This is a genomic window from Phaeovulum sp. W22_SRMD_FR3 (assembly GCF_052113705.1).
Lineage (GTDB): Bacteria > Pseudomonadota > Alphaproteobacteria > Rhodobacterales > Rhodobacteraceae > JBGQOG01.
The window spans coordinates 168002-223365 of record NZ_JBGQOG010000001.1 but is presented as its reverse complement, the minus strand read 5'-3'; the positions used below and the strand labels follow the sequence as shown (position 1 = coordinate 223365).

The window sequence follows — 55364 nt, the reverse complement described above, 5'->3', positions numbered from 1 at the left end:
TCAGGTGGCGGACGGGCAGCTGGATCTGGGGCTGGCCGCCGATGAGATCGACGTGTCGGGCGTTGATGCGCAGCCCTTCGCCAGCTTTCCCGGGGTGATCGCGATGCCCCCCGATCACCCGCTGACCCGCGCCAAAACCCTGACACCGGCGGATTTGGCGGGGGTGCCCCTGATCGGGCTGACCCCGGAGGATCGCGCCAGACACCGCTTTGATCAGGCGCTGGCAGAGGCGGGTGTGACGCCCAGCTACATCATCGAGACGGCGAATTCCTCAACCATTTGCGCGCTGGCGCTGGCGGGGGATGCCGTCGGCCTCGTCAATCCCTTGTCGACCGAAGGTTTTACCGAACGCGGGCTGGTGTTGCGCCCCTTCCTGCCCAAGGTGGCGTTCCGGTCCTTGCTGCTCTTTCGCCCGGACAGCCAGCGCGCGCGTCTGGTACGTGACTTCGCCCGGCATCTGTTCGCCACGCGCAACAGCCTGCGCTTTGAGGAGGGCTGACGTCCGGTCTCGGATGCGGCGCGTGCCGGGGCTGCGGTGCGGCGCCGCGGGCCGCAGCCCCGCATGAGGCGCTTTGATGGGCGAAACCCTCTGCCAACTCCGGCGCAAACCCGCTAAGCAGTGCCTTTCCCCCGGTCACGTGGGGTCGCGGTCGCTTCGGCAGAGAATTCACACAAGGGACACCAGCATGCTTTGGGACATTCGCGCGCGCATGAAGCCCGCCCTTTCGGTCATCGACATGATCCCCGATGTGCACCGCACACCGGCGCTGGCGGTGTTGCGCAAAGCGGCGCTGGAAGGGCGCACCACAACCGTGCAGCTGACCGATGAGGACCGCGAGCTGGCGTTCTATGACGGGCCGGTGCAGCTGATTTCGCCCATCGGCGGCCGCCTGTTGCGCGCGCTCTACCGCGAGGGGCGGTTGAAACTGAAAAAGCGCCCGCAGGCGAAATTGCCCAAGCTGGATGCCTATATCGAGACCGAGCCCGCCTTTCGCCGCGAGGTGGCGGCGCTGATGGCCGCGGAAGAGACTAAACGTCAGCGCCTTGCCGAGATTGTGCAGGACCCGGCCTGCGCGCGGCCCGAGGAGCTGAGCCCCTATCTGATCGACAAGGTTGTGACCGCCCATCTGGGGTATGGTGCCTATGGCAGCCTCGTGATTGCCGGGCTGACCTGCCACAAAAGCCTGGCCGCCGCGCCCGCCCCGACACCCGAGGCGGCGACGGCGCAGGTGCGCGCCGAAGACCGGGTTTTGTGCTGGTGGCTGGATGCGCAGGGCAACCGGCAGGGCGACGCGGAATAACGCAGCTGCAACGGCGGATCCGGTGCGTCCCGCACCGGCGGGCCTGCGGCGTTTCAGCATTTGGCGGGGCGTGTCCGAGCCTGGAAGCTTAGACCCAGAACCCCAGACCCAGAACCACAGATCTAAAACCCCGGACTTGGAACCCCGGACTTGGAACCACAGACCTGAAACCTCAGAACTGGACCTGCAGACTTAGAACCACTGGCCCGGTTCCATCAGGCCCAGATCCATCAGCTGTTGCGAGTTCCAGCCGAACGGGACCGAGTTGTACCAATGGAACCGGTGGATGCTGTGGCTTGATCCGGGGTTGGTTTTCAGCGCTTTGGCCACCCGGAAGGACATCACGGCGCAGGTGATGTTATGGTGCCAGGGGCAGGCGTAGGTGTTGTATTCTTCGATGTTGAAAGTGTGGTTTTCGCGCAGGGTCAGCCCCCGTTGCGCGCGAAACAGCGAGATGCGGTCGATCTTGCGGCGGGCGGGGGGGATATGTTCCTCAAACCGCCAGCGCAGGCCGCCGTAGAAATCATACTGCCGCTCCAGCCCATGGCCGTTCTCATCGGTGCGGGCCAGGGCGAAGTACCCCGATTTGTCCAGAAGCGCGCCCTCCAGACAGACGGCATTCGGATGCGTGTTCAGATCGGGGGCGTAAAGGTCGACCACATAGCTCAGCATCGCATCGCGGCGCTCTTCGGTGTGAAAGGTTACCATTTCGCGCACATCGCGGGTCTCGCAGAACGGGTGAAACAGAAACTCCGCATTGTAGCAGTAGTAGAGCCATGTTGTTTCGGGGCAGGCGGCGATGATGCGGTTCATCGCCCGGCTCATCGCTTCGGGCGCGCGCATGTCATAGGGGATGCGGTGCACGGCGGCGGCCATCGCGGGTGGCAGCGTCAGCGCGGGCGGCGCCAGCACGATCACACTGCGAAAACCCGCCTCCAGATGATGCTGAATCGTGGCATCCACGGCGACCAGATCTTCCACCAGGATCACCGCCACCGGACTCTTGGTCAAAGCCGCCTTTCCCTCTTCGAGAAAAGCCTCCAGCGAAAGATAATCCATACGAACGGCCCCAATGACGTACCCCGCCGGCCGGTACCGGCGGGCGGGGCCAAGATCGGTCAAGCCATGCCGGATTGCAAGATGCGCTGCAGTGCAGCGGCGCGGGTTTCTGCCCGTGGGTGTTGCCCCAGCGGGCCGAAGGGCGTATCAGGCGACGATTGCGAAAGGTGGCCCCGATGGCGGACGTGAAGGCAGACCCGAAAAAGCTGCATATCAAGACCTATGGCTGTCAGATGAATGTCTATGACAGCGAGCGCATGGCGGAAGCCATGGGCGCTGAGGGCTATGTGCTGACCGACAGTCCCGAGGGCGCCGATATGGTGCTCCTGAACACCTGCCACATCCGCGAGAAGGCCTCGGAGAAACTCTATTCCGATCTGGGCCGTCTGCGCGCCTTCAAGGAGATCAATCCGGATCTGAAGATCGGCGTGGCGGGCTGCGTGGCGCAGGCCGAAGGCGCCGAGATCCAGCGCCGGATGCCGCTGGTGGATATGGTGGTCGGGCCGCAGAGCTATCATCGTCTGCCCGCCATGGTCCGCGCGGCCGATCGCGGTGAGAAAACGGTGGATACCGATTTTCCCGCCGAGGATAAATTCGACCATCTGCCCGACCGCCCCAGCGCCAACACCCGCCCCACCGCCTTTTTGACGGTGCAGGAGGGCTGCGACAAATTCTGTGCCTTCTGCGTGGTGCCCTATACGCGCGGTGCCGAAGTCAGCCGCCCGGTGGAGCGCATCCTGACCGAAGCGGGCAAGCTGGTCGCCAAAGGCGTGCGCGAAGTCACGCTGCTGGGGCAGAACGTCAACGGCTATCACGGTGCGGCCGAGGGCGGCACCTGGGGCCTGGCGCAGCTGGTGCGGGCGCTCGCGCGGATCGAGGGGCTGGAGCGGATCCGCTACACCACCTCGCATCCCAATGACATGGCCGAGGATCTGATCGCCGCGCATGGCGAAGAGCCGAAACTGATGCCCTATCTGCATCTGCCGGTGCAATCGGGCAGCGACAAGATCCTGAAAGCGATGAACCGCAAACACACCGCCGAGGAGTATCTGAGGCTGATCGAGCGGATCCGCGCAGCCCGGCCTGACATGCTGCTCTCGGGCGATTTCATCGTCGGCTTCCCGGGGGAGACAGACGAGGATCACCGCGCCACGCTGGATCTGATCGAGGCGGTGGGCTACGGCATGGCCTATTCGTTCAAATATTCCGCGCGTCCGGGCACGCCTGCCGCCGACCGCGCGCCGGTCGATGGCGCGGTGGCCGATGCCCGTCTGCAGGAATTGCAGGCGCTGATCACCCGCCAGCAGCGCGAGGTGCAGCAGGGCATGGTCGGGCGCGAGGTGGGCGTTTTGATCGAAAAGCAGGGCCGGATGCCGGGGCAGTGGACCGGAAAATCCGATTACCTTCATGCGGTTCACATCACCGCGCCGGAGTTGCGCCCCGGCCAGCTGGTGCGGGCAAGAATCACCGAAAGCGGCCCGAATTCGCTCGCCGGTGTGCTGATCTGATCCGGCGCCCGGCCACGCACCGGCCGGGCCCACGCAAACAGTCAAAATGACCATTGTTTCCGCGCGGCGGCGAAAGCTGATGCTTTTGCCGCTTTGTGCAGAAGGCAGCTACAATATCTAGCTAAATCTGCTTCCCAATTCTCATTTTTCCGCTACTATTAGTCAATAATGGGTGAATTTCAGGTCCTGCCCTTGGCGGGCCGGATGCAGTTGGAGGCAGGGGCGGTGGACGCAAGGATTTCCAGGGCGCTAAAATCGGTTGTCGGCGTTGTCGCTGCGGGGGCCTGGGCGGTCTCAGTGATGAGCGCACCGGTTTCTGCGCAGCAGGGCAAGGCGGAGCGCTATATTCCGACCATCTGGATCGATCCGGATGGCTGTGAACACTGGGCGATGGATGATGGTGCCGAAGGTTATATGGACAACCGCATGACGCGTGAGGGCCGTCCGGTCTGTCACCGCGACGTTTGCGGCATCTTCCCGACCGATCAGCTGTTCGCCACCGACCGCAGCGCGATTGATCCCAATGCCCGCAAGCGGCTGGAGGAGTTCTTCCTCAATGCCAAGGCGCGTACCTTCGTGATCACCGGGCACACCGACAGCCGGGCCTCGGATGAATACAACATGAAGCTCTCGCAGCGCCGGGCGAACGCCGTGGCGCAGGTCGCGCAATCGGTGAACCGTCCGGTGCTGGCGGTGAACTGGTATGGCGAGCGGCAGCCGCGTGCCACCAATTCGACGGCGGCCGGCATGGCCGAGAACCGTCGTGTCGAAATCATCTGTGTGAAGTGAAGGGCAGGACCATGGTATTGAAACACGTTCTCGCCCTGATCGCCGTCCCGGCGCTGCTGGCGGGTTGCGCCTATGGCCCTGACAAGGGCATTGACCGCGGCGTTGACAGCAAGCATCTCAGCCAGCTGAAAGCCGGCATTTGGATCGACCCGGAAGGTTGCGATCACTGGATCATCGACGATGGTCTCGAGGGCTATCTCTCGGGCCGCTACGATGATTACGGCAAGCCGATCTGCTCGGGCGCGGGCGAGCCGAACACCGCGGTCGGCCCGTTCAAATCGGGATCTGCCGTCAATGATCCGGTCCGGCCCGACGACTACTGAGATTCGGTTTCAGAGCACTTCCAAAAAGGGCTGCACAATTTTTGTGCAGCCCTTTTTTTCAGCTTTTTGGCAAGTTTGGTATGTTTCCGCCGACAGACCGCAAGCAGTGCTTGCGTCCCCATTCGCGGCGGCGCAGAATTAATCTACATACACTGCCAGGGAGACTTCATTGGGCTTCAGCGCACCAACCACCCCGCCCCGGTCCCAGCCGCCGCATGAGACGCTGCTGGAATTTCCTGATAACCGCCTGCTGATCGATCTTTGCGGCGAATTCGACCGCAACCTGGCACAGATCGAACACAAGCTCGAGGTTCACATCCTGCGACGCGGAAATCTGCTCGCCGTGGTGGGAACGCCCGAGGCTCAGGCTCAGGCCGCGGGGGTGCTGAACACGCTCTACGCCCGGCTTGAGCAGGGCAAGCCGGTGGATGCCGAGGAGATTGACGCCGCGGTCCGCATGGGCACCCTCGCCACCGAGGCGCTGCCGATCCATGATCAGCTGGAGATGTTCGCCGCCGGTCACTTTGAGATCCGCACGCGCAAAAAACAGGTCGAGCCGCGCACCGATGCGCAAAAGGCCTATGTGCAAAATCTCTTCACGCATGAGATGGCCTTTGGCATCGGCCCCGCCGGGACCGGCAAGACCTATCTGGCGGTTGCCGTCGGCGTCACCATGCTGTTCGGTGGCCATGTCGACAAGATCATCCTGTCGCGTCCGGCCGTTGAGGCGGGCGAGCGTCTGGGCTTCTTGCCCGGCGACATGAAGGAGAAGGTCGATCCCTACATGCAGCCGCTCTATGACGCGCTGAACGATTTCGTTCCCGCCAAACAGCTGGCCAAGCTGATGGAGGAGAAACGGATCGAGATCGCGCCGCTGGCCTTCATGCGCGGGCGTACCCTGTCCAATGCCTTCGTGGTGCTGGATGAGGCGCAAAACGCCACCACCATGCAGATGAAGATGTTCCTGACCCGTCTGGGGCAGGGCTCGCGCATGGTGATCACCGGCGACCGCACCCAGATCGACCTGCCGCGGGGCATGCCCTCGGGACTGGCCGATGCCGAGCGCATTCTCGGCGGGGTGAAGGACATCAGCTTCAACTACTTCACCTCCAAGGATGTCGTGCGGCATGCCCTTGTGGCGAAGATCATCGAGGCTTATGAGCGGGAAGATGGAACCGCTGGTTGATATAGTTATCGAGGATGCACGCTGGGAAGCGTTGGGTCTGGACGCGCTGGCCGACAAGGCCGCGCGGGGGGTTTTGGCCGAACTGGGGCTGGGAGCCGAGGGGTTCATGCTCTGTGTGATGGGCTGTGATGATGCACGGATCATGGAGCTGAACACCGATTTCCGCGCCAAGGCCAAGCCGACCAACGTGCTCAGCTGGCCCTCGGAAGAGCGCGGCGCCGAAGACGACGGCGCCGCCCCCGATCTGCCCGAGGCGGGCGATGACGAGATGCCGGAAGAGCTGGGCGATATCGCCATCGCCTATGAGACCTGCGCCGCCGAGGCGGCCGAGCAGGGCAAGAGCATGGTCGATCACGTGACGCATCTTTTGGTGCATGGCACGCTGCATCTGTTGGGCTTTGATCACATTCGGGAAAAAGATGCCGCTCTGATGGAAGGATGCGAGATCAGCATCCTTGCAAAAATGGGATTGGCAAACCCATATGACTAGTGCCGCAATATCGGCCAGACGGAAAGGACCAATGGGACAGACAGCAGACGGTGCGCCCGCCAGTACGGGTGCCGGAGAACCGGATTCAAGCGACAGTTTCAGACCGGAGGATGACACGGGTTCTGTCCCGTCTCTGATCGAGGCTGATGCCGATGCCTCCGGCGGACGGGGATTTTTCGGACGTATTTTGGAGGCTTTCAGCCCTTCAGAACCCGATTCCACGACAGAAGAGGCGCCGCAACCTGCATTGCATGTGCATCCGCTGCCGGGCATTGCCAATCTGCGCGCCATGCGTGTCGAGGATGTCGCCATTCCCAAGGTCGAGATTGTGGCGGTGCCGGTCACCATCACCCGCGACGAGCTGGTGGAAGTCTTTCGTGAGCACGGTTTCTCGCGGATGCCGGTGTTCAAGGGCACGCTCGACAGCCCGCTGGGCCTTGTGCACCTCAAGGATCTGGCGCTGGAACATGGATTCAACGCGGCGTCAGGCCGCTTCGTGCTGCGCAAGCTGTTGCGCCCGCTGATTTACGTGCCCCCCTCGATGCCGATCGGGATCTTGCTGCAAAAGATGCAGGCGCAGCGCATTCATATGGCGCTGGTGATTGACGAATATGGCGGCGTGGACGGGCTGGTGACGCTGGAGGATCTGATCGAACAGGTCATCGGCGAGATCGAGGACGAGCATGACGAGGCAGAGGGCGATTTCTGGATCGCCGAAAAACCGGGCCAGTATCTGGTGCAGGCCCGCGCCCCGCTCGGGGAATTTGAAAGCGTGATCGGCCTGCAGCTGGCCGGTGAGGATGAGGGCGAAGAGGTCGACACGCTCGGCGGTCTCGTCTTCATGCTGACGGGCCGCGTGCCCGCGCGCGGGGAGCTGGTCCCGGCGCCGGGTGGTGTCGAGATCGAAGTGGTCGATGCGGACCCCCGGCGGATCAAGCGCTTGCGCGTGCGTCTGCCGCAGGGGTGGCAGGTCCCATGAGCACATCCCTCGGGGCCGTGATGCGACGGTTGGGCCATTGGATGCGCCCGACCTTGTCGGGGCGGACGATGTTGGCGGCCTTTGGCTCTGGCATGCTGGTCGCGTCGGGTCAGGCGCCCTGGGGATTCTGGATGCTGTCGCTCGCCGGATTGACCGGGCTGTTCTGGCTGGTCTTGCGCGGGCGTGCGCCGGGGTGGAGCGGTTTTGCCGCCGGGGCCGGTTACGGTGCGCTGGCGCTGAACTGGATCGTCTCGCCGTTTTTTGTCGATGCGGCACGCGATGGCTGGATGGCGCCTTTCGCGCTGATTTTCATGGCGGCTGGCATGGGCAGCTTTTGGGGCATCGGTCTGCGCTTCGGCGTGGCGATTGCCTGCCCGACCGGGCTGGTGCTGCGCGCACGCCCGGGGCATGAGCGGTTTGCGGGCTATCCGCCGCTGCGCGCCTGTTTCATGGCGGTTGGCATGGCCACGGGCCTCTGTGCCAGCGATCTGCTGCGCAGCTATGTGCTGACCGGCTTTCCTTGGGCCTTGTTGGGGCATGTCTGGGTCGATACGCCGCTGATGCAGGTCGGCGCGCTCCTCGGACCTTTGGGGTTGAGCATGGCGCTCGCCTTGCCCGCAGCGGGGATTGCCCTGCTGCTCTCGCGGCCCAGTTTCTCGGTCCGCCAGCCGCATGGCGCGGGGCAGCGCACGCCGGTTGCCCTCGCGCTGCTGGCGATGGCCTGTGTCGCGGTGATGCCGCTGGGCTGGGTCTGGGGGCTGGAGCGGCTGACCCAGCCGCTGGTGCCGCGCGCGGAGGCATTGACCCTGCGTCTGGTGCAGCCGAATGCGCCGCAGCATCTGAAATGGCGCCGCGACATGATGGGCTATTTCTTCACCCGTGCCCTGGATCTGACCGAGGCCCCCTCGCGCGGGGCGATGCCGGATCTGGTGATCTGGCCGGAAACCACCGCGCCCTTCTGGCTTGATCAGCCGGGGTTCGGCCTCGAAGATATCGCCGAGGCGGCGCGTCGGGCCGCCGCCCGCAATCTGCCCCGGTTTGCCGCGCTGGGTCCGAATGGCGCGGCGGTTGCCGATGCGGTGGCCGCGCCGCCGCATTCGCCGCTGCCACCGCCGGTGGCGGTTGGGATACAGCGCGCCGAGGGCACGCGCTATTACAACTCGATGGCGGTGATCAATCCCGATGCCACTGTCGGCCCGGTCTATGACAAATTCCATCTGGTGCCCTTTGGTGAATATCTGCCGCTGGGCGATCTGCTGGCCAAGATCGGCATCACGGCCTTTGCCGCGCAGGCGGGGCATGGCTATACGGCGGGGCCCGGGGCGCAGGTGCTCGATCTGGGGCGGCTGGGCAAGGTGCAGCCGCTGATCTGCTATGAGGCGGTGTTTCCACAGGATCTGCGCGCCGCGCCCGAGCGTCCCGACTGGGTGATGCAGATCACCAATGACGCCTGGTTCGGCTCGTCCTCCGGGCCGCAGCAGCATCTGGCGCAGGCGCAGTTGCGGGCGGTGGAAATGGGCCTGCCGGTGGCGCGCACCGCCAATACCGGCATCACCGCGATGATCGACCCCTATGGCCGCATCACCGGCGCTTTGGCGCTGGACACCCGCGGCGTGCTGGACGTGTCGTTGCCCGCCGCGCTGCCCGCAACCCCCTATGCGCGCTGGGGCGACCTGCCGATGATTATCATTCTTGGTGTTTTTGCCGCCCTGCTCGGGGTTTTTCGCCGCTATGGCGTTGACCCCGGCCCCCCGGCGGTCTAGCCAGAGCGCTTAACCGTCACAACGGCTTCCTGGCGTGACGGGGATCAACAATGGAGCACTTCCCCATGACACGTCAGAATTATGTTTTCACCTCTGAATCCGTTTCAGAGGGGCATCCCGACAAGGTCTGCGACCGGATTTCGGATGCGATCCTCGATGCATTCCTTGCCGAGGAACCCAACGCCCGCGTCGCCTGCGAGACCTTTGCCACCACCAACCGTGTGGTCGTAGGCGGCGAGGTGGGGCTGTCCTCGGCGGCCAAACTCGACACGTTCATGGGGCAGGTTGACGGGATCGTGCGCGATTGCGTCAAGGACATCGGCTATGAGCAGGACGAGTTCCACTGGAACACGCTGCAGCTCGACAATCTGTTGCACAAGCAATCGGCGCATATCGCGCAGGGTGTGGACCGTGACGGGGCGGGCGATCAGGGCATCATGTTCGGCTATGCCTGCCGCGAGACGCCCGAGCTGATGCCCGCGCCGATCCATTACGCCCATGCCATCCTGCGCCGTCTGGCCGAGGCCCGCAAATCGGGTGCCGAGCCGACGCTGCGCCCGGATGCGAAATCGCAGCTGAGCCTGCGCTATGAAAACGGTGTGCCGGTGGAGGTCACCTCGTTGGTGCTCTCGACCCAGCATGCGCTGGAAAGCCAGAGCTCGGACGACATCCGCGCCATCGTTGAGCCCTATATCCGCGAAGTTCTGCCCGAGGGCTGGCTGACCGAGAACACCGAATGGTGGGTGAACCCGACCGGCACCTTCGTCATCGGCGGCCCCGATGGCGATGCGGGCCTGACCGGGCGCAAGATCATCGTGGACACCTATGGCGGTGCCGCCCCGCATGGCGGCGGCGCCTTCTCGGGCAAGGATCCGACCAAGGTGGACCGCTCGGCTGCCTATGCCGCGCGCTATCTGGCGAAAAACGTCGTGGCCTCCGGTCTGGCGGACCGCTGTGTGCTGCAGGTGTCCTATGCCATTGGCGTGGCAAAGCCGCTCTCGATCTATGTCGACACTTTCGGCACCTCGGAAGTGCCCGAGGCCGAGATCGAGCGCGCCGTGGCCGAGATCATGGACCTCACCCCGCGCGGCATCCGTGATCATCTGGACCTCTGCCGCCCGATCTATGCCCGCACCTCGGCTTACGGCCATTTCGGCCGTGCGCCGGAGGCGGATGGCGGCTTCAGCTGGGAAAAGACCGATCTGGTCGAGGCCCTGAAGAAGGCGCTTTGACATGGCGGAAACCGATGTCAGCGGGTTGACGCAACTGGGGGCGAGCGTGGCCTCGCCCCAGAGCCCGGAAACCGCGGTGCTGGAGCGGGTGCCCGCCTCCAACGCCGGAACCCGCTATGTGGTGCGCTTCACCGCGCCGGAGTTCACCTCGCTCTGCCCGATGACCGGGCAGCCGGATTTCGCGCATATTGTCATTGACTATGTGCCCGGCGACTGGCTGGTGGAGAGCAAATCGCTCAAGCTTTTCCTGCATGCCTTCCGCAATCACGGGGCGTTCCATGAGGATTGCTCGATCTATATCGCCAAGCGGATCGTGGAATTGCTGAACCCCGAATGGCTGCGCATCGGCGCCTATTGGTATCCGCGGGGCGGCATTCCGATTGACGTGTTCTGGCAGACCGGGCCGGTCCCCGAGGGCGTCTGGCTGCCTGATCAGGGCGTGCCGACCTACCGCGGTCGCGGCTGAGAGTGAGGAAGGCCCCGGGAAACCGGGGCTTTTTCATTGGGATGCGCGGGGGCATGGGAGGCGGGCGTTCAGCGCGGCGGATCTGCCTCTTTGGCCTCGTGCGCATATCAGAGGCGAATGGTGTTCCTGGTCAGGACGGGTCCTTTCGGGCTGAGGTGGGCAGGCGCAGGCGGGGCTGGGGTTGTGGCGGGTACCTCGACGGGGAGTCTGGCGGGGGCGGGGCGTGCCGCCATGATAGTACGGGTGATGGTTTTTGCCGCGCCCGGCGCTAATGAAAATCCCGGCTGGGAAACAGCACCTTGGCCTGTTCGCGCGGATGGCGGGCGCTGCGCGGGGCGCGGCCGCTGCCCCCGCCGCCAGCACCGCCGCCGGGGCGCAGGCTGGGCGGGCGGGCCTCATCGGCGCGGGCGGTGTTCTGCGTCGGATCGGCCCCCGGCAGCAGCGCGCCGAGTTGCCCCAGCCGCCCCGAGACATCCTCGATCCCCTCGGCGATCAGGTTGATCACCGGCCCGTCGCGCTCCAGTCGCCCGCTGATGCGCAGCAGCCGCCCGCCGATCACCGCGCGGCGGAATTGCTGGTAGAGCTTGGGCCAGACCACCACATTGCAGACCCCCGTCTCATCCTCCAGCGTCAGGAAAATCACCCCCGAGGCGGTGCCAGGCCGCTGGCGGGTGATCACCAGCCCGCAAACGCTGACGCGCCCCTGCGCCTGACCCAGGCTGGCATGTGGGGTCAGGCCGGGCAGTTGCGGGCGCAGCAATTCCATCGGATGCGCCCGCAGTGACAGGCGCAGCGCCAGATAATCCTCGATCACCTCCTCGCCCAGCGTCATCGCGGGCAGGGACACGGCAGGCTCGATCCCGCCCTCGCCATCCGGCCCGGCAAACAGCGGCAGCGGATGCGGGCTGCGGATGGCGCGCACCTGCCAAAGGGCGGCGCGCCGCGTCAGGCCCAGATCGGCAAAGGCATCGCCCTCGGCCAGCCGCTCCAGCTTGTCGGGGCGCAGGCCCGCGCGCAGCCAGAGGCTTTCCACATCCGGATAGCCGTTGCGCCGCGCCGCCACGATCCAGTCGGCATCTTCGCGCCCCATGCCCTTGATCTGCCGGAACCCCAGCCGCAGCGCCCATTTCCCATCCGCCCGCCGCTCCAGCGTGTTGTCCCAATCGGAGCGGTTGACCGAGACCGGGCGCACCTCCACCCCATGCTCGCGCGCATCGCGGATCAGCTGCGCGGGGGCGTAAAACCCCATCGGCTGCGCGTTCAGCAGCGCGCAGGTGAACACCGCCGGATAATGGCATTTCACCCAGGCCGAGGCATAGACAAGGATCGCAAAGCTGGCCGCATGGCTCTCGGGAAAGCCGTATTCGCCAAAGCCCTCGATCTGGTCAAAACAGCGGACGGCAAATTCGGCATCATGGCCATTGGCGCGCATCCCCTCCAAAAACCGCTCGCGGAAGCTGCCGATGGTGCCCATGCGGCGGAAGGTGGCCAGACTGCGGCGCAGCTGATCCGCCTCGCCCGGGGTGAAGCCCGCCCCCACCACGGCGATTTGCAACGCCTGCTCCTGAAACAGCGGCACCCCCAGCGTTTTGCCCAGCACGGTCTTCAGCGCCTCCGAGGGCCATTCCACCGGCTCTTCGCCCCGGCGGCGGCGGATATAGGGATGCACCATGCCGCCCTGTATCGGGCCGGGGCGGATGATCGCCACCTCGATCACCAGATCGTAGAAGGTGCGCGGCCGCATCCGGGGCAGAAAGTTCATCTGCGCCCGGCTTTCCACCTGAAACACCCCCACCGCATCGGCCCGGCAGAGCATGTCATAGACCTTGGGATCCTCGGGCGGTAGATTGGCCAGCGTCAGCTGCATCCCCTCGGTCTGCGCCAGCAGGTCAAAGGCGCCGCGCAGGCAGCTGAGCATCCCCAGCGCCAGCACATCGACCTTGAGGATCCCCAGCGCGTCAATGTCATCCTTGTCCCATTCGATGATCGTGCGCCCCTCCATCGCGGCATTCTCGATCGGGCAGAGTTCATCCAGACGGTCGCGGGTGATGACAAAACCGCCGACATGCTGGCTCAGATGCCGGGGAAAGCCGATGATCTCGGCGATCAGCCGCAGCGTCAGCCCCAGCCGCCGGTCGCTGGTGTCCAGCCCCAGCTCGGCCAGCCGCGCCGGATCGGGCGCGCCCGACGACCAGCCCCAGCTTTGCCCGGCAATCGCCGCCAGCACATCCTGACTGAGACCCATCACCTTGCCCACCTCGCGGATCGCGGCGCGGGCGCGGAAGTGGATCACCGTCGCGGTCAGCCCGGTGCGGTGGCGGCCATAGCGGGCGTAAATGTACTGGATGACCTCCTCGCGGCGCTCATGCTCGAAATCCACATCGATGTCGGGCGGCTCGTCGCGCTCGGCGGAAATGAAGCGTTCAAAGACCATCAGCGTGGTGCCCGGGGGCACTTCGGTGATGCCCAGCGTGTAGCAGACCACCGAATTGGCCGCCGAGCCGCGCCCCTGGCACAGAATGCCTTGGCTGCGGGCAAAGCCCACGATGTCATGCACGGTCAGGAAATAGGGCGCATAGTTCTTGGCCGCGATCAGGGCCAGTTCCTTGGCCACTTTGCCACGCGTTTCGGCATCCGCGCCGTTCGGATAGCGCTCGGGGCTTTTCAGCCCCGCCTCGACCAGCCGGATCAGGCGCTCCTGCGCCGCTTCGCCGCCGGTGACCTCATCAGGGTATTGATAGGACAGCTCATCCAGCGAAAAGGCGCAGCGATCGGCGATTTCCAGCGTGCGGCGCAGCGCGGCGGGATGGCGCTGAAACAGCCGCGCCATTTCGGCGGCCGAGCGCAGGCGGCGTTCGGCATTGGGCAGGGCGCGGCGGCCGAGGCTGTCGACGGTGCAGCCCTCGCGCAGGCAGGTCAGCACATCGGCCAGCGGACGGCGATAGGCGCGGTGCATCAGCACATCGCCCACCGCCACCAAGGGCGCGGCACTGCGCTGCGACAGGGCCGCCAGCGCATCCAGCCGCCGCTGATCGGCGCCGTCATAGCGCGGGGCGGCCCCCAGAAACACCTGCCCCGGAAAGCGTTGCGCCAGCCGCGCCAGCGCAGCATCCCCGGGCAGGACCGCCGGTGGCGGCGGTGTGGCTGCGGCGGTCCCGCCCGGAGGCAGGGGGGCGCTGCCCGGGCCGGATGCGGCGGCGTTATGGGCCGCCTGCATCCCGGGCCCCCCGGGCATGTCTGTGGCGGGCATATCTGTGGCGGTCATGTCAGTGGTTTGGCCCGGGCTGTGTGCCGGGCTTTTGGGCATGGTTTGAGTGGCGCTCTGGCCCGTGATCTGGCCCCTGATCTGGCCCGTGGTCTGCCCTGTGGTCCGATCCGGATGGCGGTCTGCGTTTCGCGCCGGGGGAGCGCCGTTGCGCCGCGCCGCGTCGGCGTCGGCAGGCGGCATCCGGTGCGGGTGATCCGGGACGGCTTTCACCGCCCATGCGGTTGCGGGCCCATTTCTTGTGGTTGCGGCCCCCTCCCGTGTTGCTCCGGACAGCAGTGGGGCCAGCGGATCGGGGGGCAAGGCGATCAGCACCATGCCCAGCCCCCAGCACTCCAGATCGGCCAGCCGCAAATGGCATTGCCCTTTCGGGGCCCGTTGTTTGCCCAGCGACAGCAGCCGCGACAGCCGCGCATAGGCCGCCTTGTCGCGGGGCAGCGCCAGCCATTCGGTGGCGCAATCCTCGAGCACCAGCCGCGCGCCGATGATCAGCCGGGGCAGGGCGGGGGGCGGTGGTGCCTCCCCGGTCGCTTCCGCCGCGTTTCCGTCGGGCTCTGCGGCCCTGCCGACCCCCGCCGTGCCGGGCGCCATTCCGCGGGCCGCTGTCCCCATCGCGGCCAGCGTAGCGCCGCGCGGCAGCCCGGGCGCCACCGTGTCGCTGGTCCCCGTGTCGCTGGTCCCCGTGCCTCTGGTCCCCGTGTCGCTGGCCGCGGCGGCCCCGTCTCCCAGCGCGCCCTTTGCCGCCCTTTGGTCGGCGGCGGGCCTGCTGGTCGCCATGGCACAGACCGCTGTTGCCCCTTGCGATGCTGACCTGGCCGCTGCTGCGCTGCGCGATGCGGCCCCGTTTGTCATGACGATCCTGTACGCCGATGGCGTCGCTTCGGCGGTGGCCGTTCGGTGCAGCGGCCCCGTTGGCAGTGCGATTTCTGCCGGGGGGAGGGCTTTGACATGCGCTTCCGGGAGGGCTGTTTTGGTCCCTGTGGTCCCTGTGGTCCCTGTGGTCCCTGTGGTCCCTGTGGTCCCTGTGGTCCCGTGCCCGGGTTCGCCCACCGACTCTCGCGGGGGCGGGGCAGGGCGCAGCGGTGCCCCAATCACGCTGATCTGGCGGCTGGAGGGATCCAGCCGGTGGTGCGAGCGTACGGACAGCCCTGCGGACGCCGGCTGGGCCGGGGTTTCGGACGTCGCGCTCTCCGGCTTTTGTGGCGCAGGCTGCGGGCGCGCGGGGGATTGTGCTTCGAGCTGCATCCGGCGCAGCTCGCGCAGCGCGACATGCGCCCGCACCACCCCCGCGAGCGAGTTGCGGTCGGTGATGGCGATGGCAGTCAGCCCCAGTTCAACCGCTCGGCTCACCAGCTCCTCGGGGTGTGAGGCGCCGGTGAGAAAGGTGAAGTTTGAGGTGACGCAAAGCTCTGCATAGCGCAGCGCCTCGGCCGGGGTGGCAGGCTGTGATGCTTGCGATGCCTGAGGCGCGGGGGCACCCGGTGTTCCTCCGGCCTGTGCCGCGCGCTTTTGCACGGCAGCCTCCGGCACGCGGTGCGGCCCCTGCGCGCGCGCCGCTTCTGCCTGCGTCTGTTGCTCTCCGGCCTTTCGCCCTGTCTTTTGTTCCGCCTTTCGTTCCGGTGCTTGGGGGCCGTCTGCGGATTGTCCTGCATGCCCCTCTGCCTTTGGGGGCGGGTGGCCCGTCACGGCCGGTGCTTCGGGCGATGGCACTGCCTGTGCCGCATGCGCCGCCGCCGCGCGTGCATCCGGCCGGGGATCAGAGAAATTCGCCATGCACATACCATCCGGGGTCCTGCGGGGTGTGGAACAGCCACAGGCGCCGCCCTTCCCGTGTCTCAATTTGCCAGTAATCGCGCAGCCCTTTGCGCCATTCAGGGTCATCCAGCCACCATTCGGGCGCGATCCGCTCCGGCCCGCTGGCGCGGCCGGTCACGCAGCGCATCCGCCGCCAGCGAAACTGCGCGGGCGGCTGGCTGCCGCTGGCGGTGATGGGCTCGGGGGGGAAGATCTGCACCGGACGGGCGGGGCCGGGGGGCCAGGCTGCAGAGGCCGCCGCCGGGCTATGTGCGGCGGGCAGCACCAGAAAGCTGCGCTCGGGCAGGTGACTTTCGGCGGGGGCGCAGCGGGTGATCCGGTCAAACCCCATGCGGTTGCCCAGCCGGGTGATCAGATCGGCCAGCTGGCCCGCCGCCTCGCCCTCACGCGCGGTGCCGATCTGCCGGGGCCGCAGATCCTCGACCACCGGCGCGCTCAGCCGCAGCTGGTCAAAGCCGAAACCGGAATCGATGTCCTCGACCGCGGCGCGAAACAGCGGGGCAATCGCGGCGGGGTCGCGCATCGCGCGGGCCAGACCGATCTCGGCCTGCGCCGTGGCACCATCCACCCGCCGCAGCTCCAGCCGCAGACGGCGCGCGCCATGGCCACGGACCGCCAGCTGCTCGCACAGCCGCGCCAGCAGCCGGTCCAGCCCGGCCATGACATCGCTGAGCAGGCCAATCGGCTCCGGCAGGGTCAGTCGCACGCCGTAATGCGGCGGCAGCGCCTCGGGCGAGACCGGCTCGCCCACCGCGCCAAGCGCCTGATCCAGCCGCAGCATCACCGCCGGACCAAAGCGGCGCGCGAGGGCGGCACGGGGCAGGGCGATCAGATCGGCGATCTGGCGCAGACCCAGACGGCTGAGCGCCTCGGCGCTGGCATGGTCGATGCGCAGGGCAGAGGGGGGCAGAGGGGCCAGCGCCGCCGCCTCTTGCCCCGGCGCGGCGCGGCCCCCGCCATGCCGCGCCAGCGCATGCGCCGCCCCCCGCGTGCCCGCAAGGCCGGTGCAGGCGCTGATGCCGCCGCGCGCCAGCCGGTCGGTCAGATCCTCGATCAGCGCCGCCTCGCCGCCGAAGAGATGGCCGACGCCGGTGATGTCGGCCACCAGCCCCTCGGTGCCGTCCCGCGCCACCTGCGGCGCATAGCGCCCGGCCCAGCGGCACAGCGCGGTCAGGAAATCCGCCTCGCCCGCCAGATCGGCCGGGCGGGTGGTCAGGCCGGGGCAAAAGGCGCGGGCATCGGCCAGACTCATGCCCCGGCTGAGCCCCGCCGCCGCGGCGGCCGGGTTGAGGCAATGCAGATGGTCGGCATTGCCCGCCCGCAGGCTGAGCGCAAAGGGCCCCTCATGCGGGCGCAGCCGCAAGGCCCTCTCGCTCGCCAGACGCGGAAACCAGATGCACAGAACCCGTCTTTTCATCGAACCGCACCACCCAATTCGGCAACACTCCTTTCTTGTTCTTTACGCAGCGCCAGTGCTGCAACGCCCCGCCGCCGCCCGCCGGATCCCACAGCGGGGCGCAGTGCCAGCGGCTTTCGGCGGCATTGCAGCCCGCCCCCTCGCGGATCAGCAAAAGGCCGGTGGTCTGCCCGGCCTCGGCGGCCAGCTGCAGCCGCCGCCCCTGCGTCAGGTTCAGCGCCTGATCGGGGGCGGCCACCACCAGCGTGGCGACGCCCGCCCGCAACGCCTCCTCGGCAGCCCAGAGCAGATCGGTCTGCCCCGGCGCCCGCACCATCAGCAGCCGCGCCGGGTCCAGCAGCGGCGCACACCCGGCAGGCAAGAGCATCTCGCGCGCATGCAGCGGGGTGATCCAGACCACCGGCGCCGGGGCCTCCTCCCGCGGCCCCTCCCGCGCCGCCTCGCGCCGCCCGCCCGGCGGCACGCGTCCCTGGGCCCGCACCCGCTGCCGCCCCGCCTGCGCCAGCGCAAAACCAAGCGCCCCTGGCCCGCCCGCTTCATGCATGCGGGCGGGGGTGAGGTCAGGGAATCGGGGGGCATTGGTTCGGGTCATGCTGGAACATACCATGAACACATTCCGCCGCAACAGCCCCGCCGGGGCCGTCTCTGTCCGCGCTCACGGCTTGACCCGAGGGGCCGCCCGCTCTATCCCCCCGCCAACCGCAGCGGGGGCCCCATGAGCGACGACAATCACAGCGATGACGCAAAAGACAAAGGTGCGGAACAGGCGCTGACGCCGCAGGTCGCCGCGCAGCCCGCCCCTGCCCAGCCGGAATGGCGCAATTTCTATGGCCGCCTCGCGGGGAAAACCCTGCGCGCCAGCCAAAAGACCTATCTGAGCGAAGACCTCGAAACCCTGCGCCCGCGCGGCATCACCCGCGAGGAGAACGCCGAGCGCCTGACCGTCGATCCGCGCGACATCTTCGGCAATGACAATCCGGTCTGGCTGGAGGTGGGCTTTGGCGGCGGCGAGCATCTGGTGCATATGGCCGCGCTCTATCCCGGCATCAACATTCTGGGCTGCGAGCCCTTCATCAATGGCGTGGCGATGCTCTTGGGCAAGATCCGCCAGGCGGGGGTGAGCAACCTCGCCGTGCATCCGGGGGACGCCCGCGATGTGATGGAAGTGCTGCCCGAGGGCTCGGTTTCCCGCGCCTTTCTCAACTATCCCGACCCCTGGCCGAAACGCCGCCATCACCGCCGCCGTTTCGTGACGCAGGACCATCTTGTGCCGCTCTTCCGCCTGCTGGCCCCGGGGGCAGAGTTCCGCGTGGCCACCGATATTCCCGACTATATGCGCCAGACCCTGAAGGAAGTGCCGCAGGCGGGCTTTGCCCTCACGCATCACAGCCCGGAGGCCTGGGCCGACTGGATCTCGACCCGCTACGAGCAAAAGGCCCTGCGCGAAGGCCGCGCCCCGGATTACGCCACCTTCCTCCGCCCCTGACCGATAGCCCCCAGACCGGCTGGCCCAGATCGGTTGGCCCAGATCGCCCGACCTCAACCGCCCGACCCCGATTTGGGGCGGGCTGCACATCCGGGCTTGCTTCGGGTCAAATATCCCCGCCGGAGGCTCCCACCGCGGCCACAGGCCCCGGCGGCAGGCGCCACAGCCCTCTGCCCGTCAAAATGTGGTGATTTACGCCCCCCTCCGTTTGCGGTATCACCCGGGCGAATTTCGAGGGAGAACGAGATGTCCGGCCACGGTGAACCCATTCCGATGACCTCGCGCAAAGGCGCCGCCCTGAAGGGCGTGGCCGAGGTGCCGGGTGACAAGTCGATCAGCCATCGCGCGCTGATCCTGGGCGCGCTCTCGGTGGGCGAGACGCAGGTGACGGGCCTTCTGGAAGGGCAGGACGTGCTCGACACCGCCAAGGCGATGCGGGCTTTCGGCGCTGAAGTGACCCGCCACGCGGCCGGGATCTGGTCGGTGAACGGCGTTGGCGTCGGCGGCTTTGCCGAACCCACGAATGTCATTGACTGCGGCAACTCCGGCACGGGCGTGCGGCTGATCATGGGCTGCATGGCCACCACGGCGATCACCGCCACCTTCACCGGCGATGCCAGCCTGAACAAACGCCCGATGGGCCGGGTCACCGATCCGCTCGCCCTTTTTGGCGCGCGCGCTTACGGCCGCCAGGGTGGCCGCCTGCCGATGACCATCGTCGGCGCGGAATTCCCGGTGCCGGTGACCTACACCACGCCGATGCCCTCGGCGCAGGTGAAATCGGCGGTGCTGCTGGCCGGGCTGAACGCGCCGGGCCAGACCGTGGTCATCGAGAAAGAGGCCACCCGCGACCATTCCGAGCGGATGCTGGCGGGCTTTGGCGCCAAGATCACCACCGAAGTGACGCCCGAAGGCCGGGTGATCACCCTGACCGGCCAGCCCGAACTGCGCGCCCAACGCGTCGCCGTGCCGCGCGACCCCAGCTCGGCCGCCTTCCCGGTCTGTGCGGCCCTCCTGGCCGAAGGCTCGGATATCCTCGTGCCGGGCGTCAGCCAGAACCCGACCCGCAACGGCCTCTTCACCACTTTGGTGGAAATGGGCGCCGACATCACCTTTGAAAATCCCCGCACCGAAGGCGGCGAACCGGTCGCGGATCTGCGCGTGCGCTACACCGGGGACCTCAAGGGCATCGAAGTCCCCACCGAGCGCGCGGCCAGCATGATCGATGAATATCCGGTGCTTTCGGTGGTCGCGGCCTGCGCCACCGGCACCACGGTGATGCGCGGCGTGAAAGAGCTGCGGGTGAAGGAATCCGACCGGATCGACGCGATGGCGCGCGGGCTTGAGGCCTGCGGCGTGACCATCGAAGAAGATCTCGACACGCTGATCGTGCATGGGCTCGGTGCGGCAGGGGTGCCGGGTGGTGCCACCTGCGCCACCCATATCGACCACCGCATCGCCATGAGCTTTCTCGTGCTCGGTCTGGCCAGCCAAAAGCCGGTCAGCGTCGATGACGGCTCGCCCATCGCCACATCTTTCCCGATTTTTGAGGGGTTGATGGCCGGTCTCGGTGCCGAGATCGCGCGCGACTGACACGGGCGGAACGCTCCGCGGGGGATATTTAAGATCAGGCAAAGGCGCAGCTTCTCTCCTTTGCCTGATAACAAATATCCCCGCCGGAGGCTTCCGCCGCCATCCCGGTGCGACCGGCAGGAGGCAGACATGAACTTCACCGTGGCAATCGACGGTCCGGCAGCGGCGGGCAAGGGTACGATCTCGCGCGCGGTGGCGGCGCGTTTTGGGTTTGCGTATCTCGACACGGGAGCGCTTTACCGCGCCGTGGGGATGAAGGGTGGCGATCCGATCGAGGCCGCGCAAAATTTGACCACCGATGATCTGGCGCGCGACGATCTGCGCAGTCTCGCGGCGGGGCAGGCGGCCTCACAGGTCGCCGTCATCCCGGAAGTGCGCGCGGCGCTTTTGGCGTTTCAGCGCGATTTTGCCCGGAGGCCGGGCGGTGCGGTGCTCGATGGGCGCGATATTGGCACGGTGATCTGCCCGCAGGCCGAGGTGAAGCTGTACGTCACCGCCAGCTCGGAGGTGCGGGCGCACCGGCGCTGGCTCGAGGTTGGCGGCGATGCGGCGATCGTGCTGGCCGAGGTGAAAGAACGCGACGCCCGCGATATGGGCCGGGCCGACGCACCCTTGCGGCCTGCGGCGGATGCGCTGGTGATCGACACATCCGATCTCAGCATTGAGGCGGCGGTGGAGCTGGCCTGCGCGGAAATCGCACGGCATCTGCGCCCCTGAGCACAGAGCCGCTGCTTGCATCTGCCCGGCGCAGATCTAACTAAGGGCAGATCAAGGCGCGAGGGTGCGCCCCGAAAGGATTTGAGATGCTTCTTGATGTGTTGAACTGGCGCTACGCCACCAAGAAAATGGACCCCGCCCGCACGGTACCCGAAGAGAAAGTGGCGCGGATTCTGGCCGCCGCACAACTGGCGCCGACCTCCAGCGGCTTGCAGCCCTTTGAGATCATCGTGGTGACCAACGCTGAACTGCGCGCACAGATCCGCGCTGCGGCCTGGGATCAGGCGCAGATCACCGATGGCTCGCATCTGCTGGTTTTCGCCGCCTGGGACAATTACACCGAGGCCCGCATTGACGCCCTCGTGGCGCAGATGAGCGCCGAGCGCGGTGGCACCAGCGAGGCGGTGACCGCCTATTACGACCGTCTCAAGGAGATGTATCTGCCGCGTCCGGCAGAGGTGAATTACGAACATGCTGCCCGTCAGGCCTATATCGCCTTTGGCACCGCTCTGGCGCAGGCGGCCGAAGAGCAGGTCGACAGCACCCCGATGGAGGGTTTTGACCCCGATCAGGTCGATGCGATCCTGGGCCTGCGCGCGCGCGGTCTGCGGTCGGTCACGCTGATGCCCCTGGGCTACCGCGCGGCCGAGGGCGACTGGCTGGCCGGTCTGCCCAAGGTGCGCCGCCCGCTGGCAGAGCTGGTGACCCGGCGCGACTGACGCTGGGGCCGAAAACTCTTGCTCCACAGGCGATTCCCGCCTATAGCGACCCGGTCCGAGGGGGCAGACGCAGGTCTGCCCCTTTCGGGCATATCCACAACGAAGACCGGCGGAGCCAACCGCATGGCCAGTAAAACACTTGAAAAGGAAACTCACACGCATGTGCGCTAAAACCACTATGGAAGAATTCGAAGCCCTTCTGCAGGAGAGCTTTGAGATTGACACCCCCGAAGAGGGTTCGGTTGTCAAAGGTCGCGTGATCGCCATCGAGGCGGGCCAGGCCATCATCGACGTCGGCTACAAAATGGAAGGCCGCGTTGATCTGAAAGAATTCGCGAACCCGGGCGAAACCCCGGATATCTCCGTGGGCGACGAAGTTGAGGTTTACCTCGACCGCGTTGAGAACGCCCGTGGTGAGGCTGTCATCAGCCGTGAGAAAGCCCGCCGTGAAGAAGCCTGGGATCGCCTCGAGCAAGCCTATGCGAAAGAAGAGCGCGTCGACGGCGCCATCTTCGGCCGCGTCAAAGGCGGCTTTACGGTGGATCTGGGCGGCGCTGTGGCCTTCTTGCCGGGCAGCCAGGTTGATGTGCGTCCGGTGCGTGATGCCGGCCCGCTCATGGGTCTGAAGCAGCCGTTCCAAATCCTGAAAATGGATCGTCGTCGTGGCAACATCGTTGTCTCGCGCCGCGCGATCCTGGAAGAAAGCCGCGCCGAACAGCGCGCCGAAGTCATCGGCAACCTGACCGAAGGTCAAACCGTCGACGGCGTGGTCAAGAACATCACCGAATACGGTGCGTTCGTTGATCTGGGCGGCGTTGACGGCCTGCTGCACGTCACCGACATGGCATGGCGCCGTGTGAACCACCCGTCGGAAATCCTGTCGATCGGCGAAACCGTCAAGGTTCAGGTCGTCAAGATCAACAAAGAAACCCACCGCATCTCGCTCGGCATGAAACAGCTGCAGAACGATCCGTGGGATTCGGTTGAGACCAAGTTCCCGCTGGAATCGGTCCACAAAGGCCGCGTGACCAACATCACCGACTACGGCGCCTTCGTGGAGCTGGAAGCCGGCGTTGAAGGTCTGGTCCACGTTTCGGAAATGTCCTGGACCAAGAAAAACGTCCACCCGGGCAAAATCGTCTCCACCTCGCAAGAGGTTGATGTCATGGTTCTGGAAATCGACACCGCGAAACGTCGCGTGTCGCTGGGCCTGAAGCAAACCATGCGCAACCCGTGGGAAGTGTTCGCCGAGAACAACCCGGTCGGTTCGATGATCGAAGGCGAAGTCAAGAACATCACCGAATTCGGTCTGTTCATCGGCCTCGAGAACGACATCGACGGCATGGTCCACCTCTCGGATCTGAGCTGGGAACAGCGCGGCGAAGACGCCATCCAGAACTACCGCAAAGGCGACGTGGTCAAGGCCGCTGTCACCGAAGTGGACGTCGAGAAAGAGCGTATCTCGCTCTCGATCAAAGCTCTGGACGCAGACACCTTCTCCGACGCGGTTGACGGCGTGAAACGCGGCTCGATCGTCACCGTTGAAGTGACGGCGATCGAAGAGGGCGGCATTGAGTGCGATTACAACGGCATGAAGTCGTTCATCCGCCGCTCGGATCTGGCCCGCGACCGTGCTGACCAGCGCCCCGAGCGCTTCCAGGTCGGCGACAAGGTCGATGTGCGCGTGACGAACGTGGACAGCAAGACCCGTCGTCTGGGCGTGTCGATCAAAGCCCGCGAAATCGCGGAAGAAAAAGAAGCCGTTGAACAATACGGCTCGTCGGACTCGGGCGCCTCGCTGGGCGATATCCTGGGTGCGGCGCTCAAAGGCTCGAACAACTGAGCTGAGATGCGCCCCGCTGCCGGGCCCTGAAACGGGCCTGAAAACCGGAACGACAGTGATGGACGGCCCCGCCCCGAAAGGGCGGGGCCGTTTGCTTGCGCGATTCGCGAAAAGTTGGCGGCAACCGGGGTTTGTTCGCCCGGCGCGGGTGTGGCGGGGCGATGCTGCGGTGCAGCAGCGGCTGAAAGCTGCCGAACCTCGGGTAAATTCCGGAAAATCGGTGCTATTCCAAGGACTTTGATATTTGTGCGCAGATTTTTTCTGCCTATAGTCAGTGCAATAACCGGGTCTGCCACCCGGGAGAAACTCAGGGGGGTATGCATGATCCGGTCCGAGCTGATTGCCAAGATTGCCGAAGAAAACCCGCATCTGTTCCAACGCGATGTTGAGCGGATCGTGAACACGATTTTCGAAGAGATTGTCGAAGCCATGGCGCGGGGCGACCGGGTCGAGCTGCGCGGCTTTGGCGCCTTCTCGGTGAAAAAGCGCGATGCCCGCACGGGCCGCAACCCGCGCACCGGCACCTCGGTGGATGTCGATGAAAAGCATGTGCCGTTCTTCAAGACCGGCAAGCTGTTGCGCGACCGCCTGAACGGCGACGAGGCCTGAATGCTGCGACTGCTCCGTTTTGGCTTTCTGGCGCTGTTTGCAGTGCTGCTGATCACGCTGGCGATGGCCAACCGGGATCCGGTGACGCTGTCCCTGCTGCCGGTCGAAGCGGGCAGTTTCCTCGGCTGGGATTGGGTGGTGCAGCTGCCGCTGTTCCTGGTGATCTTTGCCGCGCTGCTTCTGGGGCTGATGATCGGCTTTTTCTGGGAATGGCTGCGCGAGTCGCAGATCCGTGCCTCGGCGGGCGAAAACGCCCGGCGCGCCGCCCGGCTTGAGCGCGAGGTCAAGCGGCTGGGGGGCGGCAAGCCAAAGGCACAGGACGAGGTGCTGGCGCTGCTTGAGGATGGCGGCCGGGCGCGCTAAGTCTGGCACATGAATACCCGCGTCAAAATCTGTGGCCTGAGCCAGCCCGAACATCTTGTCGCCGCCATCGCAGGCGGGGCGAGCTATGTGGGCTTTGTGTTTTTCGAAAAATCCCCGCGCAATGTCTCGATTGCCATGGCGCGCGCCCTGGCGATTGATGTGCCGATGGGCATCGCGAAAGTGGCGCTGGTGGTGAATGCCAGCGATGCCGAGCTGGACGCGATTTCCGCCGATGTGCCGCTCGACATGATCCAGCTGCACGGGCAGGAAACGCCTGAGCGGGTGCGCGAGGTCCGCCAGCGCTATGGCCTGCCGGTGATGAAGGCTGTGGGGGTGGCGGGCCCCGGGGATCTGGCGCAGCTGGCGGCCTATGAGGCGGTGGCGGATCAGATATTGGTCGATGCCAAGGCGCCGAAGGGCGCGGCCTTGCCTGGCGGCAACGGTCTTGCCTTTGACTGGCGGCTGATCGCCGGGCGGAAATGGACCAAGCCCTGGATGCTGGCGGGCGGGCTGACGCCGCAGAATGTGGCAGAGGCGGTGCGACTGACCGGCGCACGGCAGGTGGATGTGTCATCGGGCGTTGAAAGCGCGCCGGGAATCAAGGATACGGATCTGATTGCGGCGTTCATTGCCGCGGCGAAGGGGAACTGACATGGCCGAAGACCTCATCAACAGCTTCATGAGCGGCCCGGACGAGCAGGGTCGTTTCGGGATTTTCGGCGGGCGTTTCGTGTCGGAAACCCTGATGCCGCTGATCCTCGAGCTGGAAGCGCAATACGAATTCGCCAAGACCGATCCCACCTTCTGGGCGCAGATGGACGATCTGTGGAAGCATTACGTGGGCCGCCCCTCGCCGCTCTATTATGCGCCGCGGCTGACCGAGCATCTGGGCGGTGCCAAGATCTATCTCAAGCGCGATGAGCTGAACCACACCGGCGCGCATAAGATCAACAATGTGCTGGGGCAGATCCTGCTCGCGATGCGGATGGGCAAGACCCGGATCATCGCCGAGACCGGCGCCGGGCAGCATGGCGTGGCCACCGCCACCGTCTGCGCGCGTTTCGGGCTGAAATGCGTGGTCTATATGGGCGCCACCGATGTTGAGCGGCAGGCGCCGAACGTCTTCCGCATGCGCCTTCTGGGGGCGGAAGTGATTCCGGTCACCTCGGGCCGGGGCACGCTGAAGGATGCGATGAATGATGCTTTGCGCGATTGGGTGACCAATGTGCGCGACACCTTCTACTGCATCGGCACGGTGGCGGGCCCCGCGCCCTATCCGGCGATGGTGCGCGATTTCCAGTCGATCATCGGCAAGGAAGTCCGCTGGCAGCTGGCCGAGCAGGAGGGCGAGGGCCGTCTGCCCGACACGCTGATCGCGGCGATCGGCGGCGGCTCGAACGCCATGGGTCTCTTCTATGAATTCCTCGATGAGCCAACGGTCAAGATCATCGGCGTTGAGGCCGGGGGCCACGGCGTCGATGAGAAGATGGAGCATTGCGCCAGCCTGACCGGCGGCCGTCCCGGCGTGCTGCACGGCAACCGCACCTATCTGTTGCAGGATGAGGACGGGCAGATCCTGGAGGGGCATTCGATTTCGGCGGGTCTCGACTATCCGGGGATCGGGCCGGAACACGCCTGGCTGCACGATACCGGCCGCGCGGAATATGTGAACATCACCGACACCGAAGCGCTGGAAGCCTTCCAGCTCTGCTGCCAGCTCGAGGGAATCATCCCGGCGCTGGAGCCGAGCCATGCGCTGGGCCATGTGATCAAACTGGCGCCCACGCTGCCGAAAGACCATATTCTGGTGATGAACATGTGCGGGCGCGGCGACAAGGATATCTTCACCGTCGCCAAGCATCTCGGCTTTGATATGAAGATCTGAGCAGGTAACCGCCATCTGACGGATTTGCACCAGCCCCGCCTGAAAAGGCGGGGCTTTTTGCAGCATAAACTATGGTTTATGGGCTTTGGCACAGAGTTTAGCGGCGCTCTTTATCCCCGCTGGCGCATGGACGGACCGGTCAGGCGGCTCCCAGATGGCAACAGGCATCCAAGGGAGATGCCGGAGCGAGGAGAGTGAGATGCGTCAGATTTATCTTCCGTTGGTGGCCAGCCTGTTGCTTGCCGCACCGGCCTTTGCAGCGATCACCCCGGAGGGCGTGATGAGCACCTTCAGCGCTGAGGGCTATACCGACATCGAGGTCCGCTCGGGGGCCGATACGATCAAGGTTGAGGCCACACGCAATGGTCAGCGCGTTGAGGTCATTTATGACAGCACGACGGGCGACGTGGTCAAATCCGAAGCCCATGCGCTGGACGGCACCGCGCCGGCGGGGAACGGCCCCGGGAGCGGCAGCGACGATGGCGCATCCGCGTCCGATGATGACAGCGGCCACCATAACGGTAACGATGACAGCCATGATGATGATTCCTCGGGGGATGACAGCCATGATGGATCGGGCCATGATCGGGGGGATGATCACGGGGGTGACCATGGGGATGATCACGGCTCAGATGACAGCGATGACGACAGCAATTCGGGCTCGGATGATTCCGGCAGCCGGTCTTGAGGGCACTTCGGTCGCGCGCGCACCGGTCCCGCGCGACCGTCGGGAAGGGGAGTGAGATGCGGGGTCCGATGTCAAAACGCCAGCTGCTGTTCGGCCTGACCACGCTGCTGGTCTGGCCGCAGTTTGGCCTTGCGCAGAGCGCGCCGGATCAGATCGTCAAGCAGCTCTATGCGCAGGGTTATTCGGCGGTCAGCGTTGAGCGGACCTGGCTGGGACGCACCCGCATTCTGGCCCGCAACAGCGAGGCGCAGCGCGAGATCATCGTCAATCCGGCCACGGGCGAGATTCTGCGCGACTTCTGGAAACCCCTCGCGTCCAGCGCCCGTGCCGCCAAAAGTGACGTGGTGATCACCGAGGGTTCCTCGGGGAGTTCTGGCGGCAGTTCGGGAAGTGGCAGCTCCGGCAGCGGGACCGGATCCGATGATTCCGGTTCGGGCAACTCTGGCTCGGGCAGTTCCGGCAGCGATGACGACGATAGCGGGGAGGACGATTCAGGTTCCGACGATCATTCCGGCAGCAACTCGGGCAGCGGCTCGGGCCACGGGTCCGACGACAGCTCAGACGACAGCGAGGACAGTGATGACCGGTAGCGCCACGATCTGCGCGCGCGGAGGCCGGGAATGAAACGGCCCCGCTGGTTAGGCTCAGTTCTGATCGGAGTGATCCTGCTGGTTCAGGCGGTTTGCGCGCTGTTTTTCGTGTCGGATATTCTGATGTCGTTGTTTGGCATCTATGCCGAGCCGATCAGCTGGAAGACCCGCGAAATCATTGAGATGGGCGCGGCGCTGGGGTTGGTGCTGGGGCTTGTTCTGGGGGCCGCGGCCCTGTTTGTCAGCCTGCGCGCGCGCCACCGGGCACAAGAGCAGCTCCGCCGGGCCTCGGGCGCGTTCATGGACCTGCTGGCCGAGCGGTTTGCCGAATGGCACCTGACCCCGGCCGAGCGCGACGTGGCGCTGTTTGCCATCAAGGGCATGTCAACGGCCGAAATCGCCCAGCTGCGCAACACCTCGGAGGGGACGGTCAAGGCGCAGACGAATGCGATTTACCGCAAGGCCGGGGTCAGCGGCCGCCCGCAACTTCTGGCGGTATTTATCGAGGATCTGCTGGAGCCGGAGGCGCCCAAAAACCCGCCGGGAGATCTGCCCCCGCTGCGTGCACGGGCCTAGGACAGGGGCCTAGGGACAGGGGCCCGGCGAGCGGCAAGGGCTTTAGGGCGCGGGCCTAGGCCTTTTTCTTCTTCTTTTTCTTCTTGGCCTCGTCGGTATCCGGGGTTTCATCCGACAGGCGCTGTGCGAGATCCGCAGAATCGAGACGGCTCAGCCCCGCCATCCAGCCAGACACGGTCTCCACCGCCTCGCACAGGCTGCTGATGCGGGGATCCTGGCTCAGGGTTTCAATCGCATAAAGCCGGTCCAGTGCCGAGGCGAGGTCGCGGCGCTGCCGTTCGGCGATGATCTGGCGCACCAGCGCCCAAGGGTCGGCAGGTGCCACAAAAAACTCGCGCCGGTCACCCGGTGTGCGGGCAATCTGGACCATGCCCCATTGCCGCAATTCTTTCAGCGCGATTGAGACATTCGACCGGGAAATCCCCAGATCCCGCACCAGATCATCAGCACAAGGTGCCTGCGCGGCGCGCCAGATCGTGGCAAAGCAGGCGCCCGCGGGCCGTGACAGGCCCAGACCGGGCGCCATATCGGCAAACAGCGCCGCGAGTTCTGTCTGGCCGGGGGGGGTTCGTGGAAGATTGCCGGCAATCGTCATGCTTCACTCCGCTTGATCTGGGTCGGTCCGCGCGCGCGGAATCTGTCCTTCTGCTTCTACGCGCGTCAGGCGGTATTCCGTCACCTGTTCCCACGAACTTTCCGGAAGCATCGAAATGGACGGAAAATCCGCGTGATGCGGCGCATCAGGCCAAAGCTGCGCCTCGAGGGCGACACCCGCGCCGGGGCCATAGGGTGTGCCCATCAGGCCGGGGAAGGGGGCGGTGTTCACATGCGCGCCGTCGTAGATCTGCAGGCCGGGCGCCGTGGTGGCAATCTCCAGCGACACGCCCCGGGCGCCGGTCAGCCGCGCGGCAGGCGTCAGCGTGCGCGTGGTCGCCGCCCCCGGACCGCCGGGCATCAGGCAGTAATTGTGGTCGAGCGCTGGCAAATCCGACATGCCGCGCCCCTGGCGCAGATCCCGCATCCCCGTCACGGCGCGAATCTCTCCGGTGGGCAGGATGGCATCATCGACGGGCAGGAAATGATCCGCCGCCACCTGCAGCGTCAGGGTCTCGGTGCCGCGGGCCCCGTCCAGTGCCCAATAGGGATGATGCGCGAGGTTCATCAGCGTCGGGGCGTCGGTCTCGGCGGTCAGCCGCAATTGCAGGCGGTCGGGCGGCAGGATGCGGTATTCGGCGCGGATCACCCGGTTGCCGGGAAAGCCTTCGGTGCCATCCGCCAGCTCAAGCCGCAGCACCACATGCGCGGGGCTGGCGGCTTCCACCGTCCAGATCCGGCCCGAGGTGCCGACGGGGCCGCCGTGCAGGACGGCAGCGCCATTGTTGGCGACAAATTGCAGCTCTGCGCCGTTCAGCGGGGCACGCGCCCCCCGCAGCCGGTTGGCCACCGGGCCCACCACCGCGCCGAACCAGCCGACCGGCCCTTCATAGGCCGCCAGAAGGTCTGAGCCGAGCACGAGTGGCCAGCTGACCCCGGCCAGCCGCAGATCCTGCAAAATAGCCCCGAGGGTGAGGATGCGCACCCGCAACTCACCGTCGGTCAGGGTGATGACGCTGACCTCCCGCCCATCGCTCAGCTGGCCAAAGGGCCGGATATCGGCGCCGTTTTGATCTGGCGCAGCGATTGCCCCATGGGCGGCCGGGATGGCGCCCTCACCTGTCGTTTTCATCCTGCCCTGCCTTTGCCCCGCGCCCTGCCGCCGTCTTGTGTGGCGGCGCGCGGTGTTACCCTCATGCGGCGCTTGCTCCCAAGGCCGTTCCGGCGCCCATAAGACAGGGTCTGGCGCCGGGGATCAAGCATGGCGCAACGGCAGGTTCGGCCCGCCGATGCGGGACGGGCCCATGGCGCGGATTACCCGGCGCTGAGGCAGTCGCGCAGGGCGCTCGCCATTTCCTTCAGCAGCCGTTCATAAAGGTCGGCGCCGGGGGTGAGGGTGCTGCCCGCCGGGTCGATCGCAGCCCCTTGGCGGACGGGCGTCCCCTCGATCAGCTGCGCCATCTGCTTGGGGTCGTGATTGGCCTCCGGGAAAGCGCAAACGGCGCGGGCAGCTTGCATTTCACCCCGTAGGCGGCTCAGCCGCGCCGCACCCGGTGCCGCCGCATCCCCCAGCGAAATCGTGCCGCCCTGCGTCAGGCCGTAATGCGCCACAAAATACCGGTAGGCATCATGGCTGACCAGAAACGGTTTGTCGCGCACCGGCGCGAGTTCGGCCTGCAGCGTGCTGTCGAGGGTGGCCAGACGTTCCGAGGCAACCAGAGCATTCTGCGCATAAAGCGCGGCATGTTCGGGGTCGATCTGCCCGAGGGTTTCAGCGATCTGGCGCAGCCAGACCTGCGCGTTTTGCGGGTCGAGCCAGGCATGCGGATCGCGGAAGCCATGGTCATGCCCGTGATCGTGCCCGTGATCCTCCGCGTGGTCGTGGTCGTGATCGTGGTCATGATCGTGCGTGTGGTCATCGGCGTGGTCATGCGCGTGGTCGTGGTCGTCCGCGTGATCGTGGTCATGACCACCGCCCGCGCCGTCTGCGCTTTGTGCGTCGGCCGCTTCTTCGGCCAGCTCTGCCGTTTCGGGCGAATCCTCGGCAAATGCGCGCAAGATCGTGCCGGGGGTGGCCAGCAGGCCCAGTTGCGTGGTGCCGCTGCTGGTAACATTCGTCAGCGCGCGGTCCAGCCAGGGGGTCAGTTCCGGCCCGACCCAGACCACCAGCCCGGCCTCGCTCAGATCGCGCGCCTGGCTGGGCCGCAGCTGATAGCTGTGTGGATCACCGCCCTGCGGCAACAAGACCCCGGGCGTGCCGAGATCGCCCATCACCATCGCCACCAGGGATTGCACCGGGGGGATGTCGGTCACCACCTGCGGCACTTCTGCGGCGGCGGCACCCGCCCAGAGCGGCAGGGCCAGTGCTGCGCTGCAGGCAAGGCGGGCGAGGACGGGCTGAGGGTGATACGGCAGCGGCATGGGATCTCCGGGGAGTTGTTGCATCTTGGGGCAGGCTTTTGTATGTTATACTGTAACAGGTCAAGAGAAATGTGATAAAATAACATGACGCATCCCGACGCGACGCCCGAACTGGCCTTTTCCGCGCATGATCACAGCCATTGCACCGGCGGTGTTCTGGCGCGTGCCGAAGCGGTGATTGCGCAGAATGGCGGCCGGATGACGCCGGTGCGCCGGCGCGCGCTGGAGATCTTGCTGGAGGAGCACCGCGCCCTCGGGGCCTATGAGGTGCTCGAGCGGCTGGGGGCCGAAGGTTACGGCAAACAGCCCCCCGTGGCGTACCGCGCGCTGGAGTTTCTGGTCGAGAATGGCTTGGCCCACCGGATCCGGCGGCTGAACGCCTTTGCCGCCTGCATGCATCCGGGCGAGGATCATGCGCCGGTGTTCTTGATCTGCCGTCAGTGCAACAGCGTGGCCGAGGCGCCGGCGGCACCGGTGCGCAGCGCGCTGGAAGGGGCGGCGGCGGATCTGGGCTTTGTGGTGGAGCGGGTCAATATTGAGGCGCTGGGCCTGTGCCCGGTCTGTCTGGCCGCACCCGCGGCTCCGGTGGAGGCCCCGGCATGAGCCTGCTGCAGGCGCGCGGCCTGACCGTCAGTCACGGCGGGCAAGTGGTTCTGGCCGGGGTGAACTTTGCCATCGACCCCGGCGAGATTGTCACCGTTGTCGGGCCGAACGGATCCGGAAAATCGACGCTGATCAAGGCGTTGATCGGTGCCGAGCGGGGCGCCGAGGGTGAGGTGCAGCGCCAGGCCGGGTTGCGCATCGGCTACGTGCCGCAAAAGCTGCATATTGATGCCAGCCTGCCGCTCACCGTGCGGCGTTTTTTGTCGCTGCCCAAGCGGGTGAGCGACCATGCCGCCGGGGCGGCGCTGGAGCGGACCGGGGTGGCGGGCCTTGAGCGGCGGCCGATGGCGGGCCTCTCGGGCGGGCAGTTGCAGCGGGTGATGCTGGCGCGGGCCCTGTTGGCCGAGCCGCAGCTGCTGATTCTGGATGAGCCGACGCAGGGGCTGGACCAGCCCGGCACGGCGGCATTTTACAAATTGATCGAGGAGCTGCGCCGCGACAGCGGCTGTGCGGTGCTGATGGTCAGCCATGATCTGCATGTGGTGATGTCGGCCTCGGACCGGGTGATCTGTCTGAACGGGCATATCTGCTGCGAGGGCACCCCGACAGTGGTCCGCGCGGCGCCGGAATACCGGGCGCTGTTCGGGCTGGGCACGGGGGGCGCACTCGCGCTCTATCAACATTTGCACGATCACGAACATGATGAGAACTGCGCGCATCCGCATGATCACGCCCATGCGGTGGGCGGAGTCGGCGGTGCAGCGGCGCCTGTTCTGCATGATCACAGCGGCCATGAGCCAGCGCTAACCCCGACGGAGCACCGCCATGTTTGATGACTTCTTGCTGCGGGCGGCGCTGGCTGGGGTGGGGGTCACGCTGGCAACAGGGCCGCTGGGGGCCTTTGTCGTCTGGCGGCGCATGGCCTATTTTGGCGATGCCACCGCCCATGCAGCGATTCTGGGCGTGGCGCTGTCGCTGGGGTTCGGGGTGTCTGTCTATGTCGGGACATTGGCGGTGGCTTTGGCGATGGCGGTGACGGTGGCGGGGCTGGCCGGGCGCGGGCATGCGATGGACACCACGCTGGGCGTGCTCGCGCATTCGGCGCTGGCGGTGGGTCTGGTGGCCGCGTCTTTCCTCACCGGCGTGCGGGTCGATCTTTCAGCCTGGTTGTTCGGGGACATCCTCGCGGTCAGCCGCACGGATCTGGCGGTGGTCTGGGGGGGCGCGGTGCTGGTGCTCGCGCTGCTGATCTGGCGCTGGCAGGCCCTGTTGACCACCACATTGAACGAAGACCTGGCTGTCGCCGCCGGACATGATCCGCGGCGCGAGCGTCTGGTGCTGGTTCTTGCCCTGGCGCTGGTGGTGGCGGTCGCGATCAAGATCGTCGGGTCGCTGCTGATTGCCGCCCTGTTGATCGTGCCGGCCGCCACCGCCCGGCAGTTCGCGCGCACGCCCGAAGAGATGGCGCTGGGCGCGACGATTGCGGGGGCATTGTCGGTCTTGGCGGGGCTCGCGGCTTCGTTGCAATTTGACACGCCTGCGGGTCCGTCGATCGTGACCGGCGCATCGGTGCTCTTCGGCGGAGCATTGCTGATCGGCCGGTTGAAAAGGTAAATTTCCCCATCGGGCCCGCGCGGGTGAGGACAGGCCTTCACCGGAGGAAACGCGCGGGCGACGGAAACGGTTCCGTCCGAAATTATTGTTTTATTTCAGCTTCCTCTATTGGTTTTGTCGTGAAACCCCTGTCTTTATTGACGGAATTATGCTGCGGTGCGGCAAGGGTGCTGGCTAAACTGCAACAGTTTAACAATCCGCCGATTCTTCGCTGCGAATTCCCCTTTGCAATCCCATGTCTTTATGTAAATGTCGCTTCGATGCTGTCGAATGCGACGGCCTTCCACAGTAAAGACGGAGCACACCATGAAAAAAATCGCTACTCTCGCTATCGCCCTGACCATGACCGCTGGCGCCTCGTTCGCTGGTGGCTACGTTGCCCCGGTCGTCGAAGCGACCCCGGTCGTTGTTGAAGACAACGGCTCGTCCTCGAACGCTGGCCTGATCGTTCCGGCTCTGCTGCTGCTGGGCGTGATCGCTGCCGTTGCTTCGGACAGCTAATCGCTAGGGTCCCGCAGGGATCTTTTGGCCGGAAAGCGCAAGCTTTCCGGCCTTACTTTTATCTGACGTCCGGACATGCGGGCAGGGTGCCAGGCGCCGCCGGCAGACGGCGCGGCGCAACAGAAAAAAGCCCCGCTCCACAAGGGACGGGGCTTTTTCATATCTGGGCTCCGGCCGGTTCAGGGCCTGCTCAGAGGCGGACAACCCGCAGCGTCACATACCCCAGGTTCGGGCCAATCCATTGGCGTGACAGCAAGATATCGCCGCTGGCACTGACCACGTAGTTGTTGGTGAAATTCGCACCATTGTCGGTGCAGGTCTGAATGACCTGCTGGCCCTGCCAATGGCTGCCCGCAAAGTCAAAGGCCTGTTCCGCGCCAGTGCTGACCGTGCAGGTCACCGGCAGCGGCCGCTCCAGCCCCAGACCATCGAGGTAGCGCAGGGTGACCGGCACCGTCCCCGCGCGGCGTTCGCGGATCAGCTGCGCCACCGCATCCACCTCGGCGGACATCATGTCATGGCCGAGGCCGCGGGTGCCGACCAGAATGCCCTGCCGGAAAATCATCGCCTGCTGCGTGGGCGTGGCATAGGTGCGCATCGTGCCGTTTTCGCCGATCATCCCCAGCACGCTGCGGCTGCCGGTGCTTTCGATCGTCGCGATCATCGCAGGCGTCTTGAGCGAGCGCAGGGCAGCCTGGGCGAGGGCCTCATCGTCGCCGGCGACGGCCTTCGTCTCGTCCGGGGCCTTTTTCGGCGTGACCAGTGCCACAACATCGCGGATCACGCCGCCTGCCACCTGAGCATTCTCGGTCTTGTTGGTGTCATTGCCGCAGGCAGAGAGGACCAGCGTTGCCGCCAGCGCCCACCGCAGGGCCCGTGTGCCGGGCCGCGGATGCGTCATCATCGCCAGAATCTCCCCCAGCTGTCATAAAGATCGCCGGTATGCGCCTGACGGATCGTGTCATAGAGGCGGCCATCAACGTCCAGACGCGCCCCGCCATCGCGGTTCAGCGGCCGGATGACCGTATTAACCTTGTTCACCGAGGGCTTGCCCGTGGTCCAGGCCACCGGGATGGTGACGCGGATGCCTTTGTCGAAGGAGCCTTCACCAAAGTCGTCTGCCGACATGTCGGTCACGGTGGCAAAGGCACCCACGCGCCAGCCGTTCGAGAATTCCCGGTCAACGGTGAGCGTGGCGCCCCAGTCCTTGGCCAGATAGCGGCCCACGTCCAGCTCGGTGTTGAAGCCCGCGCCGATGTCATAATAGACCGAAGCATGCCCTGTGGCCGTGCGGTAATCACGGAAGTCGAAGCGCTGGTCAAAGCCGCGCTGCTGCACATAGTTCAGCTCCACCCCGAGCGCGAGGCGGCTGTCCACGGGCTTCCACAGGATTTCGGTCGAGATACCGCCATACATCCGTTCCAGAAGACCCACGGTCACGCGGGAATAGACGTTCTCGGCAGGGTGGCCATACCAGGCCAGCTGCAGGTTCTGGATCGCCAGATCGCCGCGCTTTTGATATTCGACCAGATCCGAGCGCACATGGTAGACGGTGCTGTCCGAGACCCGGGTGCTGTCGCTCAGATTGCCAATGGCGCGCTGGTTGATCGCGCCCGACAGGACCAGACCGGGGCGGAATTCATAGCTGCCCGCCAGCGTCAACCCGAGGTCGATGCGGAACGGATCATCCGGGTCAAAGATCGAGGCTTCGGCATAGGGGGTCAGCGCCCATTTGAACCGCGGGAACAGACCCTCGGTCAGGTGCAGCTCTTCGGTGCCCGCGGCGCGGGAATCCGAGATGCCGATGCGGGGCAGCAGGTCATAGGAATTGCCATTCTCCATCGATTCCAGATCGCTGCGCCGGAAGGTGATGGAGGAGGCGGGAATGCCACGGGTGACCGGGGTGATCACGATGGTTTCAACCGACGGCGGCAGCGCGCGGGTCAGGATGCGGGCGGTATGGCCCAGAGCCTGCGGCTCGGCACCATAGGTCTCGTTGCTCACCCGCACTTCCGCACGGGTGGCGCTGAGCGACATGGATTCGATGATCTGACCGTCTTTGGCCAGGGCGGCGGCGGCGGCGTTCTGAATGGCGGGACGCGCGGTCGGGTCCTCGCTCCAGGTGCCCGCCCATCCCTCGGGATCGGCGGCACGGCTGGGGCGCGGCAGAACCGGCTGCGGCGCGGTCTCGATGCCGGAGGGGAAGGGCGGTTTGCGCGGGTCGATGTTCAGGTTGAACTGCAGGCCCACCTTGTTGCCGTACATGTAATAGCCGGTGACATTGACGTTGTCGTTGAACCGGTAATCCACCGCAAAGTTCAGCTGGCTTTTGGCCTTCATCTCGCCGACCGCCGTTTCGCGGTCATAGCCGTCCGAGGAATATTCGGCCTTCAGCGTCACTTTGTCGTTCAGCATATAGGCCACACCGGCGAAGGGCGCAAAATCGCCCTTGAACCATTGGCCTGCGTTGAACTTGCCGCCGGTCGAGCTGAAATCATAGGGCTCGCGCGCGCCGAAACTGCCGATGGCGCCGGTGCTGCCGAGGCGCCCCCAACCCAGACCCCCGGTCACCCGCAGGCGCGGACCGATTGATTTGGTGGCGACGATATATTCTGACGAGTAAACCCCGGTGCCGACAATGTCGCGCAGGCCGATGGCGATGGCGGGACGAATCGGGCCCTCATCCATCAGCTGGAACTGCATGTCAAAGGAGCGGTCGTAGAGATCCTCATTCCCTGGCATCAGCCCCGGCACCAGCGAGTAGCGCAGGCTGGCCGACAGGCGGGGCACGATCTGGAACGAGAACGTGCCGCGGGTGGTGCCGTTGAAATTGAAGACGGTGGCCCCCAGGGTGCCATCGGGCCGCGCTTCGGCGCTTGGCATGTCGATCAGGCCGGGCATCCCGAAACTGTTGCGCGTCACACCAATCAGCGGATCTGCCACCGCCAGCGGTGCCCCTCCCAGCAGCGCCAAGGCGAGACCGCCCAGGCTGCGGGCTCCGATCCGTTTTGCGATCCTGCGCATTCCAGCCACTCGAATTCCCCCGTCTCACATATCCGTGCACCCTATATACAGGGATTAAGCCGCGAGGCGATAGGCTTTGGTCCTCGCAGTGGCAAAGCCTTGCTGGTGGGCAGCGCTGCAACGGTTCGCATCGCAACAGCCCCGCGCGGCCCGTCAGAACCGGGTGACCCTGCAGGCCTCTGCCGCCGCGGCCGTGGCCCGGCCGGCGATCAGGTCACTTACAATCTCGGCGGTGACCGGGGCGAGGGTCAGACCGATATGGCCGTGACCATAGGCATGGATCACATCCGCCCCGGCGCGGCTGGCGCCGATCACCGGCAGGCTGTCGGGCATCGAGGGGCGAAAACCCATCCATTCGCGGTCCGGCGTGCCGAGATCGGGGAAATAGGCCCGTGCGCCCTCCAGCAATTTCGCCAGACGGTGCGGCGAGGGTGGCGCGGTCAGCCCGCCCAGCTCCACCGTGCCCGCCACCCGCAACCGGCCCGCCATCGGGCAAAAGTAAAAACCGCGCGCCGTGGGGCAGGCGGGGCGGGTCAGCGGCGGCTCAGCCATGTCCCATTCGAGATGATAGCCGCGTTCGGTATCCAGCGGCACCGCATCGCCCGCCATCCATGCCAGCTGCCGTGAATGGGCCCCCGCCGCGATCACCACCTTGCGTGCTGTCAGCGTCAGCCCGGGGCCGGTCAGCTTGATCCCGTTCATCTGCCGCGTGATCAGGCTGACCGTGCGCGGCTGGTACTGTGCCCCCGCCGCCCAGGCCGCCGCGGCCAACCGCCCGACCATTGCCCCGGGATCGCTCAGAAATTGTGCCTGCCGGAACCAGACCGCCCCCCCCGCCATCGGCGGCAATCCGGGTTCCAGCGCGGAAAGCTCCTGGGCGGAAAGCATGTCAAGCTCGATCCCCAGCGCCTGCCGGAAGCTGAGATCTGCCGCCGCCGCCGCCGCCTGCTCTGGCCGGTCATAGAGATAGAGACAGCCCTGCGCCTGCATCAGCGCGGCCCCGTCAATCTCGGCGGCCAGCGCCGTCCAGCGCGGCGTGGCATCAGCCAAAAGCGCCGCCAGCGCCTGCGCGTTGCGCCGCGCGGGCCCGGGCAGCGATTGCGCGGCAAAGCGCAACAGCCAGGGCGTCAGGCTCGGGAGCGCTGCGGGGCGGATGGTCAGAGGGGACATGCGGTCAAACAGCAATGATGGCAGGTTTTTCAGCACGGCAGGTGTCCCCACCGGCTGCACCGCGTAATCCGCAATCGTGCCCGCATTCCCATAGGACGCCCCCGAGCCCGGCGGGTTGGGGTCGAGCACCACCACCTCATGTCCCGCCCGCGCCAGCCGATGCGCGATGGCCAGCCCGACGACGCCCGCGCCGATCACCGCGATCTCGGTTTGATGAAAGCCGGTCATGCTTGCCGCCTGTGTGCTGGGGTGGAGAGGGCGGATCGCTCCGCGGGGGATATTTGCAACGAAGCAAGCCTGAGAGCCCAGCAATTGCTTCGTTGTAAATATCCCCGCCGGAGGCTTCCGACCGTGGTCAGAAGCTCCGGCGGAGGGTTTTACATGCAGGCCCCGAACAAAGCGCGGGTATTTTCGCGCGTCATCTCAATCGGGTTGCCGCCGCAGGAGGGATCCTCCAGCGCCATTTCGGTCAACTCATCGAGGCGGGCAGGATCAACGCCCATCGCGGTGAGGTTTTCCGGGATCGAAAGCTCCGCCCGCAGCGCCATGATCGCCGCGCGGAAGCCGTCAAAGCCGCCCGCGATGCCGAGATAGGCGGCGGCTTTTTCGATGCGGTCTTCGATGGCGCTGCGGTTGTAATCCAGCACCATCGGCATCACCACAGCATTGGTGGTGCCGTGATGCGTGCCGTAAACCGCGCCGATCGGGTGGCTGAGCGAATGGATCGCGCCCAGACCCTTTTGGAAGGCCACCGCGCCCATGGCGGCGGCCGACATCATATGCGCCCGCGCCTCAAGGTCGGTCGGGTTGGCATAGGCTTTCGGCAGGTTCTCAAACACCAGCCGCATGCCTTCCAGCGCGATGCCCTGGCTCATCGGGTGGTAGAACGGGCTGCAATAGGCTTCAAGGCAATGCGCCAGTGCATCCATGCCGGTGCCCGCGGTGATGAATTTCGGCATCCCCACCGTCAGTTCCGGGTCACAGATGGTGACCGCGGGCAGCAGTTTCGGATGGAAGATGATCTTTTTCTTGTGAGTTTCCGAATTGGTCAGCACCCCGGCGCGGCCCACTTCCGAGCCGGTGCCCGCCGTGGTCGGCACCGCGATGATCGGCGCGATTTTTGCGGCATCGGCGCGGGTATACCAATCGCCGATATCCTCGAGATCCCAGACCGAGAGGCCCGGCGCCTGATGCGCCATCAGTGCGATCATCTTGCCCAGATCGAGCGCGGAGCCGCCGCCAAAGCAGATCACCCCGTCATGGCCGCCCGCGAGGTAGACCGCGATGCCATCGGCCATGTTCTTCTCATTCGGGTTCGGATCCACCTCGGAAAACACCGCCCGCCCAAGGCCTGCCGCGTCCAGAATATCCAGCGCAGCGGCGGTGATCGGCAGGGTCGAGAGGGCTTTGTCGGTCACCAAGAGCGGCTTTTTCAGCCCGACCGCCTTGCAATGGTCGGCCAGTTCCTTGATGCGGCCCGGTCCGAACTTGATCAGCGTCGGATAGGACCAGTTGGCGGTCGGGATCATTTCTGCACCTTTTTCAGATGGAAGGATTTCGGGCGGGTGACCGCCATATAGCCGAGCGGCGACAGGCTGCCGCCGCGCCCGGTGTCTTTGCAGCCGGTCCAGCAGAGCGCCGGATCGAGATAGTCGCAGCGGTTCATGAAGACAGTGCCGGTTTCCAGCTGTTGCCCCAGCATGCCCGCGGCCTCGGCGTCGCGCGTCCAGATCGAGGCGGTCAGGCCATAGGGGCTGTCGTTCATCACCGCGATCGCTTCGTCATCGCCCGAGACCGGCATGATGCCGACGACGGGGCCAAAGCTTTCCTCGCGCATCACCCGCATCTCATGGTTCACATTCACGAGGATCTGCGGCGCGAGATAGGCGCCGCCGTCATCCTCGGGGAAGAGGGCAGGGTCGATCAGCGGGGTGGCACCTTCGGCAATCGCCTCGGCCACCTGTTCGCGCACCACGGCGGCAAAACGCTTGTTGGCCATCGGCCCGATGGTGGTGGCGGCGTCGAAGGGATTGCCGAGTTTCAGCGCCTTGACCCAGGCCACGGCCTTTTCGACGAAAGCGTCATAGAGGCTTTCGTGAACATAGATCCGCTCGATCCCGCAGCAGCACTGACCGGCGTTGAACATCGCGCCATCCATCAGGCTGTCCACCGCGGCATCCAGATCTGCATCGGCGCGGACATAGCCCGGATCCTTGCCGCCCAGTTCCAGCCCGAGCGGGGTGAAGGTGCCCGCCGCCGCGCGCTCCATCGCCGCACCGCCCGCGACCGAGCCGGTGAAGTTGACGAAGTTGAAGGCGCGGTCAGCGATCAGCTTTTCGGTCACTTCATGGCTGAGCACGACATTCTGGAACACATCCTCCGGCACGCCGCCCGCATGAAAGGCCTCGGCCAGACGCTCGCCCACCACCAGCGTTTGGCTGGCGTGTTTCAGCACCAGCGTGTTCCCGGCGATCAGCGCGGGCACGATGGTGTTGATCGCGGTGAGATAGGGGTAGTTCCAGGGCGCCAGCACAAAGACCACGCCCAGAGGCGTGCGCTCAATCCGGCGCTCAAAGGCGTCGGAGGCTTCGACCACCATCGGCGCGAGGGTCGCCTCGGCGATCTCGGACATGTAATTGGTGCGGTCATTCACACCGCCAAATTCGCCGCCGTACCGGGTCGGGCGGCCCATTTGCCAGGCCAGTTCCTCAACCAGAACGTCTTTCATCTCGTTCAGGCGCGCGACACCGGCCTTGACCAGCGCGATGCGCTCGGCAATGGGGCGCGCGGCCCAGGCGGGTTGCGCCGCGCGGGCGCGGGCCACCATTGCCTCGGCATCCACCTGATTCAGGCTGGGCCGTTCGGCATAGACGCGCCCATCCACGGGCGAGATACATTGGATTGTTTTGCTCATCGGGTTCCGTCCTTTCGCGCCTTACGCGCGCTCAAAGCCCCGCATCCGCTCCCAATCGGTCACGATGCGGTTTTGTTCTGCAATTTCCCAGCGGGCGGCATGATAGTAATGCTGCACCACTTCTTCACCAAAGGCACGGGTCAGCATCGGGCTGTCCTTCATGGCTTCGGCCGCCTCGATCAGCGTGCCCGGAATCGACTGGGCCTCGCCGGATTGGTAGATATCGCCTTCAAACGGCGCGCCCAGTTCCAGCATCTGTTCTACCCCTTCCAGCCCCGCCGCCAAAAGCGCCGCACAGGCGAGATAGGGGTTCAGATCGGCGCCGCCAATGCGGCATTCCACCCGCACCCCCTTGGTATCCGCGCCGCAGACCCGGAAACCGGCGGTGCGGTTATCAAGGCTCCAGACCGATTTCGTCGGCGCGAACATGCCCACCGTAAACCGCTTGTAGCTGTTGATATAGGGGGCGAGGAAAACCGTGATGTCGCGGGCAAAGGCCAGCTGACCGGCGATATAGTGGCGCATCAGCGCGGACATGCCATGCTCGGCCTGCGCGTCGTGAAAGGCGTTTTTGCCGTCCTTCCACAGGCTCTGGTGCACATGGCTGGAAGACCCGGCGCGGCGATGGTCGTATTTTGCCATGAAGCTCGCGGATTTGCCGTGCTTCTGCGCGATCTCCTTGGTCGCCTGCTTGATGATCACATGCATGTCGGCAGTGTCGAGCGCGTCGGAATATTTGACGTTGATCTCTTCCTGCCCGGCCTCGGCCTCGCCCTTCGAGTTCTCGACGGGAATGCCTGCATCATAGAGCATGTTGCGCAGATCGCGCATCACCGGCTCATCGCGGACGGTGCCAAAGAGCGCATAGTCGACGTTGTAGCGCGCGACGGGGGTCAGCTGCGCGTAATTGGCGTCAAAGAGCTCGGTATAGCTTTGCTCAAAGAGGTAAAATTCCAGCTCGGTCGCCATATAGGGGGTGAACCCCATCGCCTCGGCCCGGGCGATCTGCGCCTTCAGGATCGAGCGCGGCGCATGCGGCACCGGCTGATGCGTGTGATGGTCGAGCATGTCGCACATCACCATCGCGGCGCCGGGCGCCCAGGGGATGCGGCGGATGGTGGCCAGATCGGGCTTCATCACGTAATCGCCATAGCCTGCGGCCCAAGAGGTGGCCGCATAGCCCTGCACGGTGACCATCTCCATGTCGGTGGCCAGAAGATAGTTGCAGCAATGGGTCTCTTCCCAGCCACTTTCGACGAAATGGCGGGCGTGAAAACGCTTGCCCTGCAGGCGGCCCTGCATATCGGCAAAACAGGCGACGACGGTGTCGATCTCGCCGGTGGCCACGGCTTTTTTCAGGGCGTCAAAACTCAGATTGGCAGGCATTGCGGGTCTCCTCCCGGCGGTGGTGCCGGTGTCACACCGGATGGGCATCTTGACCGGTCTCAGGCCGGTGGGGTGTCGTTTCCGGTCGGGCACCGGAGGCGGGGGGACGCGGGGGGTATCCCCCCGCGCCTTCTGTCATGCGCGTCGCGCGGCGGCTCAGCTGTAGCGATAGGGACGCCCGGCTTTCACCATCGTCTCGTTATATTGCTTGATGATGCTGACGACTTTCGCCTTCACTTCGCTCTCTGCCGCGATCTCATCCCAGAACTTCTCGGCTTCGGCTTCCACCGTGGCCCATTCCGCATCCGGAATCGAGGTGAGTTTGGTGTCGGCCCCTTCGACGCGCAGCCGCGCCTCGCCGGTCCAGTACCAGTGCTGGCGGTAGTAATGCGACTGGTCGAAGCAAGTCCGCATCAGGGTTTGCAGATGCGGCGGCACTTCGTTCCAGCGGTCCATATTGGCAAAGAAATGCCCGATCCAGGCGCCGGAGATGTTGTTGGTCAGGAAGTTCGGGGCCGATTTCGCCCAAGAAGCGGTATAGACCTCGGTGATGCCCGACCATGCGACGCCATCCAGCTCGCCGGTTTGCAGCGCGATCTCGATATCTTCCCAGGGCAGGGTCACCGGCACCACGCCGAAACGGGCGAGGAAGCGGCCCGCGGTCGGGAAGGTAAAGACGCGCTTGCCTTCCAGATCCTTCAGGCTGGTCACCGGATCTTTCATCGAGAAATGGCACGGATCCCAGGACCCGGCCGAGATGTGTTTGACGCCGACCTTGGCGTATTCTTCGCCCCAGATATCGCCCAGACCATAGTGGTTGAAGAGCGCAGGCACATCGAGCGAATAGCGCAGCGCCAGCGGGAAATAGCCGCCGAACACCGTGACTTCGGTGGGCGAGGCCATGGAGTCATCATCCGATTGCACCGCGTCGATCGTGCCCTTTTGCATGGCGCGGAACAGTTCCGAGGTCGGCACCAGCTGATCGGCGAAATAGAGCTCGATCTCCATCTGGCCCTGCGCGATTTCATTGAAGGCGGTGATCGCGGGCTTGATCACTTCCTCGCCAAGGGCCGCCCCGGCATAGGTCTGCAGGCGCCATTTGATCGGGCTGCCCTGTGCCATCACGGCGGGGGCCCCCAGCGCGCTCGCGCCGGCAGCCAATGCGCCCGAGGTCAAAAACTTGCGTCTTGTGGTCATTTCTCTCTCCTTGTGGGGGTAATGCCCCGGTGTGCCGGGGTCGTTGGTTTGAGGTGACTTAGAGCGACAGAACTTCACGCGGCAGCCAGAGGGCGATGTCCGGGAAGATCATCACCAGCACCAGCGTCAACAGCATGACCGCGACGAAAGGCACCACCGAGCGGTAGATGACCGGCAGGGTGAAATCGTCGGGCGCCATGGCGCGCATGAGAAACAGGTTATAGCCGAAGGGCGGCGTGAGATAGGCGATCTGACAGGTGATCGTATAGAGGATGCCGTACCAGATCATGTCAAAGCCAAGCGCCTTGGCAAGTCCGACATAGATCGGCGCCACGATCACCAGCATGGCGGTATCGTCAAGGAACATCCCCATCACGAGGAAGCTGAGCTGCATCAGGATCAGCACTTCCCAGGCGGTCAGGCCCAGATCCCGGATGAAGAAATTCTCGATCGCGCGCCCGGCACCCAGCCCGTCAAACACCGCGCCAAAGGACAGGGCCGCCATGATGATCAGCATGAACATCGTGGTGATGGCGAGGGTGGAGCGGGTCGAGACCTCGAATACTTCCTTGGTGAAGCGCCCCTTGATCACCGCCGCCAGCACCGCCGTCAGCGCGCCGATCACCGAGCTTTCGGTGAGCGAGGTCCAGCCCTTGATGAAGGGGATCATCATCGCCGCAAAGATGAAGACCGGCAGGAAGCCCGCGCGCAACAGCCGGAACCGCTCGGCCCAGGTGATGGCGGCGCGTTCCTCGGCGCTCATTTTCGGCGCCAGCTCGGGGTTTTTCCAGCAGCGGATGACGATGTAGAGGATGAAGAGCGTCGCCATCAACAGGCCCGGCATCAGACCCGCCATCCACAGCTGGCTGACCGGCTGCTTGGCGATCTGCGCGAACAGCACCAGCACCACCGAGGGCGGGATCAGGATGCCGAGACTTGAGCCGCCCTGAATGACGCCGGAAATCATCAGCTTGTCATAGTTGCGCCGCACCAGCTCGGGCAAGGCAATGGTGGCGCCGATGGCCATGCCCGCCACCGACAGGCCGTTCATCGCCGAGATCATTACCATCAGCAAGATGGTGCCAATGGCCAGGCCGCCGGGCAGCGGCCCGAACCAGACGTGGAACATCTTGTAAAGGTCTTCGGCCAGACGGCTTTCGCTCATCACATAGCCCATGAAGACGAACATCGGCAGCGTCAGCAGCGAGTTCCATTTCATCAGCTTCATCACCGAGGAAAACCCCATGTCCGAGCCGCCGGTGCCCCAGAGCGAGAGTGCCGCCACCACGGCGACAAAGCCGATGGCCCCGAACACAAGCTGCCCGGTGATCATCATCAGCAGCATGGTCGAGAACATCAGGATCGCGATCAACTCATAGGACATCAGATTTCCCTTCCGCGCAGGATCGCGACATCGCGGATCAGATGGGCAATGGCCTGCAGGATCATCAGCACGAAACTGAAGCAGATCACCAGTTTGATCGGCCAGAGATAGGGCCGCCAGGCCGTGGGCGAACGCTCGCCCACCTCAAAGGAATAGATCGTGCTGTCGGTGGCGCCGTAGAGCATGACGCCGAGATAGAAGATCAGCGCAAAGACGGTGAACACATCCCACAGCGCCTGCGTGCGCGGGCTGAGGCGGGAATAGAGGAGATCCATCCGCACATTGGTGCCCAGCTGAAAGCTGTAGGGCGCGCCCAGCAGGTAATAGGCCACGAGCAGGAATTGCGCCATTTCCAGCGTCCAGTTGGCGGGCAGTTTCACCACCTTGCTGGCCGAAGAATAGAGCAGCACCGCCATCATCACGAACAGGAGGTACATCGCGAAACGGCCGATGCGGTAGTTCAACCCTTCGACATGGCGCACATAGGCGCGGCTCCAGGCGGGCATTTGCGGGGCTTGGATACTCGGGGCGGGCATCAGCGGGCCTCCTGCGCGGTCAGATCATGCAGCGCGGCGCGCAGGATCGGTGCGAGGCGCGCGGCCATGGCCGCTTCGGCCTCCGGGCTGTCGATCAGATCATTGCGGATTTCGAGCATGACATTCGCCAGCCCCATCGGGGTTGCCTGCAGCGCCAGCGTATGGGTCACCTCATCGGCGGCGGAATAGGGGGCGTTCAGTTGGGTCAGAAGGCCCGAGCGGGCCTCGGCCTCGGTCTGAACCGCCTGTGCCAGGCGCGGATCGGCATCATGGATGACGCCGAATTCCACCGCCCGGTGCTGGCCGTTATAGACCGGGGTAAAGCTGTGGACGGTGACCAGCACCGGCCGCTCGCCCCGCGCCAGACGCTCGGCGATCAGCGCGCGCAGACGGGCGTGAAACGGCACATAAAGCGCCTCGGTCCGGGCGGCGCGGGCCTTGGGCGTCAACGCAGCATTGCCGGGCACAGAGTAGATTTCGCTTTTCGCCGCCATCGCACCCGGGGAATGCGGCGGGCGGTTGAGGTCATAGACCAGCCGCGAGACGGCACCCGCGATGAGCGGGGCCTGCAGCGCTTTTGCCAACCCGCGCGCCAGACCCAAAGCACCCGGATCCCAGGCGATATGCGCGCATTGCGCGGCGGCATCGAGCCCGAGATCGCCCCAGGGCGCGGGAAAGGCATTGCTGGCATGTTCGCAGATCACCACAAACGGCCCCGGCGCGGCGGGGTTTTCCAGCACATAGGCCGCGGTGGCCTCGGATCTGTGGTCAGGCGGCGTAACGTTTTCCGTCATCTTCCGTCTCGATTCCCTGTTGGTCTTTGTCCAAGGCTCGTCTTTTGCAGGGCGTTCTGTCAATATCATTTCAAAGCGGACAAGACTGTTACAAACTATTCTTGGCGAATCGGCGGGGACGTCGCGGGCCCTCGGGAAAAGGATGCCTGATTTGGCAGCAGTTCAGAAAACCATCGAGGAACGACTGCGGGCGGATTTCGACGGGCTGACCCGGGCCGAGCGGCAATTGGCCAGCCATTTGCTGCGTCATTATCCGGTGGCGGCGCTGGGCCCGGTCTCGGCACTGGCGCGGGCGGCCGAGGTTTCGGGGCCGACGGTGGTACGGTTGGCGCAAAAGCTGGGCTTTGCCGGATGGCCGGATCTGCAAAACACCCTGCGGGATGAGTTGGAGGAGCGGCTTGTCTCGCCACTTGCCAAGCATGACCGTTGGGCGGGGGGCGTGCCCGAGACGCATATTCTCAACCGCTTTGCCGATGCGGTACTGGGCAATTTGCAGGCGACCCTGGCGCAGGTCGATCATGCGGAGTTTGACGCGGCGGCGGCGCTGATGGCCGATCCGAAACGGCGGATTTTTGCGGCGGGCGGGCGGATCACCCATGCGATGGCGGATTACTTCGTCACCCATATGAAGGTGATCCGGCCCGAGGTCAGTCTGATTTCCGATATGTCCAACGCCTGGCCCACCGCGCTAATCGAGATGCGGCCGGGGGATGTGCTGCTGGCCTTTGACATCCGGCGCTATGAAAACAACGTGTTGCAGCTGGTGGAAATGGCGGCGGAGCTGGGGGCGGAGGTGATCCTGATCACCGACCCCTGGGTCTCGCCCGCCGCCGCCCATGCGCGCTACCGGTTCTCGGCGCAGATCGAAGTGCCCTCGGCCTGGGATTCCACGGTGGCCATTCAGGTGCTGGTCGAGACGCTGATGGCACAGGTGCAGAGCCTGACCTGGGATGAGACCTCGGCGCGGATGAAGCGGTTGGAAGAGCTCTATGCGCGGGCGCGTTTCTTTCGGCGCGGGCGCTAGCGGGAAAACCGGGCACTAGCCGGGAAAACCGGGCGCGGGCGGCTAAAAAGAAGGGGGGCTGTCTGCCCCCCGTCCCCCTGCGGGGGCCTCCCCCCGAGGATATTTGTGCCGAAGCAAGGATCAGTCGGCGATGAGCAGGAGATCCGAGGCGTTGAAGTTCAGATAGACGTTATCGCCGCGTTTCGGCGGGGTGGCGGCGGGGGCGTTGAACGTGTCGAAGGCCACCGTATTGCCCGCGACATCGGCGCGGATGCGGATCACCGAGCCGAGGAAATCCACATCCGTGATCGTGCCTTCCAGCGTGGTCAGCTGCGGATCGGCGCCGAGGCGGATCATCTCGGGGCGGGCGGCCAAAGTGTGGCGGCCGGCGGGCAGCGGACGGCCGAGGATGGTTTCGGTGCCCGCCATGCGGACATGGCCGGTTTCGGGGTCGAGCACTTCGGCGGCAAAGAGGTTCAGCGTGCCGACAAAGCCCGCGACAAAGCGGGTGGCGGGTTGGTTGTAGATCTCGAACGGGGTGCCGATCTGATCGGCGATGCCCTGGTGCATCACCACGATCCGGTCCGACATCGAGAGCGCCTCTTCCTGATCATGCGTCACGAAGATGGTGGTGATGCCCAGCTTTTGCTGGATCGCCCGGATCTCATTGCGCAAGCTGACGCGGATCTTGGCGTCGAGCGCCGAGAGCGGCTCATCGAGCAGGAGCACTTGCGGGCGCGGCGCGAGGGCGCGGGCGAGGGCGACGCGCTGTTGCTGACCGCCCGAGAGCTGGAACGGGTAGCGCGCGCCGAGGTCAGAGAGGCCGATCAGTGCCAGCATCTCGGCCACGCGGGCGTCGATCTCGGCTTTTGGCATCCCCTTGACCTTCATCCCGAAGGCGACGTTCTGCGCCACGGTCAGGTTGGGGAACAAAGCATAGGCCTGAAACACCATGCCGATGTTGCGCTGGTTCGGTTTCAGCCCGGTGACATCCTGACCATTGATCGAGATGGTGCCGGAGGAGGGGGTTTCAAACCCCGCCACCATGCGCAGCACCGTGGTCTTGCCGCAGCCCGAGGGGCCCAGCAGCGAGACGAACTCGCCCTTTTCGATGTTGAGGTTGAAATCCTTGACCACGCGGTTGGGGCCAAAGGATTTTTCGAGATGGGTGATGGAGAGGAAGCTCATGTTCAGCGCGCCGCCTTGTTATGTTTCGAGAACCGGGTGACCAGCTGGATCAGCCCCATACAGGCCCAGGTGATGCCGAAGGAAATGACGGCAAGGGCCGCCGGTTCATAGGCGCGGTTGGCGCCGATCAGTTGCAGATAGGGCCCGAAGGCCGGGCGGTTCAGCAGGGCGGCCAGCACGAATTCACCGATGACGATGGCGAAGGTGAGGAAGGCGCCCGAGAGGACAGCGACCAGCACATTGGGCAGGATCACCTTGGCAAGGATGGTCGTCCAGCCCGCGCCCAAGGATTGCGCCGCCTCGGTCAGGGTGGCGATGTCGATGGTGCGCAGCCCGGTATCCACCGCCCGGTACATATAGGGCAGCGACAAAGTGGCATAGCCGAAGACCAGCAAGAGGTTGGTGCCAAAGACCGAGCCGGTCAGCGGCAGGAAGGAAGAGGTGTTGTAAATGCGGATATAGCCGAAGACGATGACGATCGGCGGGATGACCAGCGGCAAGAGCGTCACGAACTCCAGAAGCGGGCGCATCCGCGGCAGCTTCAGCCGTACCCAATAGGCCGTCGGCACCACAAGGAGCACGCCAAAGACGATGGTCAGCAGCGCCATCATCACCGAAAAGCCGAAGGTCTGCTGAAAGCGCGGATCGCCAAGCACGACGCGGTAGGCGTCAAAGGAATATTCCCCCCGCCGCATGCGGAGCGAAAATTCCAGCGTGCCGATCAGCGGCAGGAAGAAATAGATCAGCCCGAAGGCAAGGGCGAGCCAGGACCAGATACGGGTCATTTCATCCACCTTTCGGCGCGGGCGCGGAGCGTCACGTAAACGGCATTGGCGATGCCGGTGATAAAGATCATCCCGAAGGCCAAAGCATAGCCCAGATGCGGGTCCTGCAGCACGTCACCCCGGATCTGCGCGAAGAGCACGATCGGCACGATCGAGAGCGAGGAGCCGGTCAGCGCATAGGCGGTGGCCACCGCGCCAAAGGCATTGGCAAACAAGAGCGCGAAAGTGCCCAGCAGCGAGGGGAACAGGATCGGCAGCGCGACCATGCGCCAATATTGCGGCCCGGTGGCGCCGAGCACGCTGGCGGCTTCGCGCCATTCGCGTTTCAGCCCGTCCAGCGCCGGGGTGATGATCAGGATCATCAGCGGGATCTGGAAAAACAGATAGGTCAGCGTCAGGCCCCAGAAACTGAGCAGATTGAAGCCATGCGCGTAGAGGTTAAAGCCGAACCATTCGCGCAGGGCCACGGTGACCAGGCCGAGGCGGCCGAGGGTGGCCAGAAAGGCGAAGGCCAGCGGCACACCGGCAAAGTTCGAGGCAACCCCGGAGAACGTCAGCAGCGGTCCGCGGATCCACTGCGGCAGGTTGCCCAACACCATGGCGGCGGCCACGGCGAAGCCGATCAGGCAGCCGAAAAAGGCGGAAGCCACCGAGATTTTGATGGAGATCCAGTAGGAGGCGAGGATCGAGGGCGAGAACAGCCCCGCGATATTGGCCAATGTGAAAGTGCCGGCCGGATCCCGAAACGCGCCGAGGACGATGTTCATCGTCGGCAAAAGCAGGAACAGCAAGGCAAAGAGTGCGAAAGGCAGAATTCCCAGCCAGTTCAGCTGTAGCTGCCGCCGGGCGGGGCTTGGCGTCGTCATGTGGCAACGTCCCTGATATGTCGTGTTTGATTTTATTGGGAATCCCGGCGGCACGCGGCCGCCGGAAAACCAGATCATTCAAAGCCGGATCGGCTTATTGCACGTTGGCGCCGACAACGGCATCCCAGCCTGCGGTCACGGCCTCTTTATTGGCCGATTGCTCGTCCAGGCTCGGGAAATAGGCGGCGGCATAGGATTCGGCCGGCGGCAGCGCGTCGATCAGCTCTTGCGGGATTTTGCCCGCAGCGGCCATGGCGTTGAAGCGCGCCGGGTGGCAATAGCCCTTGAGCCAGAGGTTCTGACCTTCGTCCGAATAGATGTATTCCATCCAGAGTTTGGCGGCGTTCGGATGCGGCGCATAGGCCGAGATCGCCTGCACATAGACACCGGCCAGAACGCCCGATTTCGGCACCACAACCTCAACCGGCGGGTTGCCGTTCAGCGTGTCACGGGCGGCGAGCGCGTTGTAGTCCCACATCACGACGACGGGGGTGGCACCCTGCGCCAGCGTGCCCGCCTTGCCGATGACCGGCACAAAATTGCCCGCCTTGTTCATCTCGGCAAAGAACTCCAGGCCCTTGGTGCCCGATTCGGTGCCAGCTTGACCACCAGCGGCCATGCCTGCGGCCAGAACGGCCAGAATCGCCTGGTTCGAGGCGCGCGGATCGCCCGCCAGCGCGACCGAAGCGGCCAGTTCCGGCTTCAGCAGGTCCGACCAGTCGGTCGGGACGTCCTGCACGAGGTCCTTGTTCACCATGAAGGACATCACGCCGTAATAATCGCCGTACCAGTAGCCATCGGCATCCTTGATCGATTCCGGGATATCGTCCCAGGTCGAGACTTTATAGGGCTGGATCAGGCCCTCTTCTTTCGCGGCCGGGCCAAAGGACAGGCCCACGTCGATGACGTCGGGCGCCTGCGGGCCGGTGTTGGTTTTGTTGGCGCGGATGGCTTCCAGCTCATCTGCCGAACCCGCATCCGGGTTCAGCTCGTTCACCGAGATTTCCGGATATTTGGTTTTGAAACCCTCGATCAGGGCGCCATAGCCGCACCAGTCGTGCGGCAGCGCGATCGTGGTCAGCATGCCTTCGGCTTTCGCCGCAGCTTCCAGCGCGGCCATGTCTTGCGCAACGGCCGTCGAGGCCATCAGCGCCGCAACGCCTGCCAGCATGTACATCGGTTTCGTCTTCATTTGAGACTGTCTCCCCGGTTGTCGGATCTTAGGGCCCGGATTGGGCACCGGCCCGCATTAGGCCCGCTATGTGACGGCATGGTGACGCCAGCATCGGGCTTGGGGAGCATTGACGGTATTTATTGAGCCGACAATCAATTTTTTTACACCAATGTCACATTTCGCAACGTCAGCCCGGAAATTTACCCGCCCTGCGCGCGGATTGGGCGGTCCTGCCGGGGTTCCCGGGCCGGGCATTCCGCGCTACCACTTTGGGGAAATCGAGGAGGATGCCGATGAAGCTGGTACGGTATGGAGCGCCCGGGCAGGAAAAGCCGGGGATTCTGGATGCGGCGGGTCAGGTGCGCGATCTTGGCGCGCATGTGCCCGATCTGGCGGGGGCGGTGCTGACGCCCGAGGGGCTCGCCCGTCTGGCGGCGCTTGATCCCGAAAGCCTGCCCAAGGTGCCGGGCGTGCCGCAGGCGGATCTGCGGCTGGGGCCCTGCGTCGGGGGCGTGGGGAAATTCATCTGCATCGGGCTGAACTATGCCGATCACGCCGCCGAATCGGGCCTGCCGATTCCCGCCGAGCCGATCATCTTCAACAAATTCACCAGCGCGATCTGCGGCCCCGATGATGATGTTGAAATCCCGCGCGATTCGCTCAAGACCGATTGGGAGGTCGAACTGGGCATCGTCATCGGGCAGGGCGGCAAATACATCCCGCAGGAGCAGGCGCTGGAGCATGTGGCGGGCTATTGCGTGATCAATGATGTCTCGGAGCGGGAATATCAGATCGAGCGCGGCGGCACCTGGGACAAGGGCAAGGGCTGCGACACGTTCGGGCCGCTGGGCCCTTGGCTCGTCACCCGCGATGAGGTGGCCGATCCGCAGGCGTTGCGGCTCTGGCTCGAGGTCGACGGCGTGATGCGGCAGGATGGCAGCACGGCAACCATGATTTTCGGCGTGGCCGAGCTCGTGTCCTATGTCAGCCGCTTCATGTCGCTGCAGCCGGGCGATGTGATCTCGACCGGCACCCCGCCGGGGGTGGGCATGGGGATGAAACCGCAGACCTATCTGCGCCCGGGGCAGGTGATGCGTCTCGGCGTTGAAGGGCTAGGCGTGCAGACCCAGCATGTGGTGGCCGCGCAATGACGGACGGCGCCGCCCCCCGTTTGCGGCTCCGGCTGCATCTGCCGGGGGGCGGAATGCTGGGGCCGGGCAAGGCCGATCTGTTGCGGCTGATCGCCGAGACGGGTTCGATCTCTGCCGCCGGGCGCGCGATGGGCATGAGCTATAAGCGCGCCTGGGGTCTGGTGGAGGCGCTGAATGCCATGTTCGCGGCGCCTTTGGTGCTGAGCGCGCGCGGCGGCGCGCAGGGGGGCGGGGCGGCCCTGACCGCGCTGGGGGCAGAGGTCCTGACCCGCTACGACCGTCTTTGTCAGGCGGCTGCGGCGGCGGGGGGCGCCGAGATCGCAGCGCTGGGCGCTTTGGCGGTACAGGCGCGGTCCGCGCCCGACGCGCTGGCGTCGCATGCCAGGGCGCCGGATGCCATCATCCCTGCGGTTGCCGATCAAAAGGTCACCGCCACAGAGAAGGATGCACCGGAGAAAGACGCCCCGTAGAAAGCAGCAAGGGATGTGTCCGGACGGGAATAACGCTTGCCGCACCGTGAAGATACGCGATATGTCTGGGTGGACATATCGAAGGGAAGCCAGATGACCCGCCACGCCGCCTTGTTCTCGCTCAGCCTTCTGGCCCTCGTGCCCGCCGGAGGCGCCGCGGCTGACGAAGCTCTGGTCGCCGTGGCCGCCAATTTCGCCGGTGCGGCCGGGGCGATGGCGCCGGCATTCAAGGCAGCGACCGGGCATGAGCTGGTGCTGACCACTGGCTCGACGGGCAAGCTTTATGCCCAGATCGGCGCGGGCGCGCCTTTTGATGTGATGCTCTCGGCGGATTATGCCACGCCCGAGCGGCTGGTGGCCGAAGGCAAAGCCGAGGCCGCGAGCCTCAGGGTCTATGCCATCGGGCAGCTGGCGCTCTGGTCGCCAGATCCTGCGCAGATCAGCGGCGATCCGGCGGCGGATCTGGCGCGCGACCCTTCGGCGGGGGGCATCCGGCATCTGGCGATCGCCAATCCCGATCTCGCGCCCTATGGCGCGGCGGCGCGGGCGGCCTTACAGGCGCTGGGCCTCTGGGACGGCGTGCAGGAGCGGCTGGTGACGGGCGAGAACATCGGCCAGACCTTTGCCCTTGTGCAAAGCGGCGCGGCAGAGGCGGGTTTTGTCGCGGCCTCGGCACTGAAGGCGCCGGATGTGCCCCAAGGTTCGGTCTGGATGGTGCCGCAGGATCTGTATCTGCCGATTGCGCAGGGGGTGGCGATCCTCGCGCATGGGACCGGGAATCCGGCGGCGGCGGCCTTTGCCGACTGGCTGAAAGGGCCGGAAGCCGCGGAGATCATGGCGGAACACGGCTATCAGGCAGGGGGCGCATGACGCTTCCCGACCTTGGCCCGCTCTGGCTGACGCTGAAACTCGGGGCGGTGGTGACGCTGCTCCTCATGGCCGTCGGCACGCCACTGGCCTGGGCGCTGGCGCGCGGGCGCGGCTGGTGGAAGCCGCTGGTCGAGGCGGTGACCGCACTGCCTTTGGTGCTGCCGCCGACGGTGCTTGGCTTTTATCTCCTTGTGCTCTTTGCCCCTTCTGCACCACTTGGCGCGGGGTTTCTGGCGCTGACCGGACAAACCCTGACCTTCTCCTTTGCCGGGCTGGTGCTGGCCTCCTGCCTCTATTCGCTGCCCTTCACCGTGCAACCGCTGCAGGCGGCGTTTGAGGCGATGGGCCGCGCGCCACTGGAGGCGGCGGCGATGCTGCGGGCGGGGCCGCTCGACCGCTTTCTGACCGTGGCACTGCCCTTGGCCGCACGCGGCGGGCTGACGGCGATGGTGCTGACCTTCGCGCATACGTTGGGCGAATTTGGCGTCGTGCTGATGGTTGGCGGCAATATTCCGGGCAAGACCAAGGTGATCTCGATCGCGATCTATGAACAGGTCGAGACGATCCGGCTGGCCGAGGCGCAGGCGCTTTCGGGGCTGATGCTGGGGCTGTCGTTCCTGCTCCTCCTCGCGGTCTATGCGCTGAACCGCCGCTTTCCCACGGGGGCACGCGGATGAGCCTTGCCGTCGATCTGCGCCTCACGCGCCCGGGGTTTTCGCTGTGCGTGACCCATGACTTCGCCGCCTCCGGGGTGACGGCGGTCTTTGGCCCGTCGGGTGCTGGAAAATCCACCCTGCTGCGGGCGATTGCGGGGTTGGAGCCTGTGGCTGAGGGGCGGGTCTCCTTTGGCGATACGCTCTGGCAGGCGGCAGGCAACTTTGTGCCGCCCGAGAAACGGGGCGTGGGCTATGTGTTTCAGGAGGCGCGGCTTTTCCCGCATCTGCGGGTGCGGGGCAATCTGGCGTATGCTGACCGGCGCGCGCGCGGCCTGCCGGGGATGAGCCTTGAGCAGGCGGTGTCGCGTTTTGATCTGGGGGATCTTTTGCACCGCTGGCCC

Annotated in this window: 54 protein-coding genes, 1 pseudogene and 1 riboswitch (2 of these 56 running past the window's edge); of the genes and pseudogenes, 33 read left to right on the top strand and 22 right to left on the bottom strand. The window is 65.4% G+C overall.

What is annotated here, in order from left to right; all coding sequences use genetic code 11:
- Nucleotides 1–499: the 3' portion of a LysR substrate-binding domain-containing protein gene (locus ACEN2S_RS01045; RefSeq protein WP_441861202.1), read on the top strand. 401 nt of this gene lie to the left of the window's left edge; the window shows 499 of its 900 coding nt (coding positions 402–900); its start codon lies off the left edge, out of view; it ends in the stop codon at nt 497–499.
- A 187-nt stretch (nt 500–686) separates the two neighbouring features.
- Entirely contained in the window at nt 687–1301 is a 615-nt protein-coding gene (locus ACEN2S_RS01040) for a hypothetical protein (RefSeq protein WP_441861200.1), read from the top strand.
- Between the two features lie 192 nt (nt 1302–1493).
- Here the strand turns inward: ACEN2S_RS01040 and ACEN2S_RS01035 are convergent, their stop codons facing one another.
- Nucleotides 1494–2360, bottom strand: a complete 867-nt coding sequence (locus ACEN2S_RS01035) for a hypothetical protein (protein WP_441861198.1) — start codon at nt 2358–2360, stop codon at nt 1494–1496.
- Nucleotides 2361–2536: 176 nt separating this feature from the next.
- Between ACEN2S_RS01035 and miaB the strand changes: the two genes are divergently transcribed.
- The 9 genes from miaB (at nt 2537) to queF (ending at nt 11096) form a co-directional block, all read left to right on the top strand.
- Nucleotides 2537–3868, top strand: a complete 1332-nt coding sequence (gene miaB, locus ACEN2S_RS01030) for a tRNA (N6-isopentenyl adenosine(37)-C2)-methylthiotransferase MiaB (protein ID WP_441861196.1) — start codon at nt 2537–2539, stop codon at nt 3866–3868.
- A 300-nt stretch (nt 3869–4168) separates the two neighbouring features.
- A complete protein-coding gene (locus ACEN2S_RS01025) occupies nt 4169–4657 on the top strand; it encodes an OmpA family protein (RefSeq protein ID WP_441861194.1) in 489 nt (162 codons plus the stop codon).
- Nucleotides 4658–4668: 11 nt separating this feature from the next.
- Nucleotides 4669–4980 carry a hypothetical protein gene (locus ACEN2S_RS01020; protein ID WP_441861191.1) on the top strand — a complete coding sequence of 104 codons (312 nt, stop codon included), beginning with the start codon at nt 4669–4671 and terminating at the stop codon, nt 4978–4980.
- 169 nt (nt 4981–5149) lie between these two features.
- Nucleotides 5150–6166, top strand: a complete 1017-nt coding sequence (locus ACEN2S_RS01015; protein ID WP_441861189.1) for a PhoH family protein — start codon at nt 5150–5152, stop codon at nt 6164–6166.
- Nucleotides 6150–6656: an rRNA maturation RNase YbeY gene (ybeY, locus tag ACEN2S_RS01010; RefSeq protein WP_441861188.1), complete on the top strand. Its 507-nt coding sequence runs from the start codon at nt 6150–6152 to the stop codon at nt 6654–6656. The genes ACEN2S_RS01015 and ybeY overlap by 17 nt, the downstream gene beginning before the upstream one ends.
- A gap of 31 nt (nt 6657–6687) precedes the next feature.
- Entirely contained in the window at nt 6688–7635 is a 948-nt protein-coding gene (locus ACEN2S_RS01005; RefSeq protein WP_441861186.1) for a hemolysin family protein, read from the top strand.
- Nucleotides 7632–9398: an apolipoprotein N-acyltransferase gene (lnt, locus tag ACEN2S_RS01000; RefSeq protein WP_441861184.1), complete on the top strand. Its 1767-nt coding sequence runs from the start codon at nt 7632–7634 to the stop codon at nt 9396–9398. Before ACEN2S_RS01005 ends, lnt begins: the two co-directional genes overlap by 4 nt.
- Before the next feature lie 10 nt (nt 9399–9408).
- Nucleotides 9409–9456, top strand: a riboswitch (SAM-SAH riboswitch).
- Between the two features lie 7 nt (nt 9457–9463).
- Complete coding sequence (metK, locus tag ACEN2S_RS00995; protein WP_441861182.1) at nt 9464–10630, top strand: methionine adenosyltransferase; 1167 nt, start codon at nt 9464–9466, stop codon at nt 10628–10630.
- 1 nt (nt 10631) lies between these two features.
- Nucleotides 10632–11096, top strand: a complete 465-nt coding sequence (queF, locus tag ACEN2S_RS00990) for a preQ(1) synthase (protein ID WP_441861180.1) — start codon at nt 10632–10634, stop codon at nt 11094–11096.
- 268 nt (nt 11097–11364) lie between these two features.
- On the opposite strand, the gene ACEN2S_RS00985 is transcribed toward queF, so the two are convergent.
- From ACEN2S_RS00985 to ACEN2S_RS00970, 4 genes and pseudogenes are all read right to left on the bottom strand, one after another.
- Entirely contained in the window at nt 11365–15138 is a 3774-nt protein-coding gene (locus ACEN2S_RS00985; RefSeq protein WP_441861822.1) for an error-prone DNA polymerase, read from the bottom strand.
- A 468-nt stretch (nt 15139–15606) separates the two neighbouring features.
- A pseudogene (locus tag ACEN2S_RS00980) lies at nt 15607–15783 on the bottom strand (PHP domain-containing protein); the annotation flags it as partial.
- 334 nt (nt 15784–16117) lie between these two features.
- A complete protein-coding gene (locus ACEN2S_RS00975; RefSeq protein WP_441861178.1) occupies nt 16118–17593 on the bottom strand; it encodes a Y-family DNA polymerase in 1476 nt (491 codons plus the stop codon).
- Nucleotides 17520–18185 carry an ImuA family protein gene (locus ACEN2S_RS00970; protein WP_441861176.1) on the bottom strand — a complete coding sequence of 222 codons (666 nt, stop codon included), beginning with the start codon at nt 18183–18185 and terminating at the stop codon, nt 17520–17522. The genes ACEN2S_RS00975 and ACEN2S_RS00970 overlap by 74 nt, the downstream gene beginning before the upstream one ends.
- A gap of 123 nt (nt 18186–18308) precedes the next feature.
- Here ACEN2S_RS00970 and trmB point away from each other — a divergent pair, with 123 nt between their 5' ends.
- The 12 genes from trmB to ACEN2S_RS00910 all read left to right on the top strand — a co-directional run bounded on the left by trmB (nt 18309) and on the right by ACEN2S_RS00910 (nt 28662).
- Nucleotides 18309–19079 carry a tRNA (guanine(46)-N(7))-methyltransferase TrmB gene (gene trmB / locus ACEN2S_RS00965; RefSeq protein ID WP_441861174.1) on the top strand — a complete coding sequence of 257 codons (771 nt, stop codon included), beginning with the start codon at nt 18309–18311 and terminating at the stop codon, nt 19077–19079.
- A gap of 246 nt (nt 19080–19325) precedes the next feature.
- Nucleotides 19326–20672, top strand: coding sequence for a 3-phosphoshikimate 1-carboxyvinyltransferase (gene aroA, locus ACEN2S_RS00960; protein WP_441861172.1), 1347 nt, complete (start codon nt 19326–19328; stop codon nt 20670–20672).
- Between the two features lie 129 nt (nt 20673–20801).
- Nucleotides 20802–21389: a (d)CMP kinase gene (locus ACEN2S_RS00955; RefSeq protein ID WP_441861170.1), complete on the top strand. Its 588-nt coding sequence runs from the start codon at nt 20802–20804 to the stop codon at nt 21387–21389.
- An 86-nt stretch (nt 21390–21475) separates the two neighbouring features.
- Nucleotides 21476–22108: an NAD(P)H-dependent oxidoreductase gene (locus ACEN2S_RS00950; protein WP_441861168.1), complete on the top strand. Its 633-nt coding sequence runs from the start codon at nt 21476–21478 to the stop codon at nt 22106–22108.
- A gap of 160 nt (nt 22109–22268) precedes the next feature.
- A complete protein-coding gene (gene rpsA / locus ACEN2S_RS00945; RefSeq protein WP_441861166.1) occupies nt 22269–23951 on the top strand; it encodes a 30S ribosomal protein S1 in 1683 nt (560 codons plus the stop codon).
- Nucleotides 23952–24272: 321 nt separating this feature from the next.
- The gene (ihfB, locus tag ACEN2S_RS00940; protein ID WP_441861164.1) at nt 24273–24560 is read left to right on the top strand and encodes an integration host factor subunit beta; all 288 of its coding nucleotides are present in this window, start codon (nt 24273–24275) and stop codon (nt 24558–24560) included.
- The gene (locus ACEN2S_RS00935; protein ID WP_441861162.1) at nt 24561–24923 is read left to right on the top strand and encodes a lipopolysaccharide assembly protein LapA domain-containing protein; all 363 of its coding nucleotides are present in this window, start codon (nt 24561–24563) and stop codon (nt 24921–24923) included.
- A gap of 9 nt (nt 24924–24932) precedes the next feature.
- Nucleotides 24933–25574, top strand: coding sequence for a phosphoribosylanthranilate isomerase (locus ACEN2S_RS00930; protein WP_441861160.1), 642 nt, complete (start codon nt 24933–24935; stop codon nt 25572–25574).
- Between the two features lies 1 nt (nt 25575).
- Complete coding sequence (gene trpB, locus ACEN2S_RS00925) at nt 25576–26808, top strand: tryptophan synthase subunit beta (RefSeq protein WP_441861157.1); 1233 nt, start codon at nt 25576–25578, stop codon at nt 26806–26808.
- 199 nt (nt 26809–27007) lie between these two features.
- Nucleotides 27008–27496, top strand: coding sequence for a hypothetical protein (locus ACEN2S_RS00920; protein ID WP_441861155.1), 489 nt, complete (start codon nt 27008–27010; stop codon nt 27494–27496).
- A gap of 68 nt (nt 27497–27564) precedes the next feature.
- On the top strand, nt 27565–28086 hold the full coding sequence (locus ACEN2S_RS00915; protein ID WP_441861153.1) for a hypothetical protein: 522 nt from the start codon (nt 27565–27567) through the stop codon (nt 28084–28086).
- A gap of 30 nt (nt 28087–28116) precedes the next feature.
- Complete coding sequence (locus tag ACEN2S_RS00910; RefSeq protein ID WP_441861151.1) at nt 28117–28662, top strand: helix-turn-helix transcriptional regulator; 546 nt, start codon at nt 28117–28119, stop codon at nt 28660–28662.
- 55 nt (nt 28663–28717) lie between these two features.
- On the opposite strand, the gene ACEN2S_RS00905 is transcribed toward ACEN2S_RS00910, so the two are convergent.
- From ACEN2S_RS00905 to ACEN2S_RS00895, 3 genes are all read right to left on the bottom strand, one after another.
- Nucleotides 28718–29257, bottom strand: a complete 540-nt coding sequence (locus ACEN2S_RS00905) for a GbsR/MarR family transcriptional regulator (protein WP_441861148.1) — start codon at nt 29255–29257, stop codon at nt 28718–28720.
- 3 nt (nt 29258–29260) lie between these two features.
- Nucleotides 29261–30388 carry an aldose epimerase family protein gene (locus ACEN2S_RS00900; RefSeq protein WP_441861146.1) on the bottom strand — a complete coding sequence of 376 codons (1128 nt, stop codon included), beginning with the start codon at nt 30386–30388 and terminating at the stop codon, nt 29261–29263.
- A gap of 182 nt (nt 30389–30570) precedes the next feature.
- Nucleotides 30571–31677 carry a zinc ABC transporter substrate-binding protein gene (locus ACEN2S_RS00895; protein ID WP_441861144.1) on the bottom strand — a complete coding sequence of 369 codons (1107 nt, stop codon included), beginning with the start codon at nt 31675–31677 and terminating at the stop codon, nt 30571–30573.
- Nucleotides 31678–31761: 84 nt separating this feature from the next.
- Between ACEN2S_RS00895 and ACEN2S_RS00890 the strand changes: the two genes are divergently transcribed.
- The 4 genes from ACEN2S_RS00890 (at nt 31762) to ACEN2S_RS00875 (ending at nt 34395) form a co-directional block, all read left to right on the top strand.
- Nucleotides 31762–32280, top strand: coding sequence for a Fur family transcriptional regulator (locus ACEN2S_RS00890; protein ID WP_441861142.1), 519 nt, complete (start codon nt 31762–31764; stop codon nt 32278–32280).
- Nucleotides 32277–33113 carry an ATP-binding cassette domain-containing protein gene (locus tag ACEN2S_RS00885; protein ID WP_441861140.1) on the top strand — a complete coding sequence of 279 codons (837 nt, stop codon included), beginning with the start codon at nt 32277–32279 and terminating at the stop codon, nt 33111–33113. Before ACEN2S_RS00890 ends, ACEN2S_RS00885 begins: the two co-directional genes overlap by 4 nt.
- Nucleotides 33106–33894, top strand: coding sequence for an iron chelate uptake ABC transporter family permease subunit (locus tag ACEN2S_RS00880; protein WP_441861137.1), 789 nt, complete (start codon nt 33106–33108; stop codon nt 33892–33894). Before ACEN2S_RS00885 ends, ACEN2S_RS00880 begins: the two co-directional genes overlap by 8 nt.
- A gap of 306 nt (nt 33895–34200) precedes the next feature.
- Nucleotides 34201–34395: a hypothetical protein gene (locus ACEN2S_RS00875; RefSeq protein WP_441861135.1), complete on the top strand. Its 195-nt coding sequence runs from the start codon at nt 34201–34203 to the stop codon at nt 34393–34395.
- A gap of 190 nt (nt 34396–34585) precedes the next feature.
- Here the strand turns inward: ACEN2S_RS00875 and ACEN2S_RS00870 are convergent, their stop codons facing one another.
- From ACEN2S_RS00870 to ACEN2S_RS00825, 10 genes are all read right to left on the bottom strand, one after another.
- Nucleotides 34586–35299, bottom strand: coding sequence for a YjbF family lipoprotein (locus ACEN2S_RS00870; protein WP_441861132.1), 714 nt, complete (start codon nt 35297–35299; stop codon nt 34586–34588).
- The gene (locus ACEN2S_RS00865; protein ID WP_441861130.1) at nt 35296–37419 is read right to left on the bottom strand and encodes a YjbH domain-containing protein; all 2124 of its coding nucleotides are present in this window, start codon (nt 37417–37419) and stop codon (nt 35296–35298) included. Before ACEN2S_RS00865 ends, ACEN2S_RS00870 begins: the two co-directional genes overlap by 4 nt.
- 153 nt (nt 37420–37572) lie before the next feature.
- Nucleotides 37573–38817 (bottom strand): NAD(P)/FAD-dependent oxidoreductase, encoded by a 1245-nt coding sequence (locus ACEN2S_RS00860; protein WP_441861128.1) that lies wholly within the window; start codon nt 38815–38817, stop codon nt 37573–37575.
- A gap of 149 nt (nt 38818–38966) precedes the next feature.
- Complete coding sequence (locus ACEN2S_RS00855; protein WP_441861125.1) at nt 38967–40118, bottom strand: iron-containing alcohol dehydrogenase; 1152 nt, start codon at nt 40116–40118, stop codon at nt 38967–38969.
- Entirely contained in the window at nt 40115–41503 is a 1389-nt protein-coding gene (locus ACEN2S_RS00850; protein WP_441861123.1) for an aldehyde dehydrogenase family protein, read from the bottom strand. The genes ACEN2S_RS00855 and ACEN2S_RS00850 overlap by 4 nt, the downstream gene beginning before the upstream one ends.
- A gap of 21 nt (nt 41504–41524) precedes the next feature.
- Nucleotides 41525–42889, bottom strand: a complete 1365-nt coding sequence (locus ACEN2S_RS00845) for a glutamine synthetase family protein (protein WP_441861120.1) — start codon at nt 42887–42889, stop codon at nt 41525–41527.
- Between the two features lie 156 nt (nt 42890–43045).
- Nucleotides 43046–44086: a TRAP transporter substrate-binding protein gene (locus ACEN2S_RS00840; protein WP_441861118.1), complete on the bottom strand. Its 1041-nt coding sequence runs from the start codon at nt 44084–44086 to the stop codon at nt 43046–43048.
- 58 nt (nt 44087–44144) lie between these two features.
- Nucleotides 44145–45470, bottom strand: coding sequence for a TRAP transporter large permease (locus ACEN2S_RS00835; RefSeq protein WP_441861115.1), 1326 nt, complete (start codon nt 45468–45470; stop codon nt 44145–44147).
- Entirely contained in the window at nt 45470–45976 is a 507-nt protein-coding gene (locus ACEN2S_RS00830) for a TRAP transporter small permease subunit (RefSeq protein WP_441861820.1), read from the bottom strand. Before ACEN2S_RS00830 ends, ACEN2S_RS00835 begins: the two co-directional genes overlap by 1 nt.
- 29 nt (nt 45977–46005) lie before the next feature.
- Nucleotides 46006–46800: an N-formylglutamate amidohydrolase gene (locus ACEN2S_RS00825; protein WP_441861112.1), complete on the bottom strand. Its 795-nt coding sequence runs from the start codon at nt 46798–46800 to the stop codon at nt 46006–46008.
- A gap of 151 nt (nt 46801–46951) precedes the next feature.
- Between ACEN2S_RS00825 and ACEN2S_RS00820 the strand changes: the two genes are divergently transcribed.
- On the top strand, nt 46952–47824 hold the full coding sequence (locus ACEN2S_RS00820) for a MurR/RpiR family transcriptional regulator (protein ID WP_441861110.1): 873 nt from the start codon (nt 46952–46954) through the stop codon (nt 47822–47824).
- A gap of 120 nt (nt 47825–47944) precedes the next feature.
- Here the strand turns inward: ACEN2S_RS00820 and ACEN2S_RS00815 are convergent, their stop codons facing one another.
- The 4 genes from ACEN2S_RS00815 to ACEN2S_RS00800 all read right to left on the bottom strand — a co-directional run bounded on the left by ACEN2S_RS00815 (nt 47945) and on the right by ACEN2S_RS00800 (nt 51834).
- Complete coding sequence (locus ACEN2S_RS00815; RefSeq protein WP_441861107.1) at nt 47945–48991, bottom strand: ABC transporter ATP-binding protein; 1047 nt, start codon at nt 48989–48991, stop codon at nt 47945–47947.
- A gap of 2 nt (nt 48992–48993) precedes the next feature.
- Nucleotides 48994–49776, bottom strand: coding sequence for an ABC transporter permease (locus ACEN2S_RS00810; protein WP_441861104.1), 783 nt, complete (start codon nt 49774–49776; stop codon nt 48994–48996).
- The gene (locus ACEN2S_RS00805) at nt 49773–50642 is read right to left on the bottom strand and encodes an ABC transporter permease (RefSeq protein WP_441861101.1); all 870 of its coding nucleotides are present in this window, start codon (nt 50640–50642) and stop codon (nt 49773–49775) included. The genes ACEN2S_RS00810 and ACEN2S_RS00805 overlap by 4 nt, the downstream gene beginning before the upstream one ends.
- 94 nt (nt 50643–50736) lie before the next feature.
- Entirely contained in the window at nt 50737–51834 is a 1098-nt protein-coding gene (locus tag ACEN2S_RS00800; protein ID WP_441861098.1) for an ABC transporter substrate-binding protein, read from the bottom strand.
- Between the two features lie 275 nt (nt 51835–52109).
- On the opposite strand from ACEN2S_RS00800, the gene ACEN2S_RS00795 reads away from it, so the two are divergent.
- The 5 genes from ACEN2S_RS00795 to modC all read left to right on the top strand — a co-directional run.
- Complete coding sequence (locus ACEN2S_RS00795) at nt 52110–52967, top strand: fumarylacetoacetate hydrolase family protein (protein ID WP_441861095.1); 858 nt, start codon at nt 52110–52112, stop codon at nt 52965–52967.
- A gap of 53 nt (nt 52968–53020) precedes the next feature.
- Entirely contained in the window at nt 53021–53437 is a 417-nt protein-coding gene (locus tag ACEN2S_RS00790; protein ID WP_441861093.1) for a winged helix-turn-helix domain-containing protein, read from the top strand.
- Nucleotides 53438–53530: 93 nt separating this feature from the next.
- Nucleotides 53531–54307: a molybdate ABC transporter substrate-binding protein gene (modA, locus tag ACEN2S_RS00785; protein WP_441861090.1), complete on the top strand. Its 777-nt coding sequence runs from the start codon at nt 53531–53533 to the stop codon at nt 54305–54307.
- Nucleotides 54304–54984, top strand: a complete 681-nt coding sequence (gene modB, locus ACEN2S_RS00780) for a molybdate ABC transporter permease subunit (protein ID WP_441861088.1) — start codon at nt 54304–54306, stop codon at nt 54982–54984. The genes modA and modB overlap by 4 nt, the downstream gene beginning before the upstream one ends.
- A protein-coding gene (modC, locus tag ACEN2S_RS00775) for a molybdenum ABC transporter ATP-binding protein (protein WP_441861085.1) crosses the window boundary here: on the top strand, nt 54981–55364 show its 5' end (the start). It continues 690 nt past the right edge of the window; only the first 384 of its 1074 coding nucleotides appear in the window; the start codon lies at nt 54981–54983; its stop codon lies beyond the right edge, outside the window. The genes modB and modC overlap by 4 nt, the downstream gene beginning before the upstream one ends.

What these genes read in the sequence shown, in the direction of transcription:
- ACEN2S_RS01040 (WP_441861200.1), top strand. Translation starts at nt 687, where the DNA reads ATGCTTTGGGACATTCGCGCGCGCATGAAGCCCGCCCTTTCGGTCATC.
- ACEN2S_RS01035 (WP_441861198.1), bottom strand. Translation starts at nt 2,360, where the DNA reads ATGGATTATCTTTCGCTGGAGGCTTTTCTCGAAGAGGGAAAGGCGGCT.
- miaB (WP_441861196.1), top strand. Translation starts at nt 2,537, where the DNA reads ATGGCGGACGTGAAGGCAGACCCGAAAAAGCTGCATATCAAGACCTAT.
- ACEN2S_RS01025 (WP_441861194.1), top strand. Translation starts at nt 4,169, where the DNA reads ATGAGCGCACCGGTTTCTGCGCAGCAGGGCAAGGCGGAGCGCTATATT.
- ACEN2S_RS01020 (WP_441861191.1), top strand. Translation starts at nt 4,669, where the DNA reads ATGGTATTGAAACACGTTCTCGCCCTGATCGCCGTCCCGGCGCTGCTG.
- ybeY (WP_441861188.1), top strand. Translation starts at nt 6,150, where the DNA reads ATGGAACCGCTGGTTGATATAGTTATCGAGGATGCACGCTGGGAAGCG.
- ACEN2S_RS01005 (WP_441861186.1), top strand. Translation starts at nt 6,688, where the DNA reads ATGGGACAGACAGCAGACGGTGCGCCCGCCAGTACGGGTGCCGGAGAA.
- lnt (WP_441861184.1), top strand. Translation starts at nt 7,632, where the DNA reads ATGAGCACATCCCTCGGGGCCGTGATGCGACGGTTGGGCCATTGGATG.
- metK (WP_441861182.1), top strand. Translation starts at nt 9,464, where the DNA reads ATGACACGTCAGAATTATGTTTTCACCTCTGAATCCGTTTCAGAGGGG.
- queF (WP_441861180.1), top strand. Translation starts at nt 10,632, where the DNA reads ATGGCGGAAACCGATGTCAGCGGGTTGACGCAACTGGGGGCGAGCGTG.
- ACEN2S_RS00985 (WP_441861822.1), bottom strand. Translation starts at nt 15,138, where the DNA reads ATGGCGACCAGCAGGCCCGCCGCCGACCAAAGGGCGGCAAAGGGCGCG.
- ACEN2S_RS00975 (WP_441861178.1), bottom strand. Translation starts at nt 17,593, where the DNA reads ATGAAAAGACGGGTTCTGTGCATCTGGTTTCCGCGTCTGGCGAGCGAG.
- ACEN2S_RS00970 (WP_441861176.1), bottom strand. Translation starts at nt 18,185, where the DNA reads ATGACCCGAACCAATGCCCCCCGATTCCCTGACCTCACCCCCGCCCGC.
- trmB (WP_441861174.1), top strand. Translation starts at nt 18,309, where the DNA reads ATGAGCGACGACAATCACAGCGATGACGCAAAAGACAAAGGTGCGGAA.
- aroA (WP_441861172.1), top strand. Translation starts at nt 19,326, where the DNA reads ATGTCCGGCCACGGTGAACCCATTCCGATGACCTCGCGCAAAGGCGCC.
- ACEN2S_RS00955 (WP_441861170.1), top strand. Translation starts at nt 20,802, where the DNA reads ATGAACTTCACCGTGGCAATCGACGGTCCGGCAGCGGCGGGCAAGGGT.
- ACEN2S_RS00950 (WP_441861168.1), top strand. Translation starts at nt 21,476, where the DNA reads ATGCTTCTTGATGTGTTGAACTGGCGCTACGCCACCAAGAAAATGGAC.
- rpsA (WP_441861166.1), top strand. Translation starts at nt 22,269, where the DNA reads ATGTGCGCTAAAACCACTATGGAAGAATTCGAAGCCCTTCTGCAGGAG.
- ihfB (WP_441861164.1), top strand. Translation starts at nt 24,273, where the DNA reads ATGATCCGGTCCGAGCTGATTGCCAAGATTGCCGAAGAAAACCCGCAT.
- ACEN2S_RS00935 (WP_441861162.1), top strand. Translation starts at nt 24,561, where the DNA reads ATGCTGCGACTGCTCCGTTTTGGCTTTCTGGCGCTGTTTGCAGTGCTG.
- ACEN2S_RS00930 (WP_441861160.1), top strand. Translation starts at nt 24,933, where the DNA reads ATGAATACCCGCGTCAAAATCTGTGGCCTGAGCCAGCCCGAACATCTT.
- trpB (WP_441861157.1), top strand. Translation starts at nt 25,576, where the DNA reads ATGGCCGAAGACCTCATCAACAGCTTCATGAGCGGCCCGGACGAGCAG.
- ACEN2S_RS00920 (WP_441861155.1), top strand. Translation starts at nt 27,008, where the DNA reads ATGCGTCAGATTTATCTTCCGTTGGTGGCCAGCCTGTTGCTTGCCGCA.
- ACEN2S_RS00915 (WP_441861153.1), top strand. Translation starts at nt 27,565, where the DNA reads ATGTCAAAACGCCAGCTGCTGTTCGGCCTGACCACGCTGCTGGTCTGG.
- ACEN2S_RS00910 (WP_441861151.1), top strand. Translation starts at nt 28,117, where the DNA reads ATGAAACGGCCCCGCTGGTTAGGCTCAGTTCTGATCGGAGTGATCCTG.
- ACEN2S_RS00905 (WP_441861148.1), bottom strand. Translation starts at nt 29,257, where the DNA reads ATGACGATTGCCGGCAATCTTCCACGAACCCCCCCCGGCCAGACAGAA.
- ACEN2S_RS00900 (WP_441861146.1), bottom strand. Translation starts at nt 30,388, where the DNA reads ATGAAAACGACAGGTGAGGGCGCCATCCCGGCCGCCCATGGGGCAATC.
- ACEN2S_RS00895 (WP_441861144.1), bottom strand. Translation starts at nt 31,677, where the DNA reads ATGCCGCTGCCGTATCACCCTCAGCCCGTCCTCGCCCGCCTTGCCTGC.
- ACEN2S_RS00890 (WP_441861142.1), top strand. Translation starts at nt 31,762, where the DNA reads ATGACGCATCCCGACGCGACGCCCGAACTGGCCTTTTCCGCGCATGAT.
- ACEN2S_RS00885 (WP_441861140.1), top strand. Translation starts at nt 32,277, where the DNA reads ATGAGCCTGCTGCAGGCGCGCGGCCTGACCGTCAGTCACGGCGGGCAA.
- ACEN2S_RS00880 (WP_441861137.1), top strand. Translation starts at nt 33,106, where the DNA reads ATGTTTGATGACTTCTTGCTGCGGGCGGCGCTGGCTGGGGTGGGGGTC.
- ACEN2S_RS00875 (WP_441861135.1), top strand. Translation starts at nt 34,201, where the DNA reads ATGAAAAAAATCGCTACTCTCGCTATCGCCCTGACCATGACCGCTGGC.
- ACEN2S_RS00870 (WP_441861132.1), bottom strand. Translation starts at nt 35,299, where the DNA reads ATGATGACGCATCCGCGGCCCGGCACACGGGCCCTGCGGTGGGCGCTG.
- ACEN2S_RS00865 (WP_441861130.1), bottom strand. Translation starts at nt 37,419, where the DNA reads ATGCGCAGGATCGCAAAACGGATCGGAGCCCGCAGCCTGGGCGGTCTC.
- ACEN2S_RS00860 (WP_441861128.1), bottom strand. Translation starts at nt 38,817, where the DNA reads ATGACCGGCTTTCATCAAACCGAGATCGCGGTGATCGGCGCGGGCGTC.
- ACEN2S_RS00855 (WP_441861125.1), bottom strand. Translation starts at nt 40,118, where the DNA reads ATGATCCCGACCGCCAACTGGTCCTATCCGACGCTGATCAAGTTCGGA.
- ACEN2S_RS00850 (WP_441861123.1), bottom strand. Translation starts at nt 41,503, where the DNA reads ATGAGCAAAACAATCCAATGTATCTCGCCCGTGGATGGGCGCGTCTAT.
- ACEN2S_RS00845 (WP_441861120.1), bottom strand. Translation starts at nt 42,889, where the DNA reads ATGCCTGCCAATCTGAGTTTTGACGCCCTGAAAAAAGCCGTGGCCACC.
- ACEN2S_RS00840 (WP_441861118.1), bottom strand. Translation starts at nt 44,086, where the DNA reads ATGACCACAAGACGCAAGTTTTTGACCTCGGGCGCATTGGCTGCCGGC.
- ACEN2S_RS00835 (WP_441861115.1), bottom strand. Translation starts at nt 45,470, where the DNA reads ATGTCCTATGAGTTGATCGCGATCCTGATGTTCTCGACCATGCTGCTG.
- ACEN2S_RS00830 (WP_441861820.1), bottom strand. Translation starts at nt 45,976, where the DNA reads ATGCCCGCCTGGAGCCGCGCCTATGTGCGCCATGTCGAAGGGTTGAAC.
- ACEN2S_RS00825 (WP_441861112.1), bottom strand. Translation starts at nt 46,800, where the DNA reads ATGACGGAAAACGTTACGCCGCCTGACCACAGATCCGAGGCCACCGCG.
- ACEN2S_RS00815 (WP_441861107.1), bottom strand. Translation starts at nt 48,991, where the DNA reads ATGAGCTTCCTCTCCATCACCCATCTCGAAAAATCCTTTGGCCCCAAC.
- ACEN2S_RS00810 (WP_441861104.1), bottom strand. Translation starts at nt 49,776, where the DNA reads ATGACCCGTATCTGGTCCTGGCTCGCCCTTGCCTTCGGGCTGATCTAT.
- ACEN2S_RS00805 (WP_441861101.1), bottom strand. Translation starts at nt 50,642, where the DNA reads ATGACGACGCCAAGCCCCGCCCGGCGGCAGCTACAGCTGAACTGGCTG.
- ACEN2S_RS00800 (WP_441861098.1), bottom strand. Translation starts at nt 51,834, where the DNA reads ATGAAGACGAAACCGATGTACATGCTGGCAGGCGTTGCGGCGCTGATG.
- ACEN2S_RS00795 (WP_441861095.1), top strand. Translation starts at nt 52,110, where the DNA reads ATGAAGCTGGTACGGTATGGAGCGCCCGGGCAGGAAAAGCCGGGGATT.
- ACEN2S_RS00790 (WP_441861093.1), top strand. Translation starts at nt 53,021, where the DNA reads ATGCTGGGGCCGGGCAAGGCCGATCTGTTGCGGCTGATCGCCGAGACG.
- modA (WP_441861090.1), top strand. Translation starts at nt 53,531, where the DNA reads ATGACCCGCCACGCCGCCTTGTTCTCGCTCAGCCTTCTGGCCCTCGTG.
- modB (WP_441861088.1), top strand. Translation starts at nt 54,304, where the DNA reads ATGACGCTTCCCGACCTTGGCCCGCTCTGGCTGACGCTGAAACTCGGG.